The 55,851-nt window shown below is 71.8% G+C and carries 55 protein-coding genes (1 of these 55 only partly in view); 32 read left to right on the forward strand and 23 right to left on the reverse strand.

Going from position 1 to position 55,851, the window contains the following annotated elements; translation table 11 throughout:
• Nucleotides 1-351: 351 nt before the first annotated feature.
• Both ACLB9X_RS24945 and ACLB9X_RS24950 read right to left on the reverse strand, forming a co-directional pair.
• Nucleotides 352-648, reverse strand: a complete 297-nt coding sequence (locus ACLB9X_RS24945) for a DUF397 domain-containing protein (protein ID WP_410362624.1) — start codon at nt 646-648, stop codon at nt 352-354.
• Nucleotides 629-1,483 (reverse strand): helix-turn-helix domain-containing protein, encoded by an 855-nt coding sequence (locus ACLB9X_RS24950; protein ID WP_410362625.1) that lies wholly within the window; start codon nt 1,481-1,483, stop codon nt 629-631. Before ACLB9X_RS24950 ends, ACLB9X_RS24945 begins: the two co-directional genes overlap by 20 nt.
• Nucleotides 1,484-1,647: 164 nt before the next feature.
• Between ACLB9X_RS24950 and ACLB9X_RS24955 the strand changes: the two genes are divergently transcribed.
• The 5 genes from ACLB9X_RS24955 (at nt 1,648) to ACLB9X_RS24975 (ending at nt 4,596) form a co-directional block, all read left to right on the forward strand.
• Nucleotides 1,648-1,866 (forward strand): hypothetical protein, encoded by a 219-nt coding sequence (locus ACLB9X_RS24955; RefSeq protein ID WP_410362626.1) that lies wholly within the window; start codon nt 1,648-1,650, stop codon nt 1,864-1,866.
• On the forward strand, nt 1,851-2,342 hold the full coding sequence (locus ACLB9X_RS24960; RefSeq protein WP_410362627.1) for an ATP-binding protein: 492 nt from the start codon (nt 1,851-1,853) through the stop codon (nt 2,340-2,342). Before ACLB9X_RS24955 ends, ACLB9X_RS24960 begins: the two co-directional genes overlap by 16 nt.
• Before the next feature lie 155 nt (nt 2,343-2,497).
• Entirely contained in the window at nt 2,498-3,373 is an 876-nt protein-coding gene (locus tag ACLB9X_RS24965; protein ID WP_410362628.1) for a hypothetical protein, read from the forward strand.
• Nucleotide 3,374: 1 nt separating this feature from the next.
• The gene (locus ACLB9X_RS24970) at nt 3,375-4,268 is read left to right on the forward strand and encodes a hypothetical protein (RefSeq protein WP_410362629.1); all 894 of its coding nucleotides are present in this window, start codon (nt 3,375-3,377) and stop codon (nt 4,266-4,268) included.
• Between the two features lie 103 nt (nt 4,269-4,371).
• Complete coding sequence (locus ACLB9X_RS24975; RefSeq protein ID WP_410362630.1) at nt 4,372-4,596, forward strand: hypothetical protein; 225 nt, start codon at nt 4,372-4,374, stop codon at nt 4,594-4,596.
• Between the two features lie 121 nt (nt 4,597-4,717).
• On the opposite strand, the gene ACLB9X_RS24980 is transcribed toward ACLB9X_RS24975, so the two are convergent.
• On the reverse strand, nt 4,718-5,869 hold the full coding sequence (locus tag ACLB9X_RS24980; protein ID WP_410362631.1) for a haloacid dehalogenase-like hydrolase: 1,152 nt from the start codon (nt 5,867-5,869) through the stop codon (nt 4,718-4,720).
• Nucleotides 5,870-6,226: 357 nt separating this feature from the next.
• Between ACLB9X_RS24980 and ACLB9X_RS24985 the strand changes: the two genes are divergently transcribed.
• Nucleotides 6,227-7,165, forward strand: coding sequence for a L,D-transpeptidase family protein (locus ACLB9X_RS24985; protein ID WP_410362632.1), 939 nt, complete (start codon nt 6,227-6,229; stop codon nt 7,163-7,165).
• A gap of 54 nt (nt 7,166-7,219) precedes the next feature.
• Here the strand turns inward: ACLB9X_RS24985 and ACLB9X_RS24990 are convergent, their stop codons facing one another.
• On the reverse strand, nt 7,220-7,945 hold the full coding sequence (locus ACLB9X_RS24990) for an SMI1/KNR4 family protein (protein ID WP_410362633.1): 726 nt from the start codon (nt 7,943-7,945) through the stop codon (nt 7,220-7,222).
• Nucleotides 7,946-8,394: 449 nt separating this feature from the next.
• Between ACLB9X_RS24990 and ACLB9X_RS24995 the strand changes: the two genes are divergently transcribed.
• Together ACLB9X_RS24995 and ACLB9X_RS25000 are read left to right on the forward strand one after the other, a co-directional pair.
• Nucleotides 8,395-9,123, forward strand: coding sequence for an RNA polymerase sigma factor (locus ACLB9X_RS24995; protein ID WP_410362634.1), 729 nt, complete (start codon nt 8,395-8,397; stop codon nt 9,121-9,123).
• Nucleotides 9,123-10,181, forward strand: a complete 1,059-nt coding sequence (locus ACLB9X_RS25000; RefSeq protein WP_410362635.1) for a hypothetical protein — start codon at nt 9,123-9,125, stop codon at nt 10,179-10,181. The genes ACLB9X_RS24995 and ACLB9X_RS25000 overlap by 1 nt, the downstream gene beginning before the upstream one ends.
• A 228-nt stretch (nt 10,182-10,409) precedes the next feature.
• On the opposite strand, the gene ACLB9X_RS25005 is transcribed toward ACLB9X_RS25000, so the two are convergent.
• Nucleotides 10,410-11,255 (reverse strand): L,D-transpeptidase family protein, encoded by an 846-nt coding sequence (locus tag ACLB9X_RS25005; protein ID WP_410362636.1) that lies wholly within the window; start codon nt 11,253-11,255, stop codon nt 10,410-10,412.
• Between the two features lie 280 nt (nt 11,256-11,535).
• On the opposite strand from ACLB9X_RS25005, the gene ACLB9X_RS25010 reads away from it, so the two are divergent.
• On the forward strand, nt 11,536-13,116 hold the full coding sequence (locus tag ACLB9X_RS25010; protein WP_410362637.1) for a methylmalonyl-CoA mutase: 1,581 nt from the start codon (nt 11,536-11,538) through the stop codon (nt 13,114-13,116).
• A 92-nt stretch (nt 13,117-13,208) separates the two neighbouring features.
• Nucleotides 13,209-13,865: a leucine efflux protein LeuE gene (leuE, locus tag ACLB9X_RS25015; RefSeq protein WP_410362638.1), complete on the forward strand. Its 657-nt coding sequence runs from the start codon at nt 13,209-13,211 to the stop codon at nt 13,863-13,865.
• Between the two features lie 837 nt (nt 13,866-14,702).
• Here the strand turns inward: leuE and ACLB9X_RS25020 are convergent.
• Both ACLB9X_RS25020 and ACLB9X_RS25025 read right to left on the reverse strand, forming a co-directional pair.
• Nucleotides 14,703-16,019: a polysialyltransferase family glycosyltransferase gene (locus tag ACLB9X_RS25020; protein WP_410362639.1), complete on the reverse strand. Its 1,317-nt coding sequence runs from the start codon at nt 16,017-16,019 to the stop codon at nt 14,703-14,705.
• Complete coding sequence (locus ACLB9X_RS25025; protein ID WP_410362640.1) at nt 16,019-17,002, reverse strand: glycosyltransferase family 2 protein; 984 nt, start codon at nt 17,000-17,002, stop codon at nt 16,019-16,021. The genes ACLB9X_RS25020 and ACLB9X_RS25025 overlap by 1 nt, the downstream gene beginning before the upstream one ends.
• Nucleotides 17,003-17,189: 187 nt before the next feature.
• On the opposite strand from ACLB9X_RS25025, the gene ACLB9X_RS25030 reads away from it, so the two are divergent.
• From ACLB9X_RS25030 to ACLB9X_RS25085, 12 genes are all read left to right on the forward strand, one after another.
• Nucleotides 17,190-18,506 (forward strand): DUF6716 putative glycosyltransferase, encoded by a 1,317-nt coding sequence (locus ACLB9X_RS25030; RefSeq protein WP_410362641.1) that lies wholly within the window; start codon nt 17,190-17,192, stop codon nt 18,504-18,506.
• A 490-nt stretch (nt 18,507-18,996) separates the two neighbouring features.
• Entirely contained in the window at nt 18,997-20,214 is a 1,218-nt protein-coding gene (locus tag ACLB9X_RS25035; RefSeq protein WP_410362642.1) for a cytidylyltransferase domain-containing protein, read from the forward strand.
• A gap of 14 nt (nt 20,215-20,228) precedes the next feature.
• On the forward strand, nt 20,229-21,152 hold the full coding sequence (locus ACLB9X_RS25040; protein WP_177153177.1) for an N-acetylneuraminate synthase family protein: 924 nt from the start codon (nt 20,229-20,231) through the stop codon (nt 21,150-21,152).
• 551 nt (nt 21,153-21,703) lie between these two features.
• The gene (locus ACLB9X_RS25045) at nt 21,704-22,750 is read left to right on the forward strand and encodes a hypothetical protein (protein ID WP_410362643.1); all 1,047 of its coding nucleotides are present in this window, start codon (nt 21,704-21,706) and stop codon (nt 22,748-22,750) included.
• A 182-nt stretch (nt 22,751-22,932) separates the two neighbouring features.
• Nucleotides 22,933-24,201 (forward strand): amidohydrolase, encoded by a 1,269-nt coding sequence (locus tag ACLB9X_RS25050; protein ID WP_410362787.1) that lies wholly within the window; start codon nt 22,933-22,935, stop codon nt 24,199-24,201.
• Between the two features lie 258 nt (nt 24,202-24,459).
• Entirely contained in the window at nt 24,460-25,509 is a 1,050-nt protein-coding gene (locus tag ACLB9X_RS25055) for a BMP family protein (protein WP_410362644.1), read from the forward strand.
• A 174-nt stretch (nt 25,510-25,683) separates the two neighbouring features.
• Nucleotides 25,684-27,330, forward strand: a complete 1,647-nt coding sequence (locus tag ACLB9X_RS25060; RefSeq protein ID WP_410362788.1) for an ABC transporter ATP-binding protein — start codon at nt 25,684-25,686, stop codon at nt 27,328-27,330.
• A complete protein-coding gene (locus ACLB9X_RS25065) occupies nt 27,327-28,439 on the forward strand; it encodes an ABC transporter permease (RefSeq protein ID WP_410362645.1) in 1,113 nt (370 codons plus the stop codon). Before ACLB9X_RS25060 ends, ACLB9X_RS25065 begins: the two co-directional genes overlap by 4 nt.
• Nucleotides 28,440-28,527: 88 nt before the next feature.
• Nucleotides 28,528-29,799, forward strand: coding sequence for an ABC transporter permease (locus ACLB9X_RS25070; RefSeq protein WP_410362646.1), 1,272 nt, complete (start codon nt 28,528-28,530; stop codon nt 29,797-29,799).
• Nucleotides 29,796-30,191 carry a cytidine deaminase gene (locus tag ACLB9X_RS25075; protein WP_410362647.1) on the forward strand — a complete coding sequence of 132 codons (396 nt, stop codon included), beginning with the start codon at nt 29,796-29,798 and terminating at the stop codon, nt 30,189-30,191. The genes ACLB9X_RS25070 and ACLB9X_RS25075 overlap by 4 nt, the downstream gene beginning before the upstream one ends.
• Before the next feature lie 120 nt (nt 30,192-30,311).
• On the forward strand, nt 30,312-31,589 hold the full coding sequence (locus tag ACLB9X_RS25080; RefSeq protein ID WP_410362648.1) for a thymidine phosphorylase: 1,278 nt from the start codon (nt 30,312-30,314) through the stop codon (nt 31,587-31,589).
• Between the two features lie 95 nt (nt 31,590-31,684).
• Complete coding sequence (locus tag ACLB9X_RS25085; RefSeq protein WP_410362649.1) at nt 31,685-32,113, forward strand: STAS domain-containing protein; 429 nt, start codon at nt 31,685-31,687, stop codon at nt 32,111-32,113.
• On the opposite strand, the gene ACLB9X_RS25090 is transcribed toward ACLB9X_RS25085, so the two are convergent.
• From ACLB9X_RS25090 to ACLB9X_RS25110, 5 genes are all read right to left on the reverse strand, one after another.
• Nucleotides 32,110-32,385: a hypothetical protein gene (locus tag ACLB9X_RS25090; RefSeq protein ID WP_410362650.1), complete on the reverse strand. Its 276-nt coding sequence runs from the start codon at nt 32,383-32,385 to the stop codon at nt 32,110-32,112. The two genes, ACLB9X_RS25085 and ACLB9X_RS25090, sit on opposite strands and share 4 nt — an antisense overlap.
• Nucleotides 32,386-32,453: 68 nt before the next feature.
• A complete protein-coding gene (locus tag ACLB9X_RS25095) occupies nt 32,454-34,592 on the reverse strand; it encodes a hypothetical protein (RefSeq protein WP_410362651.1) in 2,139 nt (712 codons plus the stop codon).
• 427 nt (nt 34,593-35,019) lie between these two features.
• Complete coding sequence (locus ACLB9X_RS25100) at nt 35,020-36,021, reverse strand: sigma-70 family RNA polymerase sigma factor (RefSeq protein WP_410362652.1); 1,002 nt, start codon at nt 36,019-36,021, stop codon at nt 35,020-35,022.
• 138 nt (nt 36,022-36,159) lie between these two features.
• Nucleotides 36,160-36,807, reverse strand: a complete 648-nt coding sequence (locus ACLB9X_RS25105; RefSeq protein WP_410362789.1) for a L,D-transpeptidase family protein — start codon at nt 36,805-36,807, stop codon at nt 36,160-36,162.
• 217 nt (nt 36,808-37,024) lie between these two features.
• Entirely contained in the window at nt 37,025-38,299 is a 1,275-nt protein-coding gene (locus ACLB9X_RS25110) for an MFS transporter (RefSeq protein ID WP_410362653.1), read from the reverse strand.
• Nucleotides 38,300-38,361: 62 nt separating this feature from the next.
• Between ACLB9X_RS25110 and ACLB9X_RS25115 the strand changes: the two genes are divergently transcribed.
• The 4 genes from ACLB9X_RS25115 to ACLB9X_RS25130 all read left to right on the forward strand — a co-directional run bounded on the left by ACLB9X_RS25115 (nt 38,362) and on the right by ACLB9X_RS25130 (nt 41,671).
• Nucleotides 38,362-39,321, forward strand: a complete 960-nt coding sequence (locus ACLB9X_RS25115) for a LysR family transcriptional regulator (protein ID WP_410362654.1) — start codon at nt 38,362-38,364, stop codon at nt 39,319-39,321.
• A 202-nt stretch (nt 39,322-39,523) separates the two neighbouring features.
• The gene (locus ACLB9X_RS25120; protein WP_410362655.1) at nt 39,524-40,168 is read left to right on the forward strand and encodes an isochorismatase family protein; all 645 of its coding nucleotides are present in this window, start codon (nt 39,524-39,526) and stop codon (nt 40,166-40,168) included.
• 140 nt (nt 40,169-40,308) lie between these two features.
• Nucleotides 40,309-40,650: a hypothetical protein gene (locus tag ACLB9X_RS25125; protein ID WP_410362656.1), complete on the forward strand. Its 342-nt coding sequence runs from the start codon at nt 40,309-40,311 to the stop codon at nt 40,648-40,650.
• Nucleotides 40,651-40,747: 97 nt separating this feature from the next.
• Nucleotides 40,748-41,671 (forward strand): alpha/beta hydrolase family protein, encoded by a 924-nt coding sequence (locus ACLB9X_RS25130; protein ID WP_410362657.1) that lies wholly within the window; start codon nt 40,748-40,750, stop codon nt 41,669-41,671.
• A 34-nt stretch (nt 41,672-41,705) separates the two neighbouring features.
• On the opposite strand, the gene ACLB9X_RS25135 is transcribed toward ACLB9X_RS25130, so the two are convergent.
• Complete coding sequence (locus ACLB9X_RS25135; protein ID WP_410362658.1) at nt 41,706-42,203, reverse strand: MarR family winged helix-turn-helix transcriptional regulator; 498 nt, start codon at nt 42,201-42,203, stop codon at nt 41,706-41,708.
• 283 nt (nt 42,204-42,486) lie between these two features.
• Between ACLB9X_RS25135 and ACLB9X_RS25140 the strand changes: the two genes are divergently transcribed.
• Nucleotides 42,487-42,993: a nuclear transport factor 2 family protein gene (locus ACLB9X_RS25140; RefSeq protein WP_410362659.1), complete on the forward strand. Its 507-nt coding sequence runs from the start codon at nt 42,487-42,489 to the stop codon at nt 42,991-42,993.
• Nucleotides 42,994-43,123: 130 nt separating this feature from the next.
• Nucleotides 43,124-44,575, forward strand: coding sequence for an MFS transporter (locus ACLB9X_RS25145; protein ID WP_410362660.1), 1,452 nt, complete (start codon nt 43,124-43,126; stop codon nt 44,573-44,575).
• A gap of 116 nt (nt 44,576-44,691) precedes the next feature.
• Here ACLB9X_RS25145 and ACLB9X_RS25150 read toward each other — a convergent pair whose 3' ends face one another.
• Both ACLB9X_RS25150 and ACLB9X_RS25155 read right to left on the reverse strand, forming a co-directional pair.
• Nucleotides 44,692-45,342 carry a hypothetical protein gene (locus ACLB9X_RS25150; protein ID WP_410362661.1) on the reverse strand — a complete coding sequence of 217 codons (651 nt, stop codon included), beginning with the start codon at nt 45,340-45,342 and terminating at the stop codon, nt 44,692-44,694.
• Between the two features lie 223 nt (nt 45,343-45,565).
• Nucleotides 45,566-46,246, reverse strand: a complete 681-nt coding sequence (locus ACLB9X_RS25155) for an alpha/beta hydrolase (RefSeq protein ID WP_410362790.1) — start codon at nt 46,244-46,246, stop codon at nt 45,566-45,568.
• Between the two features lie 301 nt (nt 46,247-46,547).
• Between ACLB9X_RS25155 and ACLB9X_RS25160 the strand changes: the two genes are divergently transcribed.
• Both ACLB9X_RS25160 and ACLB9X_RS25165 read left to right on the forward strand, forming a co-directional pair.
• Entirely contained in the window at nt 46,548-47,684 is a 1,137-nt protein-coding gene (locus tag ACLB9X_RS25160) for an adenosine deaminase (RefSeq protein WP_410362662.1), read from the forward strand.
• A gap of 143 nt (nt 47,685-47,827) precedes the next feature.
• Nucleotides 47,828-48,193, forward strand: a complete 366-nt coding sequence (locus ACLB9X_RS25165) for an ATP-binding protein (RefSeq protein ID WP_410362663.1) — start codon at nt 47,828-47,830, stop codon at nt 48,191-48,193.
• Between the two features lie 203 nt (nt 48,194-48,396).
• Here the strand turns inward: ACLB9X_RS25165 and ACLB9X_RS25170 are convergent, their stop codons facing one another.
• The 5 genes from ACLB9X_RS25170 to afsQ1 form a co-directional block, all read right to left on the reverse strand.
• Complete coding sequence (locus tag ACLB9X_RS25170; protein ID WP_410362664.1) at nt 48,397-48,597, reverse strand: PspC domain-containing protein; 201 nt, start codon at nt 48,595-48,597, stop codon at nt 48,397-48,399.
• A 93-nt stretch (nt 48,598-48,690) separates the two neighbouring features.
• Complete coding sequence (locus ACLB9X_RS25175) at nt 48,691-49,278, reverse strand: VanZ family protein (protein ID WP_410362665.1); 588 nt, start codon at nt 49,276-49,278, stop codon at nt 48,691-48,693.
• A gap of 95 nt (nt 49,279-49,373) precedes the next feature.
• Nucleotides 49,374-50,003, reverse strand: coding sequence for a hypothetical protein (locus ACLB9X_RS25180; protein ID WP_410362666.1), 630 nt, complete (start codon nt 50,001-50,003; stop codon nt 49,374-49,376).
• On the reverse strand, nt 50,000-51,529 hold the full coding sequence (locus tag ACLB9X_RS25185; RefSeq protein ID WP_410362791.1) for an ATP-binding protein: 1,530 nt from the start codon (nt 51,527-51,529) through the stop codon (nt 50,000-50,002). The genes ACLB9X_RS25180 and ACLB9X_RS25185 overlap by 4 nt, the downstream gene beginning before the upstream one ends.
• Nucleotides 51,530-51,644: 115 nt before the next feature.
• Nucleotides 51,645-52,322: a two-component system response regulator AfsQ1 gene (afsQ1, locus tag ACLB9X_RS25190; protein WP_410362667.1), complete on the reverse strand. Its 678-nt coding sequence runs from the start codon at nt 52,320-52,322 to the stop codon at nt 51,645-51,647.
• Nucleotides 52,323-52,492: 170 nt separating this feature from the next.
• Between afsQ1 and ACLB9X_RS25195 the strand changes: the two genes are divergently transcribed.
• Nucleotides 52,493-53,230 (forward strand): SigE family RNA polymerase sigma factor, encoded by a 738-nt coding sequence (locus ACLB9X_RS25195; protein ID WP_410362668.1) that lies wholly within the window; start codon nt 52,493-52,495, stop codon nt 53,228-53,230.
• A 208-nt stretch (nt 53,231-53,438) separates the two neighbouring features.
• On the opposite strand, the gene ACLB9X_RS25200 is transcribed toward ACLB9X_RS25195, so the two are convergent.
• On the reverse strand, nt 53,439-54,077 hold the full coding sequence (locus tag ACLB9X_RS25200) for a uridine kinase (protein WP_410362669.1): 639 nt from the start codon (nt 54,075-54,077) through the stop codon (nt 53,439-53,441).
• A 118-nt stretch (nt 54,078-54,195) separates the two neighbouring features.
• On the opposite strand from ACLB9X_RS25200, the gene ACLB9X_RS25205 reads away from it, so the two are divergent.
• Nucleotides 54,196-54,597, forward strand: a complete 402-nt coding sequence (locus ACLB9X_RS25205) for a hypothetical protein (protein ID WP_410362670.1) — start codon at nt 54,196-54,198, stop codon at nt 54,595-54,597.
• 72 nt (nt 54,598-54,669) lie between these two features.
• Here ACLB9X_RS25205 and ACLB9X_RS25210 read toward each other — a convergent pair whose 3' ends face one another.
• Nucleotides 54,670-55,566, reverse strand: a complete 897-nt coding sequence (locus tag ACLB9X_RS25210; protein ID WP_410362671.1) for an aldehyde dehydrogenase family protein — start codon at nt 55,564-55,566, stop codon at nt 54,670-54,672.
• Nucleotides 55,559-55,851: the final stretch of an aldehyde dehydrogenase family protein gene (locus ACLB9X_RS25215; protein ID WP_410362672.1), read on the reverse strand. Its footprint extends 1,144 nt past the window's final position; only the last 293 of its 1,437 coding nucleotides appear in the window; its start codon lies beyond the right edge, outside the window; the stop codon is at nt 55,559-55,561. Before ACLB9X_RS25215 ends, ACLB9X_RS25210 begins: the two co-directional genes overlap by 8 nt.

Consider the following 55,851-nt stretch of genomic DNA (forward strand, 5'->3'; position numbering starts at 1 on the left):
ACGTCGTCGAGCAGGCCTTCGCCCTGCTCCACCAGTTCAAACGGCTCGCCGTCCGCTGGGAACGCCGCACAGAACTCCACGACGCCTTCGTCTCCCTCGCCTGCAGCCTCATCTGCTGGCGACGCCTTAACAAGCCCGACTCATGATCCTGTTACGAGCTCTAAGGACGCGTCCGAAGCGTGGTCGGTCTTCGTCTACGAGAGCGACGAAGGGGAGTTCCTGGAGTACGCCGTGTCGTTCGGCGACTGGATGCTGGCGTATCTGCGGGGCGAGGACGTGGGTGTCTGCTCGCGAAACTTCGCTCCCCAGGGTCCCTTCTTCCAGCCCATCGGCTGACCCGCCGCCCTCCGCTTACGCGGCCCCGACGGCCTCGTCCTTCAAGGCGCTGACGAACGACGACCAGGCCAAGGCCGTGACGGTGAGGACCGGGCCGCTCGGGACCTTGGAGTCGCGGACGGGGACGACGCCGGTGTGGGCGTCGCACACCTCGACGCAGTTGCCGCCGTCGCCGTTGCTGTACGTGCTTTTGCGCCAGGCGGCCGTGCCCGGGAACGCCTCCGCGACCTCGACGCAGTTGCCGCCGTCGCCATTGCTGTAAGTGCTCTTGCGCCAGACGGCGGTGTTCAAGTCAATGCTGATGCTTGCCATTTCGAACATCCTCAGCCGCTTCCTCGATCATGGCGAGGGACGCCTCCGGCGGCAGTGCGGCGGCCCTGAGCCGATCGTATGCCTTGCGGTACTGCTTCACGAGGGCCGGATCGTCGATGGTGTCCCCGCTGTACTGCGCCTCCGTGTAGATCAGGGGCGGGGCGTCGGGGAAGGTCATGACCATGGCTGTGCCCAGCATCAGGGGGTGCGGTCCGCAGTTCCACGGAAGGATCTGGGGAACGATCCGGCGGCGACGTGCCAGGGCCGCGATGCGTTCCAGTTGTTCGGCCGTCTCTTCCGGGGGAAGGATCGGCTGGCACAGCAGGGATTCGGGCAGGATTGCCCAGTACTCCGGGCTCTTGTGGTTGTCCTCGAAGAGGCGGGCCCGTGCCATCCGGGCGCTGACCTTCTCCTCCACCTCCTCGTCCGGGGCCAGCGGGTGCGCCGACCGCACCACCGCCCGCGCGTACGCGTCCGTCTGCAACAGTCCCGGGATCAGCGTCGGGCACCACTCCTCGATGGTCTCCGCGTGCTTCTCCGCCTCCAGCACCCGCTCGAAGTACCGCGCGTGCCCCCGCCGCCTCGCATTCCGTACGTCCTCGCACCGGCGCTGGAAGAACCCGTCCGTGCCGAGCACCTTGTCCACGTGCGCGGCCAGTTCCGCCGGCATCCGGCGCTCGCCGCGTTCGATCTCGCTGAGGTGGCTGGGGCCGTAGAAGCTGCCCTCGACCAGCTGGGTGAGCGTGAGCCCGGCCTCCTCCCGTTTCCACCGCAACTCCTTGCCGTAGAAGGTCGGAACGCTCGCCGATCCGTCGATGTTCTTGCGCTGCCCCATCGCTCACCGCCCTTGGTGCCGTTGCCGCCCGTTCCCCGGTCATTACCAACCCCGCCTCGCATACGTGCAGTTCAGGGCCGGGAGCCCGAACCTCTTTCACGGTACGCGGACCGGCGGCAGGCTGTGAGCAGTTCGTCACACAGCGCACTGGAAGGTGTGAACCCATGCACGACCAGCCCGACGCCCAGGACTCCGTCGAGGAGCTGCGGGCCGCGCTCGCCGCCCACGGCATCACGCTCCCGTCCCTCGGCGTCGACCTCCCGACCTTCGCCGCCCGCTACCCGAACCGGCCGCTGATCGCGCTGGGCAACTGCAACGTCCTCACCGCGCGTGCCCTGACCGCCGCCCTGCACAAGGGAGTTGCGTCATGCGATCACTCCTGACGCTGGAGCTGCTCGCCACCCCGGCCGCCGTGTCCGGCGTGCGCCGCGCGCTCCGGGAGTACGGCGCCGACCTCCAGCTCTGCGCGAGCGAACTCGTCACCAACGTGATCCGCCACCTCGGTGAGGGCGTCCCCGTCACCGTCCAGGTGTCCTGCGACGGCGGCCGTACGCGCCTGGAGGTCACCGACCCCGACCCCCGGGTCCGGCCGGTCCTCTGCAAGGCCGCCGATGACGACGAGTCGGGCCGGGGCCTCGCGCTGCTCGACGCGCTGACCCTGCGGTGGGGGGTGGCGCAGGGCCCCGGCAGCAAGACCGTGTGGTGCGAGCTTGCGCGCCGGCCGTCGCACGAGGCAGTCGGTGCCCCGGTCGTTCTCGACGGTGCGGTAGCCGACGTGCGGGCGGTGGCCGCCGGCAAGCGGAACGGGGAGCAGGGGCCAGTCGGCGTGTTCGTGCAGGGACGCCGGCCGTCACTCTGAACGGGTCCGTTGGGTGGTCCCCCTGGCGGACGCGTAAGACCGCAACGGCCTGCCGGTGCGCCGGGTTGTCGGGAATGTCCGTCGGGGTGATCGCGGACCGGGCACTGCTGTACAGTCCGCGCGCCCGGCCCGCCGTGACGTAAGGAAAAAGGTCCATGCGCGCTCACCCCAGACGCACCGCCCTGCTCGTCCTCCCGCTCGCGCTCGCGCTGGCCGCGTGTGGCAGGGAGGCGGAGGAGCCGGCCGGGGCGGAGGGCCCGGAGACGGTGGCGACGTCGTCCCCCGCGCCCGAGCCGTCCGAGGCGCCCGAGTCTCCGGAGGACTTCCTCGACCTCGCCGGGAAGGCGATGGAGGAGGAGTTCGCCTGGGCCTTCTCCGTGGCGGGCGAGGAGGGGCTGACGCTCCAGGGGCAGAAGAACGCCGCGACCTACGAGGGCACCGTTCAGCGCGGCATGGGGACGGCGACGCTGCACTCGCAGGGCGTCAGCACCAGCAGCAAGGGCAAGAAGAAGACCGAGGAGCTCTACGTCATCGGGGACGCGGGCTATCTGAAGGAGGGCGGGGCCGCCTGGAAGGCCGTCTCCGCGGCCGACCCCGAGATGCGGAACAAGGCCGAGGACCCGATCGCGGTCGTCCAGGAGTTCCGGATCTACGCGCAGGCCGCCGGCGGCGACGTGAAGGTGACCGAGACGAAGGACGGCACGGTCGAACTCCGCGTCGTGAGCGGCAAGCAGAAGCTGAGCGCCGTCCAGGGCCGGGCGTGGGCGAAGAAGGCGAAGCGCGAGTTCGACCCCACGGCTGCCCAGCTCCGCACGGCGGGCGTCCCGGTGGAGGACGGGCAGTTGACGCTCTCCGGCCTGGAGGAGGTGCTGGTCCTGGACGCGAAGACGTACCGGATCAAGAGCCACCGCCTCGACTTCGGCTTCCTGATTCCGTACAACGGCCAGGACATCGCCTTCGAGCAGCAGGTCACCGAGACGAACCAGGGCCCGTACGAGGGGAAGATCGAGCTCCCGGCGGGCGTGCGCTGACGTGGAGATCGTTCCGCTCACCGGAGTGTCCGGCGCGGCCTTCGGGCAGTCACGCGCCTTGGTGCGGGCGGTGCGCGGCGCACCCGACTCCGCGTTCCGGCGGGGGGCCGACGCGCCGCTGACGGACCTGTACGCCGACGAGTCCTTCGTGTTCTTCGAGTACGACGACGCCGATCTGCTGCACGCGATCGAGATCGCCTCTCCCGGCCCTGCCACCCTGCACGGGGTGGGGCTGCTCGGGCGGCCCGAGGAGGATGTCGTCGAGGAACTCCGCGACGCCGGGCACGAGGTGGTGGCCGAGGAGGAGGCGGGGAGCATCGGGTGGTCGCTGCCCGCCCTCGGCGTCACGCTGGGCGGGACGGCGCAGGCCGCGGACGGGTTCGAGAGCGTGCGGTTCCGTGGCGTGCCCACGACACAGGACGCCTTCGAGTTCTTCGAGGGCCCTGACGGCCCGGCGGGCGGGGGAGAACGGGCGGTGGTCCCGCACAAGGGCATCGGCCCGGTCCGGCTCGGCGCGGGCCGCGACGCGGTGCGGCGGCTGCTGGGCGGCGGCATCGGCTCCGTACCGGAGTTCGGCGCTGCCTTTCAGGACACGTTCTTCTGCGGCGTGGTCGTCTCGTACGACGCGGACGAGACCGTCGTACGGATCGCCTTCACGGGGCGTACGTCCGTCGACCACGACGGCGTGACGCTGCTGGGGCGTCCGCGACGGGACGTACGGGCGCAGGCTGCGGAAGCGGGGCTGCGGGTGGTCGACCGGGAAGCGGAACTGGTCTTCCCCGACGCGGGCTTCGGCGTGCTGACCGCACGAGACGACGACGGCCTGCTCACGACGGCCGTCGTCCTGCCCGCGTCGGCCGGGGCCCCGGGACCGGTTGCTGCCGGCCGACGGTGAGGGCCCCGCTCGGGTGGGCCGGCGGGGCTTGCGTCGCCCGCGAACCGTCCGCCCGCGCCGACAGCCGAGCGTCATGGAGAAGGCGGCGCCCTAGGATCGGGCCATGCTGCACGCGATCGGGCCGTCCGTCGGTGCGATCCTTGCCGCGGTACCGGGCCTTGCGCCTTACGCCCGGCCGACGGTCGTCGTCCATCCCAAGACCCACCGCTTCGAGTTCGGCTTCCTCGTCCCGCGCAACGGCGGGCAGATCGCGTCTGGGCAGGAGGTGCGCCAGGAGGGCGAGGGCACCCACGAAGGGGAGATCGAGCTTCCCCGCGGGGTGGCCTGAGCGCATCGGTGGGGCCAAGCCTGTCGCTGGGCCCCGCCGCCGCACGGTCGCCTGACCGGCGCCATCGTCCTCAGCGGCGCGCCATCAGCCCTGAACGGCGTGCCTTCGATGCGCCCGGGCGTCAGGCGACCTGCTCCGGGGTGACGACGAACCAGCGCTTGTCGGCGGTCACCTTCAGGCCGGCCGCGCGCTGCGCCTCGGCGCCTTCCTGCTGCATCTTCTCGATCTGCTTCAGGTACTTGTCCTTGCGGTTGACCCAGACCCGCGCGCCGCCGTTCTCCACATCCAGGGAGTGGAACAGCATCGGGCCGTCGCTCACCGGAGTGTCGCCCGCAACGAGAATGGGCTTGCGCCATTCGTCAATGTACTCGTTGATCGCGGCGGGCTTGCCGTTGTACCAGGTCAGCGGAGCCCACAGGCGCGGGGTCAGCTCCCAGTCGGCGAGCTCGGCCCGGTCGTAGTCGCCCGCGGCGATCTGCTTGCGGGCGGTGGTGACTTCGTCGGTCTCGCGGTTCTGAAGCTGCATCGTGACGCCGATGACGTTCTCCGGCTTGACGCCGTATCCGTACTTCGGGTCGGCCAGGACCATCCGCACGAGCTCCTCGCTCGCTGCGCTGACGACGTACACCTCGATGCCGTTGTCCCGCAGGGCCTTGTAGAGCTCCTGCATGCCGGTGCGCAGCTCCGGCGGCTCGACCTCGGTCGGGGTCGGCCTGCCGTCGTGGTCGTACTCCGCCGGGATCGGCTTGCCGTACGCCATCAGGTCATCGACGTGGCCCTTGAGTTCCTTCAGCGTGAAGCCGGAGAAGATCTGGGCGACCCAGGGGTAGCACACCTGGTCGTCGATCTCGCACAGCCGGAGGTAGTAGCTGTACAGGCTCTCTTGGTGATCCGCCGTGTCCTTGAAGGGGATGATCTTCAAGGACGGGTCCATCGTCGCGCGTGTCAGCACGCCCTTCATCTCCAGGAAGGGCAGCAGCGACTCCTCCAGGTCGTGGTGGTACGTGGTGTTGTCGGCGTCGAAGACCGCGTACCGGCCCCGGTTGGCGTTCTTGTCGATGAGCTTGCCCAACTCGGCGGCGATGGGGCGGGGCCAGTGTTTCAGCTGGACCGAGGCATGCCCGCCCGTCTCCGCAGCCGTGGCCTCACCGCGGGGCCACAGCGTGGTGGTGCCGACGATCAACGCTCCGACCAGCGCGATCACCGCCGCGACCCGTGTCGGTCGAACCTTGGTCATCACGCGGCGCAGCCGCCTGTCAGAAACCTTCGGCATATTGCCCGTTCCTCCGTTCCGCGCGGACTGTCCTGGGCGACGCAAAGATCGCTCAGCGTAGCGGTGCAGGAAACGCGTTGCCAATAGTGCAACACTCGCGGAAAGAGGGATGTTCGGTACGAGGACGCATTGATCACGGCGGGCCGTCCGCCGTGGCCCGGCCGTAGAGCGCGCGTGGTGGTCGGGACGGAAGCCCGTGGTCCGGCGACGTACTGCGTGTGACTGGCAGCACCGCGGCCATCCGCGTCCGTAATGTCCGTCGCCTGGCCATCCGGCCCCTGGGCCCGGTATAACCGGGCCGCCTTGCCGCGTGGCCTTGCTCCGCCGCGCCGTTCCGACGAACCGAGGATTCCCTTCGTGCTGCGCTCTTCCCGTACGTCTGCGTCCCGTAGGTACGCGTCCGTGCTGGCCGTCATCAGCTCGATGACTCTCGTGTCGGCCTGCGGAGGGCAGGAGGAACCGGCCGGTTCCGCGGCCTCCGTCGCGCCCGGTGCGAGCCACGGGGAGCACGAGGCGGGGGACGCGACCGCGTCGGCGAGCCCGTCCGCCTCGGCCTCCGCGTCCGCGTCGCCGTCCGCCTCGGCGTCGCCCTCGGCCTCCGCGTCCGCCTCCGGCAAGGCGTCCGGCAGCGCGGCCCCCAAGGCCACGGCCGAGGGCGCCAAGGGCAGCGGATCCGGCGAGCAGACGGCCGTGCCCTCCGCGCCGGACTTCCCCGTGCCCGTGAACGTCGGCAACGCGACCCAGGTCATCACGGTCAAGGCCAGCGGCTCGTACGCCACGGTCACCGCGTGGCAGAAGAAATCGGCGGGCTGGAAGGCGCAGTTCTCCACGAGCGCGGGCCGGGTCGGGTCGAACGGCGTGACCGACGGCGCCACGCGCAGGCAGAGCACGTACACCACGCCCACCGGGACCTACACGATCACCGAGGGTTTCGGCGTCGAGTCGAGCGGCACCGCGATGCCGTACACGAAGGTGAACGACAGTCACTGGTGGGTGCAGGACCCCGAGTCGAAGTACTACAACCAGATGCACACGGCCGAGGGCGCGGACTTCCCGCTCACCGAGTCCGGTGAGCGCGGCAGCGAGCACCTGATCAACTACCCGACGCAGTACGCCAAGGCGCTGGTCGTCAACTTCAACCGCTGGCCGGCCGTCCCGGGCCGCGGCGCGGGCATCTTCCTGCACGTCAACGGCAAGGGCGCGACGGCCGGCTGCGTGTCGGTGCCGCGTGCGACGATGGATCAGTTCATGGGGTGGGTCAAGCCGTCGGCGAACCCGCGGATCGCGATCGGCTGACGCATGCCGGGGCGCGGCCCGCGAGCCGCGCCCCGCTCAGGTGCCGCCCCGCCGCTAGCCGTTCAGCCAGTCGCCCGGGATCGCCTCCCGGACCGCGTCCAGCGCTTCCTCCGTACGGCCCCGGGCCATGAGCCACGCCCCGGCGTCGGCGCGCAGCAGCACGTCGTCGCGCAGGAACCAGCGGATGCCCGGCTCCTCCCCCTTGGGGTACGGCGGGAACGGCAGCCGCGCACCGTGCTGTTCGAGCTCCTCCAGGTCCTCCTCCGCCAGAGCGTCCAGGAAGTCCACGAGGCCGTCGGGCGCGTGCAGCGACTCCGAGAGGACGATCTCGACGAACGCGAGCGAGGTGCGGTCCAGCCAGTCCTCCCACTTCTCCCTGCTCTTGTCGGCCAGGTCGGGGCGCATGCGCACCGGCGGGTCGTCCTGGTCCAGGTCCCTGAGCAGGACGCCCCAGCGCGCGGCGCCCTGGTTCTCGTCGCGGAAGACGAGCGCCTCGCCCGTCTCGTCGACGTCGAGTTCGTCCGGGGCGCGCAGGGTGTCGTGGTTGCCGGTGAGGTCCTCACGCCGGCCGAGCAGGGCGTACGCCTCGCGCAGCGCGGCGGGCAGCCGCAGCCCGAGGCGCTCCTCGGCGGCGGCGAGCTCGGCATCGGACCACCCGTCGCCGGCGCCGAGCGGCCGGTCGGTCCAGTCGGCGGCGAAGCCCGCGACGAACTCCCAGGCGGCCCGGCGGTCTTCGACGGCCGCCGCCAGCGACCGGACGAGGTCGAACTCCTGTGTCATGCCACGACCCTATCGGCGGGGGCGGACAGGCCCGGATCGGCGGATCGCCCGGCGCTCGCCCGGTCCGGGCGCGGTGGCCGTCAGGTGGCCGGTGCGTGAGGAACACGTGGGCGCGCGGCGTGTCGGGCGCCGACTTGCGTATCGAATCGATTACGGATCGAGAGCCGTGCTCATCGCCCTGAACGGCCCGGGCAGGGGCGGAATGAAGGACGACCGGGGCCGCCACCCCCCACAGGAGAGGCCCCGGTCGTCGCTTCGGACGGGGTCGCAGTGGTACCCCGCACTACTCTCAGCGCCGTGCGTGCGTTTTCTGTCACACCGCGCTGCATTGTTAGGTTGTTGCTGCTTGTACTAGGCATGGACGTGCACCCGGACGACGACGTAGCGTGCTGGTTCGCGCAGGGTGGCGCGGCAGTGGTGACCAGCTGCGATTCAGACAGGTTGAGGTAGTGCTGGGGGACGACGCGGAGTTGACCGCCGCTGTGCTCGCGGCTCAGGACGGGGACGAAGGCGCCTTCCGGACTGTGTACCGCACCGTGCACCCGCGGCTGATCGGCTATGTGCGCACGCTCGTCGGTGAGACGGACGCCGAGGACGTCGCGTCCGAGGCGTGGCTGCAGATCGCACGGGATCTCGACCGCTTCACCGGCGACGCCGACCGGTTCCGGGGCTGGGCCGCCCGCATCGCCCGCAACCGCGCGCTCGACCACATACGGATGCGCGGCCGCCGGCCCGCCGTCGGCGGCGACGAGACCGAGCTGACGGGCAAGCCCGCCGATTCCGACACCGTCGCCGAGGCGATGGAGTCGATCACCACCAGCAGCACCATGGCGCTGATCGCCCAGCTGCCGCAGGACCAGGCCGAGGCCGTCGTCCTGCGGGTCGTCGTCGGGCTCGACGCGAAGAGCGCCGCGCAGACGCTCGGCAAGCGCCCCGGCGCCGTACGCACCGCAGCGCACCGCGGGCTGAAGCGGCTCGCCGAACTGCTTCACGAGGGTGGTCACTTCGGCGATCCCGGGGCGAAACCGCAGGTGGTCGACGGTCGTCCGGGCGGTACCGCCGAGGAAGGAGCCGTTCCGGATCTCGACGGAGTGCCCCCGCAGCGCGGTCGCCGCCCTGACGCGACCACGCCGGCCGGTGTGACGCAATCCCGCGCGCGGACGCAGAAGGACATGTGATGGCCGACGAGCGGTACGAGTGGCTTGACAGGGAAGCGGCGGAGCGGCTGTTGCGCGGTGAACCTGTCGAGGCCCACGACGAACACGCCCGTATGCAGGCCGCACGGCTCTTCGAGGTCCTGGATGGCGCCGCAGATCCCGGATATCGCCACGACGACGGAGAGCTGCCCGGCGAGGCGGCCGCCATGGCCGCGTTCCGCAAGGCCAGGGCCGATGCGGCGGCACCCGCGGGTGACTTCCTCGGTGCGGTACAGGTGACCCGGCCCGCCGTACCGGTCTCCGGGCTGCGCTTCGGCCGCCCGGTGCGCGTCGGGCTCGCCGCCGCGGTGGCCGCCTTCGCGCTCGGCGGCGTGGCGGTCGCGGCCGGTACGGGCGTGCTGCCCACTCCCTTCGGCGGTGACGAGCGTCCGCTGCCCGCCTCCTCCGTCTCCGCCGCCGAGACGCCCGGCCCCCTGGCGTCGGACCCGCCCGGCACGACCGCGGGCGCGTCCTCGCCTCCCCACGTCACCACGCCCCCGGCGCCACCGACGCTCAGCGGCGACCCCGGCGGCCCGTCCTCGGGCACCGGCGACCCGGCGGTCTCCGGCGGCCCGGCAGGCAGCGGGCGGGTCACACCGGACAAGGGCGCCCAGGACCGGGAGGCCGAGCTGCGCCGCGAGTCCGTCGAGGCGTGCAAGGACTACCGCAACGACACCCTCACCCCCGAGGGCAAGGAGCGCCTGGAGGAGCTGGCGAACGGCGCCAACGGCGTGAAGCGGTACTGCGAACGCCTGCTCGGCCCCGAGAAGCCCGCCGGCGGCGAGGGTGACGGCCAGGGCGACGGCGACGAGAAGGGCGGCGGCTCCGGTGACGGGGACGGCGAGGGCGAGGGCGAGAGCGACCGAGGCACGGGCGGTGAGGAGACCGGTGGCACCGGCCCCGGCGGCACCGGCTCCGGCAGCACCGCTCCCGTCGAGGTCCCGTCCGTCTCCTTCGTCCCGCAGGACCCGGCCACCGCGGTCCCGACTGCCTCCACGACCGGGGACAGCCCGGTGAGCCTGGCCGCGAACCACTTCTGACCTGCGGTTTTCCTCCCGCGCACAGGTGGTGTGACGTTTTTCCGGCCGGTGGCGCAGTATGAAGTGAGCCGACTGGTCATCGGCCGCGCGAAGAGCCGGGGTTCCCCCCGTACCCACGGCTCAGCGCACACGGCGCGGGCGGGACACGTTCCCCCGGTCCCGCCCGCGCCCTCTCTTCTCCGGCCGGATCCCCGGCCCCAGTCCCAGCCCTCGCTCGCGCGACGTCGCTCACCAGTAGATGACGACCTTGTCGCCCGTGCGTACCTGGTCGAACAGCGCGGCGATCTTTCCCTTGTCCCGGACGTTGACGCAGCCGTGCGAGGCGCCGTTGTAGCCGCGGGCCGCGAAGTCGGACGAGTAGTGGACCGCCTGGCCGCCGCTGAAGAACATCGCGTACGGCATGGGCGTGTGGTAGATCGTCGAGACGTGGTCCCGGGACTTCCAGCCCACGTTGAACGTGCCCTCGCGGGTCGGCGTGTACTGCGAACCGAAGCGGACGTCCATCGTCGACAGGACCTTGCCGTCGATCATCCAGGACAGCGTGCGGGTGGTCTTGCTGATGCACAGCACGCGGCCCGTCATGCAGCGCGGGTCCAGCTTCGCCTTCGGCTTCTCGACCTCCTTGCCGTCCAGCTCGTCGCGGGTCGGCTTCGTCGTCATGCCGAGCAGCTTCCGCCAGGTCACCTCGTCCGTGCTGCCGGTGGCGGGCAGGCCGCGCTTGCCCTGGAAGCCCTTGACGGCCGTGGTGGTGAGCGGTCCGTACGACCCGGTGGGCTTGTCGTCGAACCAGCCGATCTGCGCCAGCCTGGCCTGCAGTTCGCGCACCTGCTCGCCCTTGGCGCCCGCGGCCATGAGGACCTTGGGCGCGGGAGCGGAGGAGCTGTGCGACGCCGAGGGCGTCGTGGACGGCTCCGGCGACGCCGACGGTGCGGCGGACGCGGGTGCCGCGCTCGGCGTGGCGGTGGCCTGCGGCTTCTTGGTCGCGGCCTGGGCCGTGCAGCCGGCCGTCACCGCGGCAACGGCCATCGCGGCCGCCGCGGCCAGCACTCTGACCGCAACGTTCTTCTTGAGCATGATCGCCCCCCTGGCGTGATCGCCCTCTTCGTCCTTGCGCCTGGTGAGACAGATCCGCTTCCCGCCCGGTTGCGCGATCCCGCGCATCATGGGGGTAACAGTTGGGGGACGAGGACGACACAGCGGGCTGTGAGGAAGGTCCCAGCGCGGGGCACTCCACGCGTCACAGGCTCACCGCTACAGTCCGTCGCGAGAGTGGTTACCAGCCAGTAGCAGCGAAGGGCCGGCAGCTCCGGACGTTCCCGGCGGCTCCGGACGTTCTAGCGGGAGGCACAGTCACATGGCGCGCGAGTCCGAGTCGGGACTGCCCATCGAGCCGGTCTACGGGCCGGCGGACCTGGCGGGCTGGGACCCGGCCGAGAAACTGGGCGAGCCCGGTGCGTACCCCTTCACGCGCGGCGTCTACCCGACGATGTACACCGGCCGGCCCTGGACGATGCGCCAGTACGCGGGCTTCGGCACGGCCGTCGAGTCCAACGCCCGCTACAAGGAGCTCATCGCCCACGGCACGATGGGCCTGTCCGTCGCCTTCGACCTGCCGACCCAGATGGGCCACGACTCCGACGCCCCCGTCGCGCACGGCGAGGTCGGCAAGGTCGGCGTCGCGATCGACTCGATCGACGACATGCGCGTGCTGTTCGGCGGGATTCCGCTGGACAAGGTCTCCACGTCGATGACGATCAACGCCCCCGCCGCGCTGCTCCTGCTGCTGTACCAACTGGTGGGCGAGGAGCAGGGCGTCCCCGCGGACAAGCTGACCGGCACGATCCAGAACGACGTGCTCAAGGAGTACATCGCCCGCGGCACGTACATCTTCCCGCCGAAGCCCTCGCTGCGGCTGATCGCCGACATCTTCAAGTACTGCAAGGCCGAGATCCCGAAGTGGAACACCATCTCGATCTCCGGCTACCACATGGCCGAGGCCGGTGCCTCGCCCGCGCAGGAGATCGCGTTCACCCTCGCCGACGGCATCGAGTACGTCCGTACCGCCGTCGCCGCGGGCATGGACGTCGACGACTTCGCGCCCCGCCTGTCGTTCTTCTTCGTCGCGCGGACGACGATCCTCGAGGAGGTCGCCAAGTTCCGGGCGGCGCGCCGCATCTGGGCGCGGGTGATGAAGGAGGAGTTCGGCGCGAAGAACCCCAAGTCGCTGATGCTGCGCTTCCACACGCAGACGGCCGGGGTGCAGCTCACCGCCCAGCAGCCGGAGGTCAACCTGGTCCGCGTCGCGGTGCAGGGCCTCGCGGCGGTCATGGGCGGTACGCAGTCGCTCCACACCAACTCCTTCGACGAGGCCATCGCCCTGCCGACCGACAAGAGCGCCCGCCTCGCGCTGCGCACCCAGCAGGTCCTCGCGTACGAGACGGACGTGACCGCCACCGTCGACCCGTTCGCCGGCTCTTACGTGGTCGAGAAGATGACGGACGACGTCGAAGCGGCGGCACTCGCCCTCATGCAGCGCGTCGAGGACCTGGGCGGCGCGGTCAACGCCATCGAGCGCGGCTTCCAGAAGAACGAGATCGAGCGCAGCGCCTACCGCATCGCGCAGGAGACCGACTCGGGCGAGCGCGTCGTCGTCGGCGTCAACCGCTTCACGCTGGACGCCGAGGAGCCGTACGAGCCGCTGCGCGTCGACCCGGCGATCGAGGCCCAGCAGGCCGAGCGGCTCGCCAGGCTGCGCGCCGAGCGCGACCAGAGCGCGGTCGACGAGGCGCTCGCCGCGCTGAAGAAGGCCGCCGAGGGCACGGAGAACGTGCTCTACCCGATGAAGGAGGCGCTCAGGGCGCGCGCCACGGTGGGCGAGGTGTGCAACGCGCTGCGGGAGGTGTGGGGCACGTACGTCCCGTCGGACGTGTTCTGAGCTTCCGTTTCCTTCTGACCTCCCGTTTCCGGATCTTCCGGCATACGAAACACAGAGGCGGAGTGTCGCACCCACGTGCGACACTCCGCCTCATGCTGGGTGTCACCGATCTGCCGACCTATCTCGCCGGGCTCGTCCTCATCATCCTTCTGCCGGGGCCGAACTCGCTGTACGTGCTGTCCGTCGCCGCCCGCAAGGGCACCCGGACCGGATACAAGGCCGCGGCCGGTGTCTTCACCGGCGACACGATCCTCATGACGCTCGCCGCCCTCGGCGCGGCCTCGCTGCTGCAGACCACGCCCCTGCTCTTCATGATCGTCAAGTACGCGGGCGCGGGCTATCTGACGTGGATGGCGATCGGCATGCTGCGCGCGGCGTGGCGCATGTGGCGTGCCCGCGGCGAGCTGTCCGTGGACGGCGAGGACGCGGCGCCGGCGACCGGCCCGTCGGAGAACCCGTACCGCCGCGCGCTGATCATCAGCCTGTTCAACCCGAAGGCGATCCTCTTCCTGATCTCCTTCTTCGTGCAGTTCGTCGACCCGTCGTACGCGTACCCGGCCGTGTCCTTCCTGGTCCTCGGCACGCTCCTCCAGCTGAGCAGCTTCCTGTACCTGACGACCCTGATCTTCGGCGGCAGCCGGCTGGCCACCGCCTTCCGCCGCCGCAGGCGGCTCTCGGCCGGCGCGACGTCGGCGGCGGGCGCGCTGTTCCTGGGCTTCGCGGTGAAGCTGTCGCTCAGCAGCGCGTGATCGCTTCTGCGGGGTAGGCCTTTCCCCATCCCGCCCCTTCCCGAAACTCGGGCTCGGCCCCAGGCCCCGGTGCCCGCGCTCCGCGCGGTGACCTCAATCTCCTCCTGGGCTTCGCCCCGGGGGACCCCAGACGGGCTGCAATGCGGCCCTGCTGGTGGCGCCTCCCACGGCTGCCAGACCGGCGGGGGAGATTGAGGCGCTGCGGGGGCACCCCACGCCCGCAGGGCGTAGAGGGCGGGTCCGGGGGCAGCGTCCCCGAACATCGCCCGGAGGGCGGTATCCGGGGCTTGCCCCTGTCGCGGGGCTGCCTCCCACGGCCGCCAGGCCGTCGGTGGGGATTGAGGCGCTGGCGTCACCCCACGCCCGCAGGGCGTGGGGTGACGGGTCCGGGGCCGCGGGCAGCGCCCGCGGCCCCACCCGGAGGGCTGTATCCGGGCCTTACCCCCGTACGGGGGGCCACCTCCCCACGGCCGCCAGGGCGTCGCAAGAGTTTGAGGCGCTGGGGTCATCCCACGCCCGCAGGGGCGTAGGGGGCCGGGTCCCGGGGCAGCGCCCCCGAACACCGCCTGGAGGGCGCTGGGGTCCGGGCTTGCCCCGGTTACGGATTGGGGTGCCTCCCATGGCCGCCAGGCCGTTGGTGTAATTTGAGGCGCTGGGGGCCACCCCACGCCGGCAGTGCGCAGCGGGCGGCCCCAGGGCGCACCCCCCGACACCGCCCGGAGCGCAGACCGGCGGGCCCAAGCTTGCCCCGGTGACGGGATGGGCTCCCACGGCCGCCAAGCCGCAGGGGCAGGGCGGGCAGGGGAACAGCCCGCCGCAGGCGCCACGCGCCCCCCGTCAGCTCAGGGCGCGCTTCAGGCGGCGGGCGCGGCGGACCACGCGGCGGACCGCCGCGTGGCGGGGGACCGGGAGGCCGCCCGGCAGGCCCAGTACCGTCAGGCGGCGGCGCTTGAAGTAGCGCACCGTCGACCCGTCGAGCGCCGTGCTCAGGAACCGTTCCGCCGCCGGCCGCAGATCCGCGCGGATCTGCGGCTGCATCGCGAAGCCCACCGCGCTCAGTAGTCCGGTCAGCCGCTCGTCCGCCTCCGCCGGCGCACCGGCCTTGCCCTCCGCGAGGTTCGGGACCAGCGCGTCGACCACCGTCAGCGGCACGCGGTTGCTGTTCTGGTACGGAGTGAGCCGGTCCAGCAGCGGCTCCGTGCCAATCCGGGCGACGGGGATGCCGTAGAACGTGGCCGCCGTGAACAGCGCCGTCGAGAAGCAGCCCGCGACCAGGCCGGGCCGCAGCTGCCGGTAGAGCACCTCGGCGAGCAGCGGCCGGTCCACGACCGTGAGGTCGACGCCCAGCGACTCCGCCTCGCGCTCCAGCGTCCGGGTCCAGGACGCCGGGGCCGTCGGATGCGGTTTGAACACCACGTTCCGGTGGCCTAGTTCGACCGCGGCCCGCAGCATGCGCAGGTGCTGTGCCTCCTCCTCCGCGGGTGTGATGATGCCGAGCGCCGCCAGGTACTGGCCCAGCAGCAGCGCCGGGCCCTCCCCGACACCGGGTACGGCTTCCGGCACGACGTCCGACAGCTCCGCGACGATCTTGACGAACGCCTCGGTCGGCACGAGCTGCGGCTCGGCCCCGAACTCGGCCAGCAGCAGGGGCCGCAGACCCGGCACCAGGTCCAGGTGGAACAGCCGCCGCACGCGCTCCCCGACCAGCGGGTCGATCTTGTTGCGGGTGGGGCCGTAGCTCATCAGCCCGTCCGCGTACACGTCGAGCGTCGCGTCCGGGAAGAGCTGCGCGATCGACAGGGCGGGCGCGACCTGGATCGACTCGACGGCCAGCTCGATGCGGTCGTCGCCGAGGTCCCACAGCTGCCGCAGGTACCTCTCCCACAGGGGGATGTCGTCCGCGCGCGGCGTCCAGCCGCCGGGGTGGAAGGGGGAGATGGCGTCGTTCCACGACAGCACCCCGTCGAAGCGGCCGCGCAGCCGCTCGAAGCCGGGCATCTCGTCCAGGGACGGCGTGGTCTCGGGCGTGGTCGCGTTGTTCGCGACGAGCAGGAGCCGCCGGTCCGCGGTGGCGAAGCAGCCGCTGTCGATCGCGGCGGCCACGGTCGCCGCTCCGTAGAGGGAGGACGCGTAGAAGATCTGGGTCGTGGGCATCAGGCCGCCGCCTCCACGGTGAGCGGGGCGGGGCGGCGGCGCACCCGGCGGAGCCGGGAGGCGCGTTCGACGTCCATCGAGTCGAGTGCCTCGTTGAGAATGTCCTGCGGCATGCGCTTCAGGGCGGCGGCACTCATGGTGCGCAATTTCCGTGCCACGGCGGGCTCGAACCTTTCGATCGATCCCAAGTGGTGGGAAATGACGGCACAGTATGTACGGACGGCCTTCGGAAGAAGGCGATCGGCCTCCGGGTCGTTCGCCGTTTCATGGAGCACCTGGTCGAATGCCTTGATGAAATCGAGCTGCCGGATGTCGCCGATCTGTGTCAGCGACGAAGCGACTCCGCGCCGGTAGAAGATGCCGAGCCGGCTGATCGTCGCGAATGTCTCCGCCTCGCGGTGCAGCCGCCAGATCCAGGGCCGGTCCTCCGCCGTGCGCAGCCCGTGCGTGAAGTGCAGCAGCCCCCGGTCGACGAGCCTGCGGTGGTACATCCCGGCCCATGCGTAGGGGTAGTCGACGCCGGTGGAGCGGTCGGCGGGCAGGATCCAGTCGCGCGGCCGCAGCACCTCGCCGCGCCGGCCGACGGGCGCCCGGTGCACCTTGCGCTCGCGGCCCGTGCACTGGACGTGGTCCGTACGGACGAAGTCGACGCCGAGGCTCTCGTGGGCGGCGAGCAGCGCCGCGAAGTGCCCGGGCGCCAGCCAGTCGTCGCCGTCGAGGAAGGTGACGTACTCGCCGCGCGCGGCGTCCAGGCCGGTGTTGCGGGCGGTGGCGAGCCCGCCGTTCTGCTCATGTCTGATCAGGACAGCGCCCGGGACCGAGCGCTCCGCCCGCTCCAGGATCTCCGGAGTGCCGTCCGTCGAGCAGTCGTCGACGAGAAGGAACTCGAAGTCCTCGCGGGCGTTCGCCTGCAGGCTTTTCAGTGTGTCCGGGGCGTATGTCTGCACGTTGTAGAACGGCACGATGACGGAGAGCTTAACCACCCGCGCGACGCTAGGTCGCCACACGGCATTCGTATCGACTGCCGGAGGGATGGGAGGTGAACGCAGAGCGTCGACTTTGTTAACCGGCCCATTTCCGGGGTGACTGCCCCGTCCGTAGGTGCGCTGTTAACCCGTTGTTGCAGTCGAGTTGGGCCGTGAAACGAAATGCCTTCCTAGCGTCCTCGACGTGCCAACACGTACCAGCGAGGCCGTACGGGTAGCCGTACTCGCCGACTCCGACACCCGGTGGAAATGGGGTGCGCTCACCGCGCGCCGTATCGCCCCGAGCACCGCCGTGGAGCTGAGCGGATTCCTGTTGCGCGGCCGGGCCACGCCGACGCCCCGCCAGCTCGCCGAGGTGGGCGTGCAGGCCGACGCGATGCGCGAGGTGACGGGGAACGAGTTCCTGCGGGCGGTCAAGGACGGCGCGTACGACGTCGTCGTCCTCGCGCTCGTCGGCGGCGGCGTCCAGGCCATGCTGCACGGACTCGCCGCGCTGGGCCTGACGCGCCGGCCCGTCGTCGTCACCGGCTACGTGGGCGTCGTCTACGAGAAGCTCGCCGACGGCCTGCTGCTGCGCCACGGGGCGGACGTCGTCCTCGCCAACTCCCGCCACGACGCGGACCGTTTCCGCGCCGTGTACGAGGGAGTGGGCGCCGACGCCTCGGCCGTGACCGAGGCCGCGCTGCCCTTCCTCGGCGGCGCTCCGTACCGGCCGGAGGAGGGGCGCGACACCGTCGTCTTCGCCGCCCAGCCGTCCGTGCCGGACAGCCGCGCCGACCGTGCGTACCTGCTGCGCCGCCTCGTCGAGCATGCCCGGCTGCACCCGCGGCGCGAGGTGCTGCTCAAGCTCCGGTCCAAGCCGGGCGAGCACACCACGCACCTGGAGGAGCTGCCGTACCAGAAGCTCGCGGACCGGCTGCCGGGCGGACTGCCGTCCAACTTCCGCCTGGTCTACGGGAACATGGGCGAGGTCCTGGACCGCACGGATCTGTTGGTCACGGTCTCCTCGACCGCCGCGCTGGAGTCCCTGCACCGCCGCATCCCCACCGCGGTCCTCAGCGACCTCGGTGTGCGCGAGGTGCTCGGCAACCACCACTTCCTCGGCTCGGGCCTGCTGACGTCCTGGGACCGGCTGGACGGCGGCCACCGTCCCGAGCCCGACGCCGAGTGGCTGGCCCGTCAGGGCGTGGCCGCCGAAGGCTCGTACGAGAGCGCCTTCGACGAGGCCCGTGCGCGGGTCGCGAAGCTGCTGCTCGGCGACGGGCCGGGGCCGATCGCGCCGTACTACACGCCGAGCACGGCGCCGGGCTACCTGCCGAACATCCTCGCCCGCCACCACCTGGCCCCCGACGGCACCCCGCTGCCCGGCGCGGCCCCGAAGGCGGAGGTCACGGGCCTGCGTCGGGTGGTACGCGACGCGATCCGCGAGGCGGCACGCGGCGCCTACCGCCACGGCGTCCAGCGCGTGGCCCCGGTCATCCGCCGGATGGGCGAACTGTGACCCCGCCACTGCCCCCGCACGAAGCGGCCCCCAGCCGCCCGGCGTTCCCGGCGGGCCGTCCCACCGCGCCCGGCCGCGCCACCGCGTCCGCGGGGGGCCGCCCGACGAACCCGGGGCCGGTCGCCCCGGCCCGGCGCCTGACGGCTCCTGCCACCGGCCGCCCCACCGCTGCCGCCGGCGCGGCGGCGCCCGGCCACCCCGTGGCGCCCAGCCGTGCCGCATCCGTGGCGACTTCCACCGGCGGGGGAGCGGCGGCTCCGGCCACGGGCCGCCCCACTGCCGCCCGCACGGCGGACCGCGCCGCATCCGTGGCGATGGCCCCGGCCCGGTGCCTGGCGGCACCAGCCACCGGCCGTCCCACCGCTGCCGCCGGCACGGCGGACCGCCCCGTCCGCACGGCGGACCGCGCCAGCCGCCCGGTGCCCGCCGTGGCGGACCGCACGAGGCCCCCGCGGGGGCCGCACCGCACTCGTACTGTTCAGGAGCCCCGATGACCGTTCTCGCCGTGATCCCCGCCCGGGGCGGGTCCAAGGGCGTCCCGGCCAAGAACCTGGCGCCCGTCGCCGGTGTGCCGCTCGTCGCGCGGGCCGTGCGCGCCTGCCTGGACGCGCCGCTGGTGACCCACGTCGCCGTCTCCACGGACGACGCCGACATCGCCGCCGCCGCGCGCTCCGCGGGTGCCGAGGTCGTGCTGCGGCCCGCCGCCATCGCCGGTGACACCGCCACGAGCGAGTCCGCCGTCCTGCACGCCATGGACGCGCACGAGGCCGTGCACGGCGACCGCGTCGAGGTGGTGCTGCTCGTGCAGTGCACCAGCCCGTTCGTCGCCCGCGAGGACATCGAGGGCGTCGCCCGCGCAGTCGTCGAGGACGGCGCGGACAGCGCGGTGACCGTCGCCCCCTTCCACGGCTTCGTGTGGCGCGAGAGCGAGCCCGCCGACGGGCAGGCCGCCGGCTCCGGCCACGGCGTCAACCACGACGCGTCCTTCCGGCCCCGCCGCCAGGACCGTCCGCAGGACTTCCTGGAGACCGGTGCCGCGTACGCGATGAACGCCGCGGGCTTCCGCGAGGCCGGCCACCGGTTCTTCGGCCGCACCGCACTCGTACGCACCGATCCCGCCCGCGTCCTCGAGGTCGACGACCCGCACGACCTGGCCCGCGCGCGGGCGCTCGCGCCGCTGCTGGACGCCGCCGTGCTGCCCGCCCGCGAGGACGTCGACGCGGTCGTCCTGGACTTCGACGGCACCCAGACCGACGACCGGGTCCTCATCGACGCGGACGGCCGCGAGATCGTCGCCGTCCACCGCGGCGACGGCCTCGGCGTCTCCCACCTGCGCAGGGCCGGACTGGAGCTGCTGATCCTGTCCACCGAGCAGAACCCGGTCGTCGCCGCCCGCGCCCGCAAGCTCCAGGTCCCCGTCCTGCACGGCATCGACCGAAAGGACCTCGCCCTCAAGCAGTGGTGCGAGGAGAAGGGGATCGCGCCCGAGCGCGTCCTGTACGTCGGCAACGACGTCAACGACCTTCCGTGCTTCCACCTCGTCGGCTGGCCCGTGGCCGTCGCGAGCGCGCACGACTCCGTACGGGCCGCCGCGCGTGCCGTCACTGCCACGCCCGGCGGAGAGGGCGCGATCCGCGAGATCGCCGCCTGGCTCCTCGGCCCGCACCTCCACACCCCCGAAACCACCCCCCTGTCCCCCGAGAAGTAAGGAAATACCCCCCCATGAGCACCACCCGTCTGCGCACCCTCGGCAGCAAGACCGCCGGCCCCGGCCGTCCCGTCTACGTCACCGGCGAGATCGGCATCAACCACAACGGTGACCTGGAGAACGCGTTCAAGCTGATCGACGTGGCCGCCGACGCGGGCTGCGACGCGGTCAAGTTCCAGAAGCGCACGCCGGAGATCTGCACGCCGCGCGACCAGTGGGACATCGAGCGCGACACCCCCTGGGGCCGTATGACGTACATCGACTACCGCCACCGCGTCGAGTTCGGCGAGGATGAGTACCGCGCGATCGACGAGCACTGCAAGAAGCGCGGCATCGACTGGTTCGCGTCCCCGTGGGACACCGAGGCCGTCGCCTTCCTGGAGAAGTTCGACGTTCCGGCGCACAAGGTCGCCTCCGCCTCCCTCACGGACGACGAGCTGCTGCGCGCCCTGCGCGCCACCGGCCGCACGATCATCCTCTCGACGGGCATGTCCACCCCGAAGCAGATCCGCCACGCGGTCGAGGTCCTGGGCAGCGAGAACATCCTGCTCTGCCACGCCACCTCGACGTACCCGGCGAAGGCCGAGGAGCTCAACCTGCGCGTCATCAACACGCTGCAGGCCGAGTACCCGAACGTGCCGATCGGCTACTCCGGCCACGAGACCGGTCTGCAGACCACCCTCGCCGCCGTCGCCCTGGGCGCCACGTTCATCGAGCGCCACATCACCCTCGACCGCGCCATGTGGGGCTCCGACCAGGCCGCCTCCGTGGAGCCGCAGGGCCTGACCCGCCTCGTCCGCGACATCCGCGTCGTGGAGGAGTCGCTCGGCGACGGCGTCAAGAAGGTCTACGAGAGCGAGCTCGGCCCGATGAAGAAGCTGCGCCGCGTGGCCGGCGTCGTGGCCGAGGCGGACGACCGTGAGCCTGCCGCGGTCTGACGGCCCTGCCGTCACGGCGCTGCCGCTCCCGCCGCGCCGGGCCACTCGCGCCCGGCGCGGGGAGCGCGGGGTGTCCGCACGCACGGAGCGCACTGCGCGGTCCCTCACTCCCGCAGCGGCGCGACGCGCCCCGCACACCCGCGTGACCGCACAGGCCGCGCGGCCCGACGAGACCGCGCAAGCCGGTCAGGCGCGCGCGGCCGTACGAGTCGGCTGTGCGTCCGCGTACGTGCGAGCCACGCAGCGGCGCACGCCCGCAGCGGTGCGCGCCCCGCAGGCGCGCGCGGCCGTACGAGTCGGCTGTGCGTCCCGGTACGCACGAGCCACGCAGCGGCGCACGCCCGCAGCGGTGCGCGCCCCGCAGGCGCGCGCGGCCGTACAAGCCGGGCATGCGTGCCCGTACGCGCAAACCACCCGGCTGCGCACGCCCGCACAGCCGGGCCACGCACGCGCCGTGTGCTCCCCGCGGCGGCGCCCGGTGCACGCGGGCGTATCCATCCAGGCCCCCGGCTCCGCCGGGCGCGCCGATCCGGCATCACGAGGTGAAACCAGTGAATCTCGCGTTCGTCGAGAGCCCGGTCCAGCTCCTGAACGTCCTGGAGTGGGCCCACGCCGGTTCCGGTGCCGCCCCGACCGGTGACCCCGCGGCCGACCTCACCGTGGTCGTCCTGTCGCCCACCGACCCCATGTCGCGGGGCCAGCTGCGCCGCATGGCGGAGCTGGCCCGTGGCGAGGGGTTCACGGTCCGCTGGCAGGAGGCGCGCGGCGGGGCCGGCGCGCCCCTGCGGACCATCCGCGAACTGGGCCCGGCACTGCGCCGGGCCGAGCGGATCGTGATCGGGGACCCGTTCTCCCGCTACGTCCAGCTCCTGCTGACGCTCGTCGGCGGCAAGAACCTCACCGTGGTCGACGACGGCACGGCGACCATGGAGTTCGTCGCGCAGGTCGCCCGCGGCGAGCAGCTGGTGCGCTGGCACCGCCGCGGCGGCCGCCGCGGCCCGCGCGAGCTGGTGCTCGCACCGGTGACGTTCATGGCCCGGCGCAGGCTGAGCCCCTCCCGGACCCGTACGGTCGAGGTCTTCACCTCGATGCCCGTGGAGCCGACGCCCGGGGTCACCGTCACGGCGAACGACTTCGCCTGGACGCGGGAGCGCTTCGGGCCGCCGACCCTCACACGGGGCGCCGACATGGTCGGGACGTCCCTCGTGGAGACGGGCGTCGTGGACCTGGAGCAGTACCTGGACGCGGTCGCGACGCTGGCCCGCGCCCACGGCGCCACCCGCTACTTCGCCCACCGCCGGGAGAGCGCCGACAAGCTGCACCGGCTCGCCGCCGAGACGTGCCTGGAAGTGGTCCGCCCCGACCTTCCGCTGGAGCTGATCGCCCGCAGGGGCCCGATAGGCTCAACGGTGCTGAGTTTTCCTTCGACGGTCGTGCACACCCTTCCGCTGGCCCTCGCGGGCACGGGCATCAAGGTGGCGGTCTGCGACATCGCGCCGGAGTGGCTCAGGGCGAGCGCATCCCCGCGCGCGCAGGGATTCCTCGCGGTCGTCACGGGCACGGCCCGTGACGTGTACCGGCTGCCGGCGCCCGTGTGAAGGGGTGCGGCCGGCGCCCGGGACGGGAACCGACCTGACAAAAAGAGCGAGTGAGTTTACCCACAACGGCATTCGGCTATGCGCCTCGCACCAGGTTTTCTTCCCCTATGAGGCTGATCTTTTGTTGATCGCACGGCAGTTGGGGGCCGGAGGGGCATACCCTTCACTGGGTGAACCAGTTGATGTCCCGCGAGTCCGAAGAAGCCGAGACGCCCGGCGCCGATGCAGCGCCCCGCACGGGCGCGACGCCGGGCGACGCCGCACTGCCCGGCAGGCTGACCGAGCCGTTGCGTACGGAGCTCGTCGCCTTCCGGCGCGACCTCCACATGCACCCCGAGCTCGGGAACCAGGAGTTCCGCACCACCGCGGCGATCAAGGACCGCCTCGAGCGGGCCGGCCTGAAGCCGCGGGTCCTCTCCATGGGCACCGGACTCGTCTGTGACATCGGCACCGACTCGGCTCCCGGACGGCCCCTCTTCGCGATCCGCGCCGACATCGACGCCCTCCCCATCCCGGACACCAAGAGCGGCGTCCCCTACCGCTCCACCGTGCCCGACCGCGCCCACGCCTGCGGTCACGACGTGCACACCACCACGGTCCTCGGGGCCGGACTGGTGCTCGCCGAGCTCGACCGGCAGGGCCTGCTGGCCCAGCCGGTGCGGCTGCTCTTCCAGCCCGCCGAGGAGGTCCTGCCCGGCGGCGCGGCCGACGCGGTCGAATGCGGTGTCCTCGACGGCGTCGGCAAGATCATCGCGGTTCACTGCGACCCCCGGGTCGACGCGGGTTCGATCGGGCTGCGGCCCGGCCCGATCACCTCGGCCTGCGACCGGATCGAGGTCTCCCTGGACGGACCCGGCGGCCACACCGCCCGGCCGCATCTGACGACGGACATGGTCACCGCCGCCGCGAAGCTCGCCATCGAGGTCCCGGCCCTGCTCTCCCGCCGCGTCGACTCGCGCTCCGGGCTCGCCGTCACCTGGGGCCGCATCACGGCCGGTCACGCGCCCAACGTGATCCCCCAGCACGCCGAGCTCTCCGGCACCGTGCGCTGCCTGGACCTGGCGGGCTGGCGCGCCGCCCCCGACCTGGTGCACGCCGCGATCGACGAGGTCGCCACGCTGCACCGGGCCAAGTCGCAGATCGACTACATCCGCGGGGTGCCGCCCGTCGTCAACGACCCGGCCGTCACCGAGCTGCTGCGCGACGCGCACGCCGCGCGCCGCGGACCGTATGCGATCGAGGACACGGAGCAGAGCCTCGGCGGCGAGGACTTCTCCTGGTACCTGGAGCACGTGCCGGGCGCCATGGCCCGCCTCGGGGTGCGGACCCCCGGCGACACCACGCGCCGCGACCTGCACCGCGGGGACTTCGACGTCGACGAGGAGGCCATCACGGCCGGCGTCGAGCTGTTCACCGCCGCGGCCCTGCTGGAAGGTCTCGGTGCCCGCTGAAGCCGTCCGCCCGGTGGCCCGCTGAGCGTTCGCCCGGCCCGGACGTCGTACGGACGTCCGAGCCGGGCCCGCCGACGACATGCCGGGGGTGCGGAGGCCCACCCCCCGCCCCGGCACGTCGTCCAAGGGGCGTGGCTGGTTCGCGACGATCCGATAACGACTGATGAACGGGTCTTTAACTGACATCTACGCGCGTTACGATCGCCGCGAACCCAGCGCCGGAAGTGGCGCTTTCGGTCAGGTTTAAGGAGCCCCCCCGTGCGCCGGATCACCAGGATCGCCACCGTGGGCATCGCGTCCGCGGCTCTCGCGCTGTCTGCCACCGCGTGTGGCAGCGAATCGTCGACCTCCGCAGGTTCGGACGACAAGGGCGGCAAGGCCGCCATCGCGTATGACATCGGCGGCCGCGGCGACCAGTCCTTCAACGACGCCGCGTACGCCGGTCTGGAGAAGGCCGAGAAGGAACTCGACATCAAGGGCACCGAGCAGGAGCCCAGCGAGGGCGAGGGCGACCCCGACAAGGTCCAGCGCCTCACCGCCCTGGCCCGCGCCGGCAACAACCCCGTGATCGGCGTCGGCTTCGCCTACGCCCCGGCCATCGCCGAGGTCGCGCCGAAGTTCCCGAAGACCACCTTCGGCCTCATCGACGACACCTCGAAGACCGGCCCGAACATCGCCAACCTCGTCTTCAACGAGGAGCAGGGCTCCTACCTGGCCGGCGTCGCCGCCGCCAAGGTGACCAAGTCCAAGACGGTCGGCTTCATCGGCGGTGTCGAGACCCCGCTGATCAAGAAGTTCGAGGCGGGCTTCGTCCAGGGCGTCAAGGACACCGACAAGAACGTCAACGTCAAGGTCCAGTACCTGACCCAGCCGCCGGACTTCGGTGGCTTCTCGAAGCCGGACCTCGGCAAGGCCGCCGCGCAGGGCCAGCTCGACGCGGGCGCCGACGTGATCTACGCCGCCGCCGGTCTCGCCGGCGCGGGCTCCATCGAGGCGACCGCCAAGGCCAAGAAGTGGGCCATCGGCGTCGACTCGGACCAGTACAACCAGAAGGGCCTGGCCGCCTACAAGGACCAGATCCTGACCTCGGTGACCAAGAACGTCTCGGGCGCCGTGTTCAACCTGATCAAGTCGGTCAAGGACGGCAAGCCGCAGACCGGTGAGGTCCGCTACGGCCTCCAGGACGACGGCGTCGCCCTGTCCCGGTCCAACCCGGCCTTCACCAAGATGACCGACGTCATCACGGCGGTCGACAAGGCCAAGGCCGGCATCACCGCCGGCACGATCAAGGTCCAGACGGCGCCGTAAGGCGCCGGAGGTCCACCTGGTCTTCCGTACGGACTCGGTCCGGGCCCCGCACCCGCGGGCCCGGACCGAGTTGTGGCCACCGGTTTTTCTCATTCGGGATCGCTACGCGCGTAGACAACACCTCGGCGCGATAGCTTCGCCCCATCCCCTGCCCGCCGATTCCGCCCTTCCCGCCTGCCCGCCAGCAGCCGCCCGCCCCGACCTGCCGGCACCCTTTCCCGCCAAGGAGAGTGCGTCATCAACGCGTCCAGTCCGTCACCGCCGTCGGCTGCTGCCGTAGAACTGCGCGGCATCACCAAGCGCTTCCCCGGCGTCGTCGCCAACCACGACATCGACATCACCGTCCGCAAGGGCACCGTGCACGCCCTCGTCGGTGAGAACGGTGCCGGCAAGTCGACCCTGATGAAGATCCTCTACGGCATGCAGAAGCCGGACGAGGGCACCATCACCGTCGACGGCGACCACGTCACCTTCTCCAGCCCCGCCGACGCCATCGCCCGCGGCATCGGCATGGTCCACCAGCACTTCATGCTGGCGGACAACCTCACCGTGCTGGAGAACGTCGTCCTCGGCGGCGAGAAGCTGTACGGCATCGGCTCCCGCGCCCGCAAGAAGATCCAGGAGATCTCCGACGCCTACGGCCTCGGCGTGCGCCCCGACGTCCTCGTCGAGCAGCTCGGCGTCGCCGACCGCCAGCGCGTGGAGATCCTCAAGGTCCTCTACCGCGGCGCCCGCACCCTGATCCTCGACGAGCCGACGGCCGTGCTCGTGCCGCAGGAGGTCGACGCGCTCTTCGACAACCTGCGCGAGCTCAAGGCCGAGGGCCTGACCGTCATCTTCATCTCGCACAAGCTGGGCGAGGTGCTGTCGGTCGCCGACGACATCACGGTCATCCGCCGCGGCACGACCGTGGGCACGGCCGACCCCGCCAGTACCACGCCCAAGCAGCTCGCCGAGCTGATGGTGGGTGCCGAGCTGCCCTCGCCGGAGACCCGCGAGTCGACGGTGACCAAGGTGCCGATGCTCGACGTGGACGGCCTGCGGCTGACCGCCACCGACCCCGACGGCGTCGTCCGCGAGGTCCTCGCGGGCATCACCTTCACCATCCACAAGGGCGAGGTCATGGGCATCGCCGGCGTCGAGGGCAACGGTCAGACCGAGCTCATCGAGGCGCTCATGGGCATGCGCGACCCCGACGGCGGTGTGATCAATCTCGGTGGGACGGACATCTCGCACGCGCCCACCCGCAAGCGGCGCGAGTACGGCATCGGTTACATCCCCGAGGACCGCCACCGGCACGGACTGCTACTGGAGTCCCCGCTGTGGGAGAACCGCATCCTCGGCCATGTCACCGAGCGTCCCAACAGCAAGCGCGGACTGCTCGACCTCAAGGCGGCCCGCAAGGACACCGAGCGCATCGTCCGCGAGTACGACGTGCGCACGCCCGGCATCGAGGTCACCGCCGCCTCCCTGTCCGGCGGCAACCAGCAGAAGCTGATCGTCGGCCGCGAGATGAGCCACGCGCCCAAGCTGCTCATCGCCGCCCACCCCACCCGCGGTGTGGACGTCGGCGCGCAGGCGCAGATCTGGGACCAGATCCGCGAGGCGCGCCACGAGGGACTCGCCGTCCTGCTGATCTCCGCCGACCTGGACGAGCTGATCGGGCTCTCCGACACCCTGCGGGTGATGTACCGCGGCCGCCTGGTCGCGGACGCCGACCCCGCCACGATCACCCCCGAGGAGCTGGGTTCGGCCATGACCGGCGCGGCCAGCGGCCACCTGGAGCACCACGAGCAGCCTGAGAACGGTGAGGGCCGATGAAGAAGTTCGACAAGGACCGGCTGATCCTGGGCCTGGCCGGCCCGGTGCTCGCGCTGGTCGTGGCCTTCCTGCTCACCTCCGTGGTGCTGCTCCTCTCGGACCGCAACCCCTTCGAGCCGTACCGGCTCATGGCGGAGCAGCTCGAGTTCACCGACGTCCAGGTGCTGATCATCAATCAGACCGGCATCTACTACCTGGCGTCCCTCGCCGTGGCCATCGGCTTCCGGATGAACCTGTTCAACATCGGCGTCGACGGCCAGTACCGCCTCGCCGTGATGCTGGCCGCAGTCGTCGGTGCGGCGGTCGAGCTGCCCGGGCCGCTGCACGTCCTGCTGATCGTGTTCGTCGCCATGGCGGTCGGCGCGTTCTGGGCCGGTATCGCGGGTGTCCTGAAGACCACCCGCGGTGTCAGCGAGGTCGTCTCCACGATCATGCTGAACGCCATCGCCACCAGCCTGATCGCCTGGCTGATCCTGCCGAGGAACCTCGGCGTGCAGCTGCCGGGCTCCAACGACCTGACGACCGGTGAGATCGCCGAGTCCGGCTGGGTCCCCGGTCTGGACATGGGCCAGGGCGGGTTCATCTACGGCTTCACGTTCGTCGCCTTCGCGCTCGGCATCGTCTACTGGTTCGTCCTGAACCGCACCCGCTTCGGCTTCGACCTGCGCGCCACCGGCGCCAGTGAGTCCGCCGCGCAGGCGAGCGGCGTCGACGCCAAGCGGATGATCCTCACCGCGATGCTGATCTCCGGTGCCATGGCCGGTCTCGCCGGCATGCCGATGCTGCTCGGCCAGACCCACACGTACAGCCTCAGCTTCCCGGTGGGTGTCGGTTTCACGGCCATCGGCATCGCCCTGCTCGGCCGCAACAACCCGATCGGCATCCTCTTCGCCTCGCTGCTCTTCGCCTTCCTGGACAAGACGGCCGAGGGCCTGGGACTCGCGGGCTACGAGAAGGAACTCGCCACGATCATGCAGGGCCTGATCGTGATCGCGGTCGTCGTGTCCTACGAGATCGTCCGCCAGTACGGACTGCGCCGGCAGCAGCAGAAGGTCGGCGAGGAACTCGCCGCGCAGGCGCGCAAGAACAAGGAAGAGGTTGTCTCGTGAGCGACGCACGCGAGGCCACCGGCCCGCAGACGACGATGGCCGCGCCTGCCTGCCGAGCGGGCGGAGAAGCGAATGAAGTGAGGACGGCATGAGCGAGTCCACGAGCACGGTCTCGATGACCAGCACCGCGCCCAAAAAGGGCGGCGGCCGCCGCAAGCTGTCCCTGCCCGTCATCCTGCTGATCATCGCGGGCGGCCTGCTGCTGTTCTCGCTGGTCCGCACGATCAGCGGTGCCGAGGACCTCACCTCCGTCGGCCAGATCTCCGGCGCCCTCCAGCTCGCCGTGCCCATCGGCCTCGCCGGTCTCGGCGGTCTGTGGTCGGAGCGGGCCGGCGTGGTCAACATCGGTCTCGAGGGCATGATGATCCTCGGCACCTGGTTCGGCGCCTTCGCCGGCTACCAGTGGGGCCCGTGGAGCGGCGTCCTGCTCGGCATCGCGGGCGGCGCGGTCGGCGGTCTGCTGCACGCCGTGATGACGGTGACATTCAACGTCAACCACATCGTCTCCGGTGTCGCCATCACCATCCTGGCCACCGGCCTCACCCGCTACCTGTCGAACTTCACCTTCGGCGAGGCCGAGGGCGGCTCCTCCAAGCAGTCCCCGCGCATCGACCCGATCGACCGGATCACGATTCCGGGGCTCTCGGAGTGGCTGGCCGACATCCAGGGCAAGCACTGGTTCTTCGTCTCCGACCTCGCCGGGGTGCTGGGCGGGCTGATCACCAACCTGTCGTTGCTGACCGTCGTCGCGATCCTGCTCATCCCCGGCACCTGGTGGGTGCTGTGGCGCACCGGATTCGGCCTGCGGCTGCGCTCCTGCGGTGAGAACCCGGTGGCCGCCGAGTCCCTCGGCGTCAACGTCTACAAGTACAAGTACATCGCCGTCGTCGTCTCCGGCGGGCTCGCCGGTCTCGGCGGCGCCTTCCTCGCCATCGTCTCCACCGGCATCTACCAGGAGGGCCAGACCGGCGGCCGCGGCTACATCGGTCTCGCCGCCATGATCTTCGGCAACTGGATGCCGGGCGGAATGGCGCTGGGCGCCGGCCTGTTCGGCTTCACCGACAGCCTCAAGCTGCGCGGCGGCGCGGTGAACGTCCACGCGATGCTGTTGCTGCTGGCGATCCTGCTGCTGATCGTCGTGGTGTGGCAGCTGTACAAGAAGAAGTACCTCCAGGCCGTGATCTCGGCCGCGGTCTCGGCGCTGCTGTTCACCTGGTACGCGCTGACCGACGAGCTGCCCAGCCAGTTCGTCGACGCCGCGCCGTACGTCACCACGCTCCTCGTCCTGGCGCTGTCCGCGCAACGGCTGAGGATGCCCAAGGCGGACGGCCTGCCCTACCGCAGGGGCCAGGGCAAGTGACCACACCTGCTGTCGACTGGGAGGCCCTGCGGGAGCTGGCGCGCGAGGCGATGTCGCACGCGTACGCCCCCTACTCGGGCTTCCCGGTCGGGGTCGCGGCCCTCGTCGACGACGGCCGCACGATCACGGGCTGCAACGTCGAGAACGCCTCGTACGGGCTCGGCCTGTGCGCCGAGTGCGGGCTGGTCTCGCAGCTGCATGCGACCGGCGGTGGCCGGCTCACGCACTTCACGTGCGTGGACGGCGAGGGCGCGCTGCTCGTGCCGTGCGGCCGCTGCCGTCAACTGCTGTACGAGTTCGGCGGGCCGGAGCTGCTGATGGACACCCCGGCGGGTGTCCTGCCGCTCTCCGAGATGCTGCCGCACGCCTTCGGCCCCGCCCATCTGTCGTAACCCCTGTGTTCGCCTTTGTTCCCCGCGGCCCTTCCGCTCCGGTGGGAGGGCCGCTCCCCTACCCTTGCTCTATGCGCGTAGAGCCACCTCGGCCGCGTGGAGCGACTCTGGAGGAATGCCATGGACGTCATCTCCGTCATCCGCACCAAGCGGGACCGGGGCGAGCTGAGCGACGAGCAGATCGACTGGGTCATCGACGCCTACACCCGCGGCGAGGTCGCCGACGAGCAGATGTCGGCGCTCGCCATGGCCATCCTGCTGAACGGCATGAACCGCACGGAGATCGCCCGCTGGACCGCCGCGATGATCGCCAGCGGTGAGCGCATGGACTTCTCCTCGCTGAGCCGCCCGACCGCCGACAAGCACTCCACCGGCGGCGTCGGCGACAAGATCACACTGCCGCTCGCGCCGCTGGTCGCCGCGTGCGGCGCGGCCGTGCCGCAGCTGTCCGGGCGCGGCCTCGGCCACACCGGCGGCACGCTCGACAAGCTGGAGTCCATCCCCGGCTGGCGCGCGCTGCTGTCCAACGAGGAGATGCTGCACGTCCTCGACACCACCGGCGCCGTCATCTGCGCCGCGGGCGACGGGCTCGCGCCCGCGGACAAGAAGCTCTACGCCCTGCGGGACGTCACCGGCACTGTCGAGGCGATCCCGCTGATCGCGTCCTCGATCATGTCGAAGAAGATCGCCGAGGGCACCGGGTCGCTCGTCCTGGACGTGAAGGTCGGCACCGGCGCGTTCATGAAGAACATCGACGACGCCCGTGAACTGGCCTCCACGATGGTCGCGTTGGGCACCGACAGCGGGGTGCGCACCGTCGCCCTGCTCACCGACATGTCGACGCCGCTGGGCCTGACGGCGGGCAACGCGCTCGAGGTCCGCGAGTCCGTCGAGGTCCTGGCCGGCGGCGGCCCCCAGGACGTCATCGACCTCACGGTGGCCCTCGCCCGGGAGATGCTCGCCGCGGCCGGCATCAAGGACGCCGACCCGGCGAAGGCGCTCGCCGACGGCTCCGCCATGGACGTCTGGCGCCGCATGATCGCCGCGCAGGGCGGCGACCCCGACGCCACCCTGCCGGTCGCCCGCGAGCAGCACGTCGTCACGGCCCCGTCCTCGGGCGTCCTGACCCGTCTCGACGCGTACGACGTCGGCGTCGCCGCCTGGCGCCTCGGTGCGGGCCGCGCCCGCAAGGAGGACCAGGTCCAGGCGGGCGCGGGCATCGAGATCCACGCCAAGCCGGGCGAGCCGGTGACGGCGGGCCAGCGCCTGCTGACCCTGCACACGGACACGCCGGAGAAGTTCGCGTACGCACTGAAGTCCCTGGAGGGCGCCTTCGACATCGCCCCGCCGAACACGGAGTTCACGGCGAGCCCGATCGTGCTGGACCGCATCGCCTGAGCGCGCGGGTCCCCCGGAGCCCGGCAGGGGGCGAGACCGCGCGGGCCGCCGCGATGAGTTCCCGCCGCGGTGCCGGTCATCCCCATGTGGACGCCATGCAGCCGATCGTCATGCGCATCGCCGGGAGGGTCGCCCCCGGCGATGCGCCCGGCCTGTGCGAGGAGTTGACCGCTCTCCTGAGGGACGCCGGCGCGACGGCGTCGCCTCCGGGAACGGCGTGGGAAGACGACCCGGCGCCGGGCGCCGCCCGCGCGGCGGCGGACACTGCGCCTGACCCGGACGCGGCGGCGGGGGACGGTGCGGCGCGGCGGTGCCGGCCCGAGGTCGTCTGCGACGTCGGCGGACTCGCTCAGACCTCGCTCTCCGTCGTCGACGCGCTCGCCCGCCTCCAGCTCACCGCCCGCCGCCACGGCACCCGCATATGCGTGCGGAACGCCCCGCCCGACCTGGTGGCCCTGCTCGGCCTCGTCGGGCTGTCCGGACCGGCCGGGCTGGGGGAGTCCACCGTGCGGGTCGGCCCCTAGGCCGCGACCGCCTCCCCGGCGCGGTACGGCATGTGCAGACACCCCTCGCCCACCCGGCGAGGTGCCGGCGGGCGATGGCCGGGAACGCGGGATCGGCGTACCCCTGCGGGTCGGCCGGGTCGCCCTCGCCAGACGTGCAGGCCGGAGCGCGGCCCCACGATCTCGTACCCGCGCGGCAGCACCGCCTCCAGGTGCCGCCACGTGCGGTGCCGCCAGATCCAGTCGCTGGCGCGTCCGATGGTCATGCTGTCGCCGACGAACAGAGAACGCATGCTTCCATCCTCCCGGACCGCGCTGGCCTGCGACGTGACCCGGGACCCGGCGGGCGCGGCGGCGGGGCCTAGAAGAAGGTCTTGTAGGTGGTGGAGTCGGTGCGCAGGGGGAGGGTGTAGGCCGGGGAGAAGGGGCGGGTGGTGCTGTTGGTGCCGGTGTAGGTCGCGGAGCCGGTGGGGCCGATGGCGTAGATGTCGGCCACGCCGTGGAGGGAGTTCGTGCCGGCCGGGATGATGTGGGTGTACTTCTGCCAGCCGCCGCCGATCTGGCGGCGGGCGGTGAAGGTGCCGTCGCCCTTGCCGAGGTAGAGCCACAGGACGCCGTCCTTGTCGCGGGCGAGGAGGTCGCCGCCGGTGGCTCCGGCGATGTTGCCGGGGGCGGTGAGGAGGTTGTAGAACTGCCAGCCGCCGCCGATCCTGACGCGGGGCTTGAAGGGCTTGGCGGCGTCGCCGGTGGAGGCGTAGAACCACAGGACGCCGGAGGTGTCGGTGGCGAGCAGGTCGCCCCGTCCGTCGGCGTTCAGGTCGGACCCGCCGGTGATCTTGTTGTAGACCTGCCAGCCGCCGCCGATCTTCGTGCGGGGCAGCAGCTTCTGCTTCTCGCTCTGGTGGAGCCACAGCACGCCGTCGCGGTCCCGGCCCACGACGTCGTCGGCGACCCCGCCGGCCACGTTCCCGGGTGAGGCCATCAGCGTGTACGTGTTCCACCCGGTGCCGAGGCGCTCCGGGTCAGGCTTGGTGACGGTGGGCGAGCAGCCGGCGTCGTGGCACTCGACCTCCTTCATGGCGGTCAGCTGGCCGATTCCGTACGCGGAGAGGTTGCCCGAGCTGTCGCGGACGAGCGCGTCGGCCCCGCCGTTGTCGTTGAAGTCGCGCGGCTGCGCCGGGCGTGCCACGGTGAGGCTGCCCGTCCGTACGACGGCCGGGCCGAAGCGCTGCTCCGAGGTTGCGGTCATCTTCCAGGTGTACGTGCCGTTGTAGGCGCCGAAGCTGTTGCCCAGGGTGCCGTCCCAGTCGATGAACGGGTTCATCTCGTCGTCGAGGCGCACCGTGCGGCCGGTGGCGGTATGGGTCAGATCGAAGCGGACGCTCGCCCACTCCTCGTTGAACTCCCAGGCGAACCTCGCCGACTTGTACGCGAAGGAGGTGATCCGGCTCGGTACCGTCAGGCTCTTCAGAGTGAGTTCGGGGGCGTCGGGGATGTCCGCCACCATGGTCACCGCCGGCTCGCCGGCCCCGTCGAGGGCGACCCGGAACACCCCCCAGCCGTCCGCCACCGTGCCGCCGCGCACGAGGAGCGTGCCGCCGGGGCCGGGCGTCACCTGGTTCGCGAACCGGAACGGCTCGACGGTGTGGCCGTCCTTCAGCGACCGGAACGTGAGCCGGGTGTCCTCCCTGATCGCGAGCCAGTCGTCACCGAAGGCGAACGAGGCCCAGTGGGGCAGGACTTCGGTCGCCCCGGTGTGACGGTCGATGACCTTGGTCCCGCCGTCACCGAACTGCCAGGCCACGTGATCCGGCGTCACCTGCACGCTGTAGGCGTAGCCGCCCATGTCGTACGTCTGGGTGACGGCGGCCGTGGCGACGTCGACCACGGCGAGGCGGTACGCGGAGAAGTCGGTGTTCACCAGCTGGACTGCCACCGTGCCGGGGGCCGTGGGGGAGACGATCCAGAGCTTCCCGGAAGGGAGCCCGGTCACCTTGCGGTCGACGGTCCGGCCGCCCGGCTCCCGGCTGACGAGGTGAAGGGTGTCGGTGGCCGTGTCGTTCATGACGAGCGTCGAGCCGTTGACCTGGCGCAGCTCGTACGAGTCCGGGGTGTCGACGACGACCGGGTCCCCGCCCTTCGCCATGTCCTGGACGGTGTGGCGGGTGCCCCTGCTCCCCACCACGATGTCGGTCTCGGCGGCGCCCAAGTACCTGGTGTACCCCCCGTCGCTCGGGAGCGGTGTCGAGGTGCCGTCGTACCGCCACCAGTCGGCGACGTCGTGATCGGAGGTGAGGAAGCCGGTGGAACCGACGCTGTCGACGCGGTCCGACGTGTCGAGCACGGGGAGCGCAGCCTCGGCCGTCCGCTCCTGCCCCACGGCGGCGGGAGCGGCCGTCGCGACGCCCGGCACGGCCACGGCGGCGGTGGCGAGCGTGACGGCGAGGGCGGTGGTCAGCCGGAGCCGGGACGGGCGGACACGGGCGTGGGAACGGGACAAGGCGCTGGGCCTCCTCGGGCGAGGGACGAGCGGGGCGGGCGGGACGCCGGGGCGCCACACCCACCAGACCGGCGCGGCGGCCGAAAGGTTGTACGCTTCGGCCGCCCTTGGACGCCTGCCTCGCCCCCCTCAGACGGGAGAACCCGGCCGAGGCCCCGGGCAGGCCCCTGCCCCAGGCCCCCGACCGGGACCCGCGGCCCGGGCCCTCTGTCACGGACGCTGCCGCCGGGCCCGCGGGCCGGGCCGTGCGCCGACCACCGTGGTCAGCCCGCCGGACGGCACCTCGAACGACGCCCCGTCCAGGACGCGGGACCGTCCTCGCGGGCCTGAAAGTGGACTCAGGTGATCGGCTCGCATTCCCAGGCGGAGGAGTCGCGAGCCGAGGGGTGGGCCATCCGCCGGGGCGGCACCGGCGGTGCACGGAAGATCACCGGTCGGTCATTGGCGCCCCGGACTTGTCCAGGCGGGCCGGCAGGTCGAACAGGGGGAACCAGCGCTTGGTGTCCAGGAAGAAGTCCATCCCGCCGACCTTGCCGTCCCGCAGCTCCAGGACGATCAGGGCCCACGGCTCGTAGCCCTCGCCGTCCTGGCTCGGGTGGTAGTGCGCGAAGGCCGGGACGCCGTTCGCCACGGTCGGGACCAGCCGGGAGCCGCGGCAGACCTCGCCGACGCCCAGCATCCAGCCCACGATGTCGTCGTGCCCGCGCAGCCACAGGTCGTACGGCGGCATGGACATCGTCGCGTCCTCGTGGAGCAGCGCCGTCAGGGCCTTCATGTCGTATCCCTCGAAGGCCGCGACATAGCGGTTCAGCAGGTCCTGCTGCTTCTCGTCCAGCGGGTCCGCCGCGTCCGAGGCCGTCGGCTCCTGCTCGGCGAGCGTGGCGCGGGCGCGCTGCAGGGCGCTGTTCACCGAGGCCACCGTGGTGCCCAGCAGCTCGGCCACCTCGCTCGCCTTCCAGGCCAGCACCTCGCGAAGGATCAGCACGGCCCGCTGCTTGGCCGGCAGGTGCTGGAGCGCCGCGACGAAGGCCAGCCGGATCGTCTCCCGCTCCACGGCCGTCTCCGCCGGGTCCACGACCGACGGCAGCACGCGCCCGTCCGGCACCGGCTCCAGCCAGGTGATCTCCGGACGGGCGTTGAGCCGGGCCTGGGCGACCGGGGTGGGGTCCGTCAGGTCCATCGGCCGCGCGCGGCGGTTGCCCGCGTTGAGCATGTCCAGGCAGACGTTCGTCGCGATGCGGTAGAGCCAGGAGCGCAGCGACGAGCGCCCCTCGAACTTCTCGATGTTCCGCCAGGCGCGGACCATCGTGTCCTGGACCGCGTCCTCGGCCTCGAAGGACGAGCCCAGCATGCGGTAGCAGTAGCCGGTCAGCTCCCTGCGGTGCTTCTCCAGCCGTGCGTCGAGATCCTGCGTAGCGAGGTCACTCATCTGGTCCACCCCTGTCGCCCATCGGCACCGGCGGTACGCAAGCTACCGCAGCCCACTGACAATCCGGTCCGGGCCGGTGGAGCCGGGAGCGGCGGGGACGCTCCCGTGGGACCGTCGAGGGGTGTGTGGCCGATGGGCTCAGGTGCCGGGCTTGCGCCCGTACACATAGACGTCGTCGCCGTTCTTCAGCAGATTCCAGTATGCCTTCGCGTCCGCGGAGCGCATGTTCACGCAGCCGCCGGACCCCGGCGGGTTCCAGACGGACTTCGTCGTGGAGTGGAAGGCCTGGCCGCCGTCGAAGAACTGCGCGTACGGCATGCGGACGTTGTAGAGCGTCGACCAGTGGTTGATGTTGCGCCAGTAGATCTTCTTTGCGCCGGTGCGGGTCTCCGTGCCGTTCTTTCCGGTGCGCACCGGCACCGGGCCGTACTTGAGCGTCCTGCCGTCCTGGATCCAGCTGAGCTGCCGGGTCAGGTCGACGCACGCGATCCGGCCTTTGTTGGTCGGGCACTTGCCCGCCTTGTTCGGGTTCTTCCCCGCCGCCCGCTGCGCGAGCATCGTGCTCATCGTGCGCCAGGTGATCGGGCCCGCGTAGCCGATGGTGGGTGTGATGCCGTGCTTGGCCTGGAAGGCGCGGGTGGCCTTGCAGTCGGCGGCCGACTGTCGCCCGTCGACCGGGCGGCCGAGGAACTTCTCGACCTGCTTCTGGTACGGGCCCGTCGACGTGGTGCACGACGCGGCGTGCGCGGTGCCGCTGCCGAGTGCGACGCCGAGCGGGAGCAGCATGCCGGTCAACCCGAGCAGCACTCCCGTACGTCCTATTCTGCCCCTCATGTCCCCCAACTCCCCTTCACATGCCTTCCGGTGGGACGGTCTGCCGGTTGAGACACGCGAAGGGGGGCGGTAGTTGCACGGACGGGGGACGTATTCGCGACGTATTCGACTTGGGACGCGGGAGGCCCGGGAGGGGGTGTCGTCGTGGACGCGGGGGAGGCGGGGGGCGTTACGCGGCCGCCGCGATACGCCGCTCCTGCACCCGCGCCGCGTGCGTCCCGTACAGCGTGACCGACACGACGCCGAGCACCGCCAACAGCCCGAGGAGCACCGTGCCGGACCAGCCGCCGGCGTGGAAGGCGACCGCGCCGAGCGTGCCGCCCGCGCTGCTGCCCAGGTAGTACGCGGACTGGTACAGCGCCGACGCCTGGGCGCGGCCGGTCTTCGCTGTACGGCTCACCGCGGACGACGCGACCGCGTGGCCGGCGAAGAATCCGGCGGTGATCAGGACCAGGCCGAGCAGCACGGCGGCCAGCGAGTCCGCCAGCGAGAGCAGCAGACCGGCGGCCGTCGTGGTGACCGCGAGGTACAGCGCGCCGCGCCGGCCCAGCCGCCCGACCAGCTTCCCGGCGGCGGCGGACGAGACGGTGCCGACGAGGTAGACCAGGAAGATCGAGCCGATCACGCCCTGGGGCAGGCCGAACGGAGCCTCCACCAGCCGGTAGCCGATCACCGTGTAGACCGCGCCGAAGACGGTCATGAAGAGCGCGCCGATCGCGTACAGCCGCATCAGCAGCGGGTCGGACAGGTGGCCGCGGACCGTCCTGGCCAGGGCGAGGGGGCTGAGCGAGCCGGGTGCGAAGTGCCGTGCCCGGGGGAGCAGCGCCCGGAAGACGAGCGCGCACGCCAGCGCCATCACGCCGACCGCGGCGAGCGCGACGCGCCAGTCCGCGAGCTGGGCCACCCAGCCGGTGAGGATGCGGCCGCTCATGCCGCCGATGCTGTTGCCCGCGACGAACAGGCCGATCGCCGCCACCAGCGCCTTGGGCCTGACCTCCTCCGCGAGATACGCCATCGCCGAGGCCGGCAGTCCCGCCAGTGCCGCGCCCTGCAGGGCGCGCAGCGCCACCAGCCACTCCAGGTTCGGTGCGAACGGCACCAGCAGGCCGAGGACGACCGCCACGGCCAGCGACACGGTCATCACCGTACGTCGGCCGAAGCGCTCGGACAGGGCGCTCAGCGGCAGCACGCACAGGGCCAGCGCGCCCGTCGCGGCGGACACCGTCCAACTGGCGGCGCCGGCGGTCACGCCGAAGTCGGCGGAGACGGCGGGGAGCAGTGGCTGGGTGGAGTAGAGCAGGGCGAAGGTCGCCATGCCGGCGGCGAAGAGCGCGAAGCTCATGCGGCGGTAGCCGGGCGCGCCGGGGGAGAGCCTGGTGTCGGTGACGGGGGACGGCGAGGCGGCGCCCACGGTGGTGGGCGCCTTGGTACTGGCAGGAGGCATACGTCGAAGGTAGGCCGCTCCGTTTCATGCGTCCAATGCATGAAACGGAGATAATCGTTCCCATGGTGCATGACCACAGCTCAGAGGCTCGGCTGTCACGAGGCAGTTACGAAGGATACGAAGAAGACACCGCGCTGTTGCTCGCGCCGCGGCTCGCGTACTTCGTGGGCGTCGCGCGGCACGAGCATGTGACGCGGGCCGCGCAGGAGATGGGCGTGCCACAGTCGACGCTGTCGCGCGCCATGGTCCGGCTCGAACAGGACCTGGGGGTGGCGCTGTTCGCCCGCAAGGGCCGTACGGTGGCGCTCACCCCGGCCGGCCGCGCCTTCCTCACCTCGGCGGAACGGGCGCTGTCCGAGATCGAGCGGGCGGCCGAGGCGGTCCGGGCCGACGCCGACCCGCGGGCGGGCAAGGTCGCCTTCGGCTTCCTGCACACGATGGGGTCCGAGACGGTGCCGGGCCTGATCCGCGCCTTCCGCGCCGACCACCCCGGGATCCGCTTCACCCTGGTCCAGAACTACGGCGAGGCCATGATCGAACGGCTCCGGGCCGGCGAGCTCGACCTCTGCCTGACCTCACCGGTCCCGGACGCGCCCGACCTGGTCGCGCGCCGCCTCGACGAGCAGCGCCTGCGGCTGGTCGTCCCGGACGACCACCGCCTGGCCGCGCGCAGGCGCGTCCGCCTGGCGGAGGCCGCGGACGAAGCCTTCGTCACGCTCGAACCGGGCTACGGGCTGCGCCGCATCACGGACGCCCTGTGCGCGGAGGCGGGCTTCACGCCGCGCGTGGCGTTCGAGGGGGAGGAGGCGGAGACGCTGCGCGGTCTGGTGGCGGCGGGGCTGGGAGTCGCCCTCCTCCCGCCCCCGGCGGTGGCCCGCCCTGGCGTCGTCGAACTGACGGTGACGGCGCCGAGGGCGGTCCGCGAGATCGGCCTGGCGTGGCTGGACGGCCACCCGGACACGCCCCCGGTGGCGGCGTTCAAACGCTTCCTGCTCTCCCGCCGCGGCAACGTGCTGGCGTAGCCGGGCCCTTCGCGGCTCTGGCCCTGGCCCCCGCAGTCGGGTGACTGCGGGGGCCGCGCGGCGCTCCGGAGGCTTCCTGCGGCGTGATCTTGTCTATCTCGCCGAGGCAGGAATACGCTGCAACTAGTAACTCTTCTTGACTATCAAGAAGTGGGCTAATTTCTTTCGGGCGGGTGACCGCCCCTTACGCAGGAGACCCCTCATGAGCGAGAACCCTTCCGGGACCGGCCGTTTCCACACGCCCCTGACCCGCGACAACGCCGCCCTGCTCCTCGTCGATCACCAGATCGGCCTGTTCACCGGTGTGCGCGACATCGATGTCGCCACGCTGAAGCACAACGTCGCGGCCCTGGCCAAGGCCGCACAGGTGCTGGACATCCCGACCGTGGTGACCACCACCATGGCGGACGGCATGTGGGGCCCGCTCGTACCGGAGCTGGCCGAGGTCCTGCCCGTGGGTCTCGAGGTGATCGACCGCAGTACCGTCAACGCCTGGGACGAGCCCCGTGTCCGTCAGGCCGTGGAGGCCACCGGCCGCAAGAAGCTGATCATCGCCGGTATCTCCATCGAGGTCTGCCTTGCCTTCCCGGCGATCTCCGCGACGGGCGCCGGCTACGACGCGTACGCGGCCATCGACGCCTCGGGCACCTTCAGCCAGACCAAGCGCACGGCGGGTCTGCTGCGTATGCAGCAGGCGGGCGTCGTCGTCACCGACTACGCCACCACGATGGTCGAGATCCTCGCCGACAACGCCGACACCAGGGCTTACGAGGTCTACGGGGCGCTGGACATGCCGTTCGCCACGCTGGTGGGCCAGATGTCCGCCGCCTACGCCAAGAACGGCTGACCCCTCGAGCCCCCGAGCCGCTCCCGCGGCGGCGCCACCCCCGTAAGCGCGCCGCGGGAGCTCCCGCGGGTGCCGGGTTCTGCCCCCGTACGGCCCGGCATCCGGCCCCAGTCCGAAGACCTCGAACAGGAGCACCCCTCATGACCTTGTGGAACGTCACTGCCCACACGCGGCGCACCGTGGGTGACGAGGAAGTACGCGGCACCCAGACATGGGTCGTCCAGGCGCGGCGCAGCGTCGAGGCGGTGCGGCAGGTGATCGCCTGCGCCGCCGGTGAGGACGCCGTCCGGCACCGGCGGGGTGCCGCCATCGACTCCACCGCGTTCACCACCACCCGCTGGGTGAGTCCGCACGGGTCGCTGGGGCCCACGGTTCCCTGCCCACCGGCCCCGCGGGCCGGCTCACGAGCGTCGGCGACGGCGTGGAGAGCCACGTCCAGGGTGGCCGGACGGGTCTCGCCGCGGCCGCCTGATAGGGCATGATCTTGACGGTCAAGAATCACTACTAATATGCTGTGCCGGCCGCCGCAGGAGCGCTGAAGGGCTTGCCATGTCGAACGTGATCAGGGGTGCCGTACCCGTGAGGACCCGCATCCGCTACGGGTCCGCGCCCTCCCAGACCGGCGACCTGTATCTGCCGCCCGCTGAAGGGGCCCGCCCTGTCGCGCTGCTCATCCACGGCGGGTTCTGGACGGCGATGCTCGACCGCAGCCAACTGGTACCTCTCGCCGACGACCTGGTGGCCCGCGGCTATGCCGTCTGGAACGTCGACTACCGCGGTCTCGGAGAGGACGGCGGCGGATGGCCCGGAACGCTGGAGGACGCCGCCGATGCCCTTGACGCGCTGGCCGGTCTCGCGGCGGGGAGCGTGACCGACGGGCAGGCGGCGGCAGGCAGGCTGGACCTGGACCGCGTCGTGGCGATCGGGCACTCCGCAGGAGGACAGCTCGCCCTGTGGCTCACCTCCCGGCCCGGGCTGCCCGCCGGGGCGCCGGGCAGCGGCGGTGCTGGGGTACCGCTCGCCGCCGCCGTTTCACTGGCAGGCGTGCTGGACCTGCGTGCCGCGGACGCGGACGAGCTGGGGGCCCGGTTCGGTGACCCGTCGGTACCGCCTCCGGCAGGTGCTCCTGCTCCGGCCCGGCCCGAACTCGCCCCGGTCCTCGCAGACATGACGCCGCACGGCACGGCAGCCGCCCTGCTCGGCGGCCGCGCGGACGACGTGCCGGACCGGTACGCGCTGGCCTCACCCCTCGAACGGCTGCCGCTCGGTGTGCCTCACCTCGTCGTCCACGGGGACGCCGATACGGGGGTCCCTCCCGCCCTGAGCCGGACGTACGTCGCCGCCGCCCGCGAACGGGGCGACCAGGTGGCATACGTCGAGGTCCCGGGCGCGGACCACTTCGACGTCATCGATCCGGATCACCCGTCGTGGCAGTCGGTGGTGCGGCGGCTGCCGGACCTGCTCAAGACGGCGGGCGTTGAGCGTGCGAGCAGCACGGAATGAGGTATAGTAATAATCGTGACTGTCATTGATGAGACTATTTGGCGTCTCTCCGAGGCTCGCGCCTGCTGGCCGCGGCCTCGTCGAACTGCGCCAGCTGCTGGGCGGTGATCTCCCGGAAGGCGCCCTTGAACACGGCGTACTTCCGCTCTCCGATCGCCTCCGCGTGCCGCTGCTCGATGGCGGCCATGATCGCGTCCGACTTCTCCATCTGGTCCCGGCCCCGGCGGGTGGGCACGATCAGCTTGGCCCGCCGGTCCGAGGGGTCGGGCCGGCGCTCCACGTACTCCAGGGCTTCCAGCTCGTCGATCAGGTTGCCGATGACCTGCTTGTGCGTGCCCGACTTCCGGGAGAGTTCCGTCGCGCGGGTGCCCTCCTCGTCGAGGTAGCCCAGCACGGCCCCGTGCTGTGGCCGTAGCTCGGGATGCCCCTGTTCGGCCAGCTTGTCGAAGAGCTCCTTCTGGATCGAGAAGAGCAGGCGCGTGGACAGATTCCCGAGGTCCGGATCCTTTTGTTTCCGTTCGCTGCGTCGCACTACGGCACTCCCCTCGTAAGCGTTATTGACTGTCACCATCCGTAATAATAGTGGGCTCACGGGGGGTGGTCAGCGCTGCCGCCGCGCGCCTTGTCCGGATCTGTCCCCTCGCTCGTGCGCCTTGGCCGAAAAAATTCGGCGTGCCCGGGGCGGGATCCCCGGTCGCTGTGCGGCGACTCCTTCGGCTCCTCCGGCGCTGGACGCCAGCCTCGGAACGCCATACGATCAATTTAGTCACCTCTCGTGACTATCAATTCTCTTGGCTAACTCGTGAGGAGTCGACATGAAGACCAGTCGGAGGGCGGCCGCCCCCGTCATCGGAGTCCTGGCCGGTGCTGCGGCCGTCGGCGTGTTCCTGGGTGGGAGCGCCACCGCCACGGAGAGTGACAGCCCCAGCGATCGGTTCGCCATCCGCGAGGTGATTGACCGTCACCAGATGTACATCGATCTCAGGGACGCCGACGGCTACGCCAACCTGTACACCAAGGACGCTCGCTACCGGAGCCCGTTCGGCTCCGCGGACGGCCGGAGCGAGATCAGGGCCATGTTCATCGACCTGGCCGAGAAGGGCTTCACCAAGGGCAAGCGGCACATGACCGGACCCGCCATGATCGAGGTCAACGGCACGACCGCCACCGCCCGTTCCTGGTACTGGGTCGCGGAGACCGAGGCGGAGCACGCCGTCTACGCCACTGGTACCTACACCGACAAGCTCCGCAAGGTGAACGGCAAGTGGGAGATCGTCCAGCGCGTACAGACCCTGGACGAGCTCGCTCCGAGCGGCCGGTAACGCCGCCGATCGGACCGTTCCGCCCGTCGCAGGCCCCTCCCCCGCAGGGAGCCGACCACCGTCACCGCGCCGAGCAGACCTCGGCGCGGTGACGGCCCTGCCGGTCGCCCGTCCCCCACCAGAGGTCGTCATGTCCCAGGAAGACCGAACCACCGCCGTTCCCCCGGTCCCGCCCACGGGCGAACGCCCGGACACCGGGCCGCCCGCCGGCCGGGTGGTCGCCGCGCTTTCCGTGGCGGTGCTGGCCTACGGGCTGCTGCAGACCCTGGTCGCTCCGGCCCTGCCCACGTTCCAGCGGCACTTCCGCGTGAGCGGCGACTGGGCCGCATGGGTCTTCACCCTCTACCTGCTCTCCGGCGCGGTGCTCACCCCGGTGCTCGCCCGCTTCGGCGACCGGCGCGGCAAGCGCCGCGTCCTGCTCGCCTCCCTCGCCGTCTTCGGCGCCGGCACCGTGCTGGCGGCCTTCGCATGGAGCTTCCCGGTCCTGCTCCTGGCGCGCGCGATGCAGGGGGCCGGAGCGGCCGCACTTCCGCTGTCCTTCGGCCTCATCAGCGCCCTGCTTCCCCCGCGGCGGGCCGGCCATGGCCTCGGGATCGTCTCCGCGATGATCGGGGCGGGCACCGGGCTGGGCTTCGTCGTCGGCGGCCTCCTGGTCGACCACGCGTCATGGCGGTGGATGTTCGCCGTGCTCGCCGGCGTCATCGCGACGGCCTTTCTGCTGGTGGCCCGGTGGATTCCCGACGGCACCGCGCGCCGGGACGAACCCCAGGACACATGGGGCACCGTCCTGCTCTCGCTCGGCCTGGTGGCCCTGCTGCTCGCGATCACCCAGGGGTCGCACGCCGGCTGGCTCTCCGCCCCCGTGCTCGGCCTCTTCGCCGCCGCTGCCGTGTTCCTGGCCGCCCTGGCGGTGGCCGAGAAGCGCACGCCGCACCCCCTGCTCGAACCGCGCGTCTTCCTCGACCGGCCGATGCTGCTGACCCACTGCGCCGCGGCGCTCTTCTACGCCGCGGCTCTGATCTTCTTCCTCCTCGTGCCGACGCTCGCCCAACTGCCGGCGCACGGACCCGAAGGCGCCGCGTCGGGATTCGGCTTCACCGTCACCGCCGCCGGTCTCCTCATGCTGCCCTCGGCGCTGCTGCAGGTCCTGGTCGCACCGCTGGTGGCGGCGCTGGAGCGGACGTTCGGCCACCGCGCCCCGTTGCTCGGCGGGCTGCTGCTCGTATGTGCCGGGAGCCTGGCGTTGGCACGCTGGCATGCCACGCCGGTTCAGGTGCTGGCCGATTCCGTACTGCTGGGAGCCGGCGCCGCCCTCAGCTTCGCGGCACTGCCGTCGCTCGTGGTCCGCTTCGCTCCGGGACCCGCGATAGCCACCGCCAACGGCCTCAACACCGTCGTCCGCACCGTCGGCGGTGTCATCGGGACCCAGGTCGCCATCGCGATCCTCAGCGCCCACTCGGTCGCCGGCTCGGGACTGCCGAGCGAGGGTGCTTTCACCGTCGTGTTCGGGCTCGGCGCCGTCTTCGCGGCAGTCGGTGTGGCGGTGGTCCTGCTCCTGCCTCGCACTGCCGCCAGGCGGTGAAGCGCGCGGCGGCAGTGCGCATGCCGTGTCGACCATGGGCCCTGGGGTGGGGAGCCAGTACGCCCCGGCCGCGCCACGGCACACGCGACTGACGTCCAAGAGCGGCGATCGTACTCTCAGCGCGAGTGACTACGGCGGCGGTACGCGTATGCGAGCACCGCTGTCGCGGCAACCGAAACGAGGCTGCCGACCGTGAGCATCGCCATCCGGGTGTCTCCGCCGGACCGGGGGGCCGGCTTCGCCGGGCCGATGGTGATGCGGCCGCTCTTCTCCCGTGTGACGAGTCCACTGGCGAGGGTCAGTTGTGCGGTCCACTCACCGTCCGGCAGGCGCGGGTCGAGTGTGGCCTTCGTCAGCGTCCGTCGGCCCGGGCCGACGGTGCCTGCCTTGACGTGGAACGGGCCGGCGGACACCCCGCCCGGCCCGTGGGACAGGGTGAGTTTGCCCGTGAGGTCGAGGGCCCGCCCACCGGTGTTCTTCACTCGGGCCGTGACCACCGGTACGCCGTTCCTGGCGCGTGCGCCGGTCAGATCCTCGATGCGGAAGTCGGAGCGCGGTTCCCCGCCGGGCCCGACGGACAGATAGATGCGCACCCCGGCGCGGGCCACGTGGTGCACCTGCTGTGTGGGGTCGCGCTGGGGACTGATCTCCGCCCAGATGACTCCGTAGTGTTCACCGCCGGTCGCATCCTTCGCCACGGTGACCTCGGTCCACACTTTCGCCGTCTCGTCGGGTTCCAGGACGAGTTCGCTGTGCTCGAGCCTCACCCATCTGGTGAGCTCGTTGCCCGTACGACCGTGGGCGAAGGCGAAGCCGTCCTTGTGGACCGCTGCGGCGGCGGGATAGAGCTACGTCGAGCGCGGGATCCACCGCCTCAAGCATCATCGGGCCGGGACTACGAGATACGACCAGCTCGCCGCCCGCTACGAGGCGACGGTGCTGGTCGCAGTCCTCAACGAGTGGCCGTGACCAGCACTTTCCCCAGGAACTCTACGAGCGCAAGGCGCGGCCGAAGCCCGCCGCCAACGGCATGCGCAGGCCCAGCGGCGGCGGAGCCGCCAGCGCGTCCGCCACCGGGCGCGCGTACGTCCGCGTGAACAGCGAACCCCGCACGAAGTCCGCCGCCAGCGCGAGCACTTCCTCCTGGTACTGCCGCAGCGCGTGCCCGTCCGAGTGCACCTCGAAGCGGCACGTGTCCCGGTTCGACTTCTTCGCGCGCTCCGCCAGCCGGTACGACAACTCCGGATCGGTGACGCGGTCGTTCGTGCCGTGCACGATCAGCACCTGGCGGCCCGCCAGCTGCTCCACCGGCTCCGGCTGCGCCGCCATGTCGTCCTCCGGAAGCCACGGTGCCAGTGCCAGGACCGAGTTGACCGCCGGGTGGCCCGCCGCGCGCAGGGCGGCCCGGCCGCCCATGCCGTGTCCCGCCAGGCACACGGGGACGTCGCCGTAGCGGCGTACGACCTCCTCCACCGCCCAGCTCGTGTCCGCCGCGAGACGCGCGTCCGGGCCGTTCCAGCCGCGTGAGCGGTACCGCACGCAGTGCACGAGCAGCCCCTCCGCGCGCCCCGCCCGCGCCAGCGCGCGGCCCAGCGGGAGCATCGCCGCGTACGACAGCGCCGATGCCCGGCGCTCCGACTCCGGCTCGCCGTCCGGCAGCAGCAGGACCACGCCCGCGACCACCGCGTCCTCGGCGCCGCGTGTGCCCGAGAGCCCGGGCAGCCGGCCCAGCCGTGCCTGCGCCGGTGTCCGTCCGGTGCGCTCCACTCGCCCAACCGCCGTCTCACGTAGGGCCGCCGACCCGACGCCCGGTTTCCCCGGACGCCCCCGCCACCGGGGCAGTGCGTGGTGTGCCATGGCCCAACAGTCTCAGAAGGCCAGGTGTACTCCACCCGTACGCGCGGTCACTGTTGCGTATCGACAGGTGTTGCCAGGGGGCGCGCTCTACGCGCGTAGGGGCTAGAGTGCGCAGATGACGAGCCAGACCCTCAATTCGCCCACCCAGGACCAGATCCGCCGCGCGCCGAAGGTCCTGCTCCACGACCACCTCGACGGCGGTCTGCGCCCCGGCACCATCGTCGAACTCGCCCGGGACGCCGGCTACGGCGCCCTGCCCGAGACCGAGCCCGACAAGCTCGGCATCTGGTTCCGCGAGGCCGCCGACTCCGGCTCCCTGGAACGGTATCTGGAGACGTTCGCGCACACCTGCGCCGTCATGCAGACCCGCGACGCGCTCTTCCGCGTGGCCGCCGAGTGCGCCGAGGACCTGGCCGAGGACGGCGTCGTCTACGCCGAGGTCCGCTACGCCCCCGAGCAGCACCTGGAAGGCGGGCTCACCCTCGAACAGGTCGTCGAGGCGGTCAACGCGGGGTTCCGGGAAGGCGAGCGCCGCGCCCGGCAGAGCGGCCACCGCATCCGCGTCGGGGCGCTGCTGACCGCGATGCGGCACGCCGCCCGCGCCCTGGAGATCGCCGAACTGGCGAACCACTACCGCGACACGGGCGTCGTCGGCTTCGACATCGCGGGAGCCGAGGCCGGTTTCCCGCCCACCCGGCACCTGGACGCCTTCGAGTACCTCAAGCGCGAGAACAACCACTTCACCATCCACGCCGGCGAGGCCTTCGGCCTTCCGTCGATCTGGCAGGCGCTCCAGTGGTGCGGGGCCGACCGCCTGGGCCACGGGGTGCGCATCATCGACGACATCGAGGTGGCCGAGGACGGCTCCGTGAAGCTCGGCCGGCTCGCCGCGTACGTGCGGGACAAGCGCATCCCGCTGGAGATGTGCCCGACGTCCAACCTGCAGACCGGCGCGGCCGACTCGTACGCCGACCACCCCATCGGCCTGCTGCGCAGGCTGCACTTCCGGACCACGGTCAACACCGACAACCGCCTGATGAGCGGCACCAGTATGAGCCGCGAATTCGAGCTGCTGACCGAGGCGTTCGGATACACGCTCGACGACATGCAGTGGTTCACCGTCAATGCCATGAAGTCGGCATTCATTCCTTTCGATGAACGACTGGCGATGATCAACGATGTGATCAAGCCCGGCTATGCCGAGCTGAAATCCGAATGGCTGTTCCGGCAGACCGCCACGAGCGGGAACTGAGCGTCCGGCGGGCCGCCGACACGCCTACACCGCAGCGGCCGGAAACGTCAATGTCCGGCCGCTTGGCGGTGTTTGCGACACCTGTGCCACGCTGACTAGCTTGCGGAGCCGCTCATGTTTCCGTCTCCAGGGAATGGTCCGAGATGAAGCGTTCCGCACAGACCCTCGGTGTCGCCGCCCTCGGCGCCGCCTTCGCCGCTGCCGGTTCCTCCGCCGCCTCCGCCGCGCCCGCACTGCCCGACGCCACCGGTGCGCCGGGGCCCGTCTCCCGGCTCGCGCCGGTCCAGGAGGTGGCCACCACCACGCTCCCGGCGGGCGCCCCGCAGTCCCTCGCCGCCGGCCAGGCCGCTGTGACGAAGTCCGCCGCCGTGCTGCCCGGCGCCCTCCAGCAGACGGCCGGCAAGGCGCTGTCGAGCGACGACGCGGCCGCGCCGGTCACCGGCCTGCTCGGCGGCCTGAAGACGGGCGAGCTGGGCGGCGGCCTGCTGCCCGGCGGCTTCACGGGCTGACGAACCGCCCGGCGTGCCACGGCGGCCGAGCGCGTGTGGGCGCACACCCGGCCAGGGTGTGCGCCCCACGGCGTTCGTGCCGCAGGCCGCCGGGGGGTCGGCACACCGCCGGCGACCAGATGGGGGAAGAGCAGCCCACCGCGTGAGCACCGGGCTGCACGCCGTCGGGAGCGTGGCCGGTGCCGGTACGCCCCCACCCGGGGTCACCAGGTTGCGGTGGCCGTCTTCTCCGACGGCAGCAGCAGCCACAGCGCCAGGTACAGCAGGAACTGCGGCCCGGGCAGCAGGCACGAGGCCACGAAGATCACGCGCATCGTCGTCGCGGACGTGCCGAAGCGCCGGGCCAGCGCTGCGCACACTCCGCCGATCATGCGGCCGTTACGGGGGCGGACAAGTGCGGCCATGGTGGGCTCCTTCGCGAGAACCGTCCGGGGAGCCCTCTCGGCGGGCTCCCGATGCGTCCATGGTCGCGCCGCGAATGGGGGCGAAGCGTCGCTCTACGGGGCGATCCCGACCCTGGAAATCGTCGGGGTCGCCCCCTGAGAGCCCTCGCCCCTGAGCAGGGCCCGGGGCTCCTGCCCACGGCCCCCCTTGCCGAGCGCGGACCCACCGCCCGGGCGCAGCAGTCTGCGGCGCAGCCGCGCGCGGCCCGCCGGGACGACGGCGAGGTGCGCGAGCGCCACGCCGCACGTGTTGAGCAGGATCGAGTCGATGTCGACGACCTGGCCCGGCACGCCGGTCTGGAGCAGCTCGATGCCGAGCGACAGGAGCGCGCCGGCGGCGACCGTACGGGCCAGCGAGGCCCACGGGGAGACGGCGAGCCGCCCGCCGGCCATGGGGAGCAGCACTCCGAGCGGTGCGAGGAGGAGCAGGCCCCCGCCGATGTGCCGGGCCGCCTGCAGCGGCCCCAGCGCCAGCGCCGCCTCGATCCCGGCGAACGGCTCCAGGTTCGCCGCGGTCACCCACAGCACGTAGCGGGGACGAAGAGTCAGCCAGGCGACGAGCAGCAGATGGAGGAGCAGGAGCACGAGCCCCGTCGCGCGGAAGCGGATGGCGGCACTGCCGCCCGAACCTTGACGCTGCACGACCCCCTAGACGCACGCTTGCCGGGAAACGGTTCCGCCGGGCTGGGAGGCGCTTCGGCGCCGTCCGGCACACAGCCGTGCCCCGGCCGGCGGGCTCAGCCGGCCGGGTCGGGCGTGTCCGTCGTCGGGACCGCCGATTCGGGGCGCTCCTTGGTCGCGTCGGGGCAGGTGTACGCGCGCGGGGCGTACTCGCCCGGGCCGCCCAGCAGTACCGAGCCGGCCGTCGCCGCCCCGTTCTCCATCAGCGTGCACACGATCTGCGCCAGCGCGGCCGGCGGCAGGTCCTCCGGCTGGCGGCTCAGGCGCAGCGTGCCCGCCGGGTCGTCGCGCCGCCCGGCGTTCAGCAGCAGCGGACCGCGTACGTAGGTCGAGAAGCCCGCCTCGTCCTCGGCCGACGACGGCTCCCGCTGGAGTTCGTCGAGCAGCGCCTGAGCGGTCGCGACCCGGTCGGCCGGAGCCTTCTCCTCCGTCGTCCCGGCCGTGCGGTCGACCGGCACCAGCTGCGAGGCGCACACCAGGTACACCCGGACCGGGACGCCCGTACGTCCGGACTGCGGGGCGATGTCCACGGCCGACACCTCGCACGGCACCCGCGAGGGCGCCGGCCCGGCCTCCACGGGCACCTGGGTGGGTCTGATCCCGCAGCCCGCGAGCGCGAGGGCGCCCGCGAGCACGGCGAGCGCGGTCACCGGTCCGCGGCCCGCCCCTGTTCTCGGGAGTATCACTGCGCGTCCTCCCCGCTCCGGTCGCCGCCGGTCCCGCTGTCCGCGTCGTCCGACCCGGCCGCCTCGCGGTGCACGAGCGCGGACGCGTCGCGCGGCAGGCGCAGCACGAAGACCGCGCCGTCGCCGTCGGGGGAGTTGGCCGCGGTGATGGTGCCGCCGTGGATGTGGGCGTTCTCCATGGCGATCGACAGGCCGAGGCCGCTCCCGTCGGAGCGCGGCCGCGACGCGCTGGCCTTGTAGAACCGGTCGAACACGTGCGGCAGGACGTCCTCGGGGATGCCCGGGCCGTGGTCGCGTACCTCGATGAGCAGCTCGTTGTCGCCCGGCCGCACCGACACCCGCACCGGGGAGCCGCCGTGCTTGAGGGCGTTGCCGATCAGGTTGGCCAGGATCACGTCGAGCCGGCGCGGGTCCAGCCGCGCCATGATCCCGCGCTCGGCGTCCAGTTCGACCGCGTCCAGCCAGGCGCGGGCGTCGATGCACGCCGTGACCTGGTCGGCCACGTCCACGGTGTCCAGGACGAGCCTGGCGGTGCCGGCGTCGAAGCGGGTGACCTCCATCAGGTTCTCCACGAGGTCGTACAGCCGCCGCGTCTCGCTCACCACGAGGTTCACGGCCGGGGCGATCATCGGGTCGAGGCTGTCGGCCTCGTCCTCCAGCACCTCGGTCACGGCGGTCAGCGCGGTCAGCGGGGTGCGCAGCTCGTGGGACATGTCGGCGACGAAGCGCCGGCTCGACTCCTCCCGCGCGCTCATGTCCGCGACCTTCTTCTCCAGCGAGGCCGCCGTCTTGTTGAACGTCCGTGCCAGCTCGGCCAGTTCGTCGGTGCCCGAGACGCGCAGCCGGGTGTCGAGCTTGCCCTCGCCGAGCCGTCGCGCCGCATCGCCGAGACGGTGCACCGGCTTGAGGACGGTCGTGGCGGCGGCCTGCGCGAGCAGCGCCGAACCGATGAGGGCCAGCAGGGTGGCGATGCCCAGCGACCAGGCCAGTGAGTTGAGGTCCTGGCGCTCCTGGTCGAGCGACTTGAACAGGTAGCCGGTCGGACCGCCGCCCGTGATCCGCGTACCGCCGACGAGATACGGCTCGCCGCCGCGCTCGGTGCGCTGCCAGTACAGGTGGTACGGCTCGGAGTTGCCGGCCCCGACGTCCTGCCGGTCGTTCACCGCGTCCTGCAGCGACCGCGGCACGTCCTTCATCGTGAACGCGTCACGGTCGGACGCTCCGATGATCGGCTTGCCCTCGGCGCGCTCGCCGATCAGCACCACGCTGAAGTCGCCGGCGGCAGCCATCTGCTCGGCGGTCTTCTGCAGTTCGGCCGGCGTCGGCCGCAGCGGCAGCGCCGCCGCCCTGTTCTGCATCTCCTGCCGGAAGTCGCCGAGCGCCGCGTCCTGGGTGCGGGTCAGCACCGCCTCGCGGTTGAGCCAGTACGCGATGCCGGAGGCGGAGACGGCCGCCGTCAGCGCCACCAGCGCGAAGACGACCACGAGCCGCAGCCGCAGACTCGTCAGGCGCAGCCCGGCGAGCAGCCCGCGCCGCGCGCCCGTCCCGCCCGCGCCGTCGTTCGTGCCGTCCGCCGCACCGCTGTTCGTGCCACCGCTCACCGAACGGCCCCGTCCGGCGCACCCGCGCCAAGCCTGTGGATCACTGCGGAGCGTCCAGCCGGTAGCCGACGCCACGCACCGTACGGATCAGGGTCGGTGAGGACGGTACATCCTCGACCTTCGCCCGCAGCCGCTGCACGCAGGCGTCCACCAGGCGCGAGTCGCCGAGGTAGTCGTGCTCCCACACCAGGCGCAGCAACTGCTGGCGCGAGAGGGCCTGCCCGGGCCGGCGGCTCAGCTCCAGCAGCAGTCGCAGCTCGGTCGGCGTGAGCTGCAGATCGTCGCCGTTCTTGGTGACCGTCATCGCGGAGCGGTCGATCACCAGGGAGCCGAAGGTCGCCGAGTCGGTGGACTCCCGCTCGCCGCGCCGCAGCACGGCGCGGATACGGGCGTCCAGCACCCGGCCCTGCACCGGCTTGACCACATAGTCGTCGGCGCCGGACTCCAGTCCCACGACCACGTCGATGTCGTCGCTGCGCGCGGTCAGCAGAATGATCGGCAGCTGGTCCGTGCGCCGGATGCGGCGGCACACCTCGAACCCGTCGATCCCGGGCAGCATCACGTCCAGCACGATCAGGTCCGGCCGCTGCTCGCGCAGCAGCTGCAGGCCGTCCTCTCCCGTCGCCGCGGTGGCCACACGGTGGCCCTGACGGGACAGGGAGAGTTCGAGCGCCGTACGGATGGCGTCGTCGTCCTCGATCAGCAACAGGAAAGGCACGGGCCCATTCTGGCCCATGCGGTCCCCTCGTACGACTCCCCGTCGCACCACCGTTGTCGCCCGGCCTCTGTGACGCGCCTGTGACAGTCGGCGGACACCGCCATGAAAGTGCCGGGGCAAGCTTCTTGTCACACGGAACGAAGCAGACTCCACTCGACGGGGGGCGCGAGATGAACGCACTGCACAGCACCACCTCAAGCGCAGTTGTCACGCGTCTCCACGACGTCGCGCGGAGTGCCGAGAAGTCCGGCGCGGCGGGGGGACGGGGGTGCGCTCGCGGCGCCGGGCGTCAGCACAAGGCGACCTACATGGTGGCCGTGCCTGACGGGGGAGAGGCGTACGGAGAGGCCACGGGGGAGCGGACCGGCCAGGTCGGGGCAGCGGACGCCGAAGCGGCGTTCACCGCCTACGTCCAGGAACGCCGCGCCTCTCTGTACGCGACCGCCTACCACCTGACCGGCGACCGGTACGAGGCCGAGGACCTGCTGCAGAGCGCGCTGTTCTCGACGTACCGGGCCTGGGACCGGATCAGCGACAAGGCGGCGGTCGGCGGCTACCTGCGCCGCACCATGACGAATCTGCACATCAGCGCCTGGCGCCGGCGCAAGCTCAACGAGTACCCGACGGAGGAACTGCCGGAGACGGCGGGCGACACCGACGCGATGCGGGGCACGGAGCTGCGCGCGGTCCTGTGGCAGGCGCTCGCCAGGCTCCCCGAACTCCAGCGCACGATGCTGGTCCTGCGCTACTACGAGGGCCGCACCGACCCGGAGATCGCGGAGATCCTGGACATCAGTGTCGGCACGGTGAAGTCGAGCATCTGGCGGTCGCTCCGCCGGCTGCGCGAGGACGAGGTACTCAGCTTCGGCCGTGACGAGGAGGAGTCCTTCGGCGAGCTGGTGGCCTGAAGGCGCCTCGTGGCCTGAAGGACACGGGGACAACGGGGGACAACGGGGGAACGGGGGCCGCTGTTTCGGGGGAGACGGCGGGAAAGGATCCACGGGGACACGGGGGCCCGGGGATCCACGGGGGAAAGCGGAGCGGGGCCGGGCAGGCCGGGGGGATTCTGTCCGGCCCCGCTCCCGTGCCCGCGGCTCCCGCCCGAGGGCGGGCCCCTCAGGCGGGCTGGCGTACGGCCGGCGTACGGCAGCGGCCGGCCGCCGCGTCCGCGAGACGCCCCAGGGCCTCGGCCTTGCCGCACGGGTGGGCGCCCAGACCGGTCTGGCGCGCGACGACACCGCGCTCGGCGCGCATCAGACGCCAGCCGCGGCGCAGCAGGAACGGGACCGACTTGCGGCCTTCCCGGAGATCGCGCGCCAGGCGGCGGCGGAACGTCGTGGAGGGGCGGCCGCGCAGGCAGAGCGCGTCGGCCAGCACGCCGATCTCCTGGCAGCGGCGGACGAGGTCGGCCGCGAAGATGCCCTCGGCGACGAAGAGCGGGGTGCGGGCGATGTCCAGCGTCTCGCGGCCCACGCGCGCGCTCGCCGCGATGTCGTACACGGGGATGTCCGCGCGCCCGGTGGCGCACAGCTCCACGATGGCGGCGACGGCCGCGTCGGCGTCCCACGACGCCGGTGAGTCCCAGTCGATGTCGGCACTGCCCGTCACCCGGGGCAGCGTCGGGTCGTTGCCCTCTTTGTAGAAGTCGTCCAGACGCAGGACCGGCAGTCCGGTGCGGGCCGCGAGGGACGACTTTCCGGAACCTGAGGGGCCCGCGAGCAGCACGACGCGGGTCGGGATGGGTTGGGAACTCACGGGAGACAAGTGTGACGCATGGAGCCGCCCGCGGAACCCCCCGGAGGCGGGGTGGTTGCCCGTCTCACACCTCAACTACTGTCCGTGCGCTCAAGATCACTCGAACAGGCAGGCAATCATGGCTCGTCATGCAGCTTCCCCCCAACGGCGCCGCACGCTCGTGCGCGCCGGACTGACCGTCGCCGTGGCGGGCGCGGCCCTCGGCGCGGGCTCCGCGGCCGCGCAGGCGGCGCCGGCCGCCGAGTCGGTCGACGCCCAGCCCGTGGCCGGACCCGCCGCCCCGCTCGCCACCCTGACCGGCACCGTCACCCGGTCCGTGGAAGGGGTCGGCGAGCTCAAGAGGCTCCGGCTGTACCCGCTCGCGAATACCGGTGTCGACCCGCTCGACAACTCCGTGGGCACCCAGGTGGCCGACTTCAAGCCGGTGAACACCGCGCTGGTGACGGACCACGTCACCCGCGGTCAGGCCCTCGAGGACCTTCCGGCGGCCGGCCCCCTGGCGAAGGGCGTGCTGCCGTAGCGGACCGGCGCACCCACGGGAAAGCCCCCACGGCCGGACGGGACCGTGGGGGCTTCGCTCTGCGGGGCGGGCTCAGTAGGACGAACCCGACGCGCCGAGCGAACCGGTGGGGTGCCAGACCGTCTTGGTCTCCAGGAAGGCCGTCAGGCGGTGGGTGCCGGGGTCGGCCCACCAGTCGTTGTCCACAGCCTGTGGACGCAGGACCCGCTTGAGGTTGTCCGCCGCGGCGACCTCCAGCTCCTTCGCCAGGATCTCGTCGGCGCCGGTCAGGTCGATGCCGTTGACGTCCTGGTGCGCGGCGAGCGGGGCCGCGATCTCCGCCGTACGCCCCGACAGCACGTTGACCACACCGCCCGGCAGGTCCGAGGTGGCCAGCACCTCCGCCAGGGACAGCGCCGGCAGCGGCGACTTCTCGGAGGCGATCACGACCGCCGTGTTGCCGGTCGCGATCACCGGCGCGACCACGGAGACCAGGCCGAGGAACGAGGACTCCTGCGGCGCGACGACGGTCACGACGCCCGTCGGCTCGGGGGTGGAGAGGTTGAAGAACGGGCCCGCGACCGGGTTCGCCCCGCCCACCACCTGGGCGATCTTGTCCGTCCAGCCCGCGTACCAGACCCAGCGGTCGATCGCGGCCTCGACGACCGCGGCCGCCTTCGACTTGGACAGCCCCTCGGCGTCCGCCACCTCGTGCACGAACTGGCCCTTGCGCCCCTCCAGCATCTCGGCGATGCGGTAGAGGATCTGGCCGCGGTTGTACGCGGTGGCGCCCGACCAGCCGCCGAACGCCTTGCGCGCGGCGACGACCGCGTCACGGGCGTCCTTGCGGGAGGAGAGCGGCGCGTTGGCCAGCCAGTTGCCCTTATGGTCCTGCACTTCGTACACCCGGCCGCTCTCGCTGCGGGGGAACTTGCCCCCGACGTACAGCTTGTAGGTCTTGAAGACGCTCAGACGGTTGCTCTCAGACATCGAGGTACGCCTCCAGGCCGTGGCGGCCGCCCTCGCGACCGAAGCCCGACTCCTTGTAGCCGCCGAACGGCGAGGTCGGGTCGAACTTGTTGAACGTGTTGGCCCACACCACACCCGCGCGGAGCTTGTTCGCCACCGCGAGGATGCGGGAGCCCTTCTCCGTCCAGATGCCGGCGGACAGGCCGTACTGGCTGTTGTTCGCCTTGGCGACCGCCTCGTCCGGCGTGCGGAACGTCAGGACGGACAGCACCGGGCCGAAGATCTCGTCGCGGGCGATGGTGTGCG

This window comes from Streptomyces sp. 5K101, from assembly GCF_046506645.1.
Taxonomy (GTDB): Bacteria; Actinomycetota; Actinomycetes; order Streptomycetales; family Streptomycetaceae; genus Streptomyces.

What these genes read in the sequence shown, in the direction of transcription:
- ACLB9X_RS24945 (WP_410362624.1), bottom strand. Translation starts at nt 648, where the DNA reads ATGGCAAGCATCAGCATTGACTTGAACACCGCCGTCTGGCGCAAGAGC.
- ACLB9X_RS24950 (WP_410362625.1), bottom strand. Translation starts at nt 1,483, where the DNA reads ATGGGGCAGCGCAAGAACATCGACGGATCGGCGAGCGTTCCGACCTTC.
- ACLB9X_RS24955 (WP_410362626.1), top strand. Translation starts at nt 1,648, where the DNA reads ATGCACGACCAGCCCGACGCCCAGGACTCCGTCGAGGAGCTGCGGGCC.
- ACLB9X_RS24960 (WP_410362627.1), top strand. Translation starts at nt 1,851, where the DNA reads ATGCGATCACTCCTGACGCTGGAGCTGCTCGCCACCCCGGCCGCCGTG.
- ACLB9X_RS24965 (WP_410362628.1), top strand. Translation starts at nt 2,498, where the DNA reads ATGCGCGCTCACCCCAGACGCACCGCCCTGCTCGTCCTCCCGCTCGCG.
- ACLB9X_RS24975 (WP_410362630.1), top strand. Translation starts at nt 4,372, where the DNA reads ATGCTGCACGCGATCGGGCCGTCCGTCGGTGCGATCCTTGCCGCGGTA.
- ACLB9X_RS24980 (WP_410362631.1), bottom strand. Translation starts at nt 5,869, where the DNA reads ATGCCGAAGGTTTCTGACAGGCGGCTGCGCCGCGTGATGACCAAGGTT.
- ACLB9X_RS24990 (WP_410362633.1), bottom strand. Translation starts at nt 7,945, where the DNA reads ATGACACAGGAGTTCGACCTCGTCCGGTCGCTGGCGGCGGCCGTCGAA.
- ACLB9X_RS25000 (WP_410362635.1), top strand. Translation starts at nt 9,123, where the DNA reads ATGGCCGACGAGCGGTACGAGTGGCTTGACAGGGAAGCGGCGGAGCGG.
- ACLB9X_RS25005 (WP_410362636.1), bottom strand. Translation starts at nt 11,255, where the DNA reads ATGCTCAAGAAGAACGTTGCGGTCAGAGTGCTGGCCGCGGCGGCCGCG.
- ACLB9X_RS25010 (WP_410362637.1), top strand. Translation starts at nt 11,536, where the DNA reads ATGGCGCGCGAGTCCGAGTCGGGACTGCCCATCGAGCCGGTCTACGGG.
- leuE (WP_410362638.1), top strand. Translation starts at nt 13,209, where the DNA reads ATGCTGGGTGTCACCGATCTGCCGACCTATCTCGCCGGGCTCGTCCTC.
- ACLB9X_RS25020 (WP_410362639.1), bottom strand. Translation starts at nt 16,019, where the DNA reads ATGCCCACGACCCAGATCTTCTACGCGTCCTCCCTCTACGGAGCGGCG.
- ACLB9X_RS25035 (WP_410362642.1), top strand. Translation starts at nt 18,997, where the DNA reads ATGACCGTTCTCGCCGTGATCCCCGCCCGGGGCGGGTCCAAGGGCGTC.
- ACLB9X_RS25040 (WP_177153177.1), top strand. Translation starts at nt 20,229, where the DNA reads ATGAGCACCACCCGTCTGCGCACCCTCGGCAGCAAGACCGCCGGCCCC.
- ACLB9X_RS25050 (WP_410362787.1), top strand. Translation starts at nt 22,933, where the DNA reads ATGTCCCGCGAGTCCGAAGAAGCCGAGACGCCCGGCGCCGATGCAGCG.
- ACLB9X_RS25065 (WP_410362645.1), top strand. Translation starts at nt 27,327, where the DNA reads ATGAAGAAGTTCGACAAGGACCGGCTGATCCTGGGCCTGGCCGGCCCG.
- ACLB9X_RS25070 (WP_410362646.1), top strand. Translation starts at nt 28,528, where the DNA reads ATGAGCGAGTCCACGAGCACGGTCTCGATGACCAGCACCGCGCCCAAA.
- ACLB9X_RS25080 (WP_410362648.1), top strand. Translation starts at nt 30,312, where the DNA reads ATGGACGTCATCTCCGTCATCCGCACCAAGCGGGACCGGGGCGAGCTG.
- ACLB9X_RS25085 (WP_410362649.1), top strand. Translation starts at nt 31,685, where the DNA reads ATGCAGCCGATCGTCATGCGCATCGCCGGGAGGGTCGCCCCCGGCGAT.
- ACLB9X_RS25090 (WP_410362650.1), bottom strand. Translation starts at nt 32,385, where the DNA reads ATGCGTTCTCTGTTCGTCGGCGACAGCATGACCATCGGACGCGCCAGC.
- ACLB9X_RS25100 (WP_410362652.1), bottom strand. Translation starts at nt 36,021, where the DNA reads ATGAGTGACCTCGCTACGCAGGATCTCGACGCACGGCTGGAGAAGCAC.
- ACLB9X_RS25105 (WP_410362789.1), bottom strand. Translation starts at nt 36,807, where the DNA reads ATGCTGCTCCCGCTCGGCGTCGCACTCGGCAGCGGCACCGCGCACGCC.
- ACLB9X_RS25110 (WP_410362653.1), bottom strand. Translation starts at nt 38,299, where the DNA reads ATGCCTCCTGCCAGTACCAAGGCGCCCACCACCGTGGGCGCCGCCTCG.
- ACLB9X_RS25115 (WP_410362654.1), top strand. Translation starts at nt 38,362, where the DNA reads ATGGTGCATGACCACAGCTCAGAGGCTCGGCTGTCACGAGGCAGTTAC.
- ACLB9X_RS25120 (WP_410362655.1), top strand. Translation starts at nt 39,524, where the DNA reads ATGAGCGAGAACCCTTCCGGGACCGGCCGTTTCCACACGCCCCTGACC.
- ACLB9X_RS25125 (WP_410362656.1), top strand. Translation starts at nt 40,309, where the DNA reads ATGACCTTGTGGAACGTCACTGCCCACACGCGGCGCACCGTGGGTGAC.
- ACLB9X_RS25140 (WP_410362659.1), top strand. Translation starts at nt 42,487, where the DNA reads ATGAAGACCAGTCGGAGGGCGGCCGCCCCCGTCATCGGAGTCCTGGCC.
- ACLB9X_RS25145 (WP_410362660.1), top strand. Translation starts at nt 43,124, where the DNA reads ATGTCCCAGGAAGACCGAACCACCGCCGTTCCCCCGGTCCCGCCCACG.
- ACLB9X_RS25160 (WP_410362662.1), top strand. Translation starts at nt 46,548, where the DNA reads ATGACGAGCCAGACCCTCAATTCGCCCACCCAGGACCAGATCCGCCGC.
- ACLB9X_RS25165 (WP_410362663.1), top strand. Translation starts at nt 47,828, where the DNA reads ATGAAGCGTTCCGCACAGACCCTCGGTGTCGCCGCCCTCGGCGCCGCC.
- ACLB9X_RS25170 (WP_410362664.1), bottom strand. Translation starts at nt 48,597, where the DNA reads ATGGCCGCACTTGTCCGCCCCCGTAACGGCCGCATGATCGGCGGAGTG.
- ACLB9X_RS25195 (WP_410362668.1), top strand. Translation starts at nt 52,493, where the DNA reads ATGAACGCACTGCACAGCACCACCTCAAGCGCAGTTGTCACGCGTCTC.
- ACLB9X_RS25205 (WP_410362670.1), top strand. Translation starts at nt 54,196, where the DNA reads ATGGCTCGTCATGCAGCTTCCCCCCAACGGCGCCGCACGCTCGTGCGC.
- ACLB9X_RS25210 (WP_410362671.1), bottom strand. Translation starts at nt 55,566, where the DNA reads ATGTCTGAGAGCAACCGTCTGAGCGTCTTCAAGACCTACAAGCTGTAC.